At 67.0% G+C, this 57,419-nt stretch carries 46 protein-coding genes, 1 tRNA gene and 1 pseudogene (1 of these 48 running past the window's edge); 14 read left to right on the top strand and 34 right to left on the bottom strand.

The annotated features are described in order from the left end of the window. Positions 1-103: 103 nt before the first annotated feature. Positions 104-619 (top strand): hypothetical protein, encoded by a 516-nt coding sequence (locus KW843_RS09215; protein WP_218294834.1) that lies wholly within the window; start codon positions 104-106, stop codon positions 617-619. Between the two features lie 9 nt (positions 620-628). Here KW843_RS09215 and KW843_RS09210 read toward each other — a convergent pair whose 3' ends face one another. From KW843_RS09210 to sbcB, 3 genes are all read right to left on the bottom strand, one after another. Continuing rightward, complete coding sequence (locus KW843_RS09210; RefSeq protein ID WP_218294833.1) at positions 629-1,948, bottom strand: protein kinase; 1,320 nt, start codon at positions 1,946-1,948, stop codon at positions 629-631. A gap of 29 nt (positions 1,949-1,977) precedes the next feature. Beyond that, positions 1,978-3,225 (bottom strand): cystathionine gamma-synthase family protein, encoded by a 1,248-nt coding sequence (locus tag KW843_RS09205; protein ID WP_218294832.1) that lies wholly within the window; start codon positions 3,223-3,225, stop codon positions 1,978-1,980. 141 nt (positions 3,226-3,366) lie between these two features. After that, complete coding sequence (gene sbcB / locus KW843_RS09200; RefSeq protein ID WP_218294831.1) at positions 3,367-4,812, bottom strand: exodeoxyribonuclease I; 1,446 nt, start codon at positions 4,810-4,812, stop codon at positions 3,367-3,369. Positions 4,813-5,025: 213 nt separating this feature from the next. On the opposite strand from sbcB, the gene KW843_RS09195 reads away from it, so the two are divergent. After that, complete coding sequence (locus tag KW843_RS09195; protein ID WP_218294830.1) at positions 5,026-6,405, top strand: lytic murein transglycosylase; 1,380 nt, start codon at positions 5,026-5,028, stop codon at positions 6,403-6,405. 151 nt (positions 6,406-6,556) lie between these two features. On the opposite strand, the gene clpA is transcribed toward KW843_RS09195, so the two are convergent. The 3 genes from clpA to dnaE all read right to left on the bottom strand — a co-directional run bounded on the left by clpA (position 6,557) and on the right by dnaE (position 12,972). Beyond that, the gene (gene clpA / locus KW843_RS09190) at positions 6,557-8,905 is read right to left on the bottom strand and encodes an ATP-dependent Clp protease ATP-binding subunit ClpA (protein WP_218294829.1); all 2,349 of its coding nucleotides are present in this window, start codon (positions 8,903-8,905) and stop codon (positions 6,557-6,559) included. 57 nt (positions 8,906-8,962) lie between these two features. Next, on the bottom strand, positions 8,963-9,331 hold the full coding sequence (gene clpS, locus KW843_RS09185; protein ID WP_029414237.1) for an ATP-dependent Clp protease adapter ClpS: 369 nt from the start codon (positions 9,329-9,331) through the stop codon (positions 8,963-8,965). Positions 9,332-9,438: 107 nt separating this feature from the next. Beyond that, positions 9,439-12,972 (bottom strand): DNA polymerase III subunit alpha, encoded by a 3,534-nt coding sequence (gene dnaE, locus KW843_RS09180; RefSeq protein WP_218294828.1) that lies wholly within the window; start codon positions 12,970-12,972, stop codon positions 9,439-9,441. A gap of 181 nt (positions 12,973-13,153) precedes the next feature. Here dnaE and KW843_RS09175 point away from each other — a divergent pair, with 181 nt between their 5' ends. Continuing rightward, the gene (locus KW843_RS09175) at positions 13,154-13,951 is read left to right on the top strand and encodes an outer membrane protein assembly factor BamD (protein WP_218294827.1); all 798 of its coding nucleotides are present in this window, start codon (positions 13,154-13,156) and stop codon (positions 13,949-13,951) included. On the opposite strand, the gene KW843_RS09170 is transcribed toward KW843_RS09175, so the two are convergent. Further along, complete coding sequence (locus KW843_RS09170) at positions 13,914-15,962, bottom strand: ATP-dependent DNA helicase (protein WP_218294826.1); 2,049 nt, start codon at positions 15,960-15,962, stop codon at positions 13,914-13,916. The two genes, KW843_RS09175 and KW843_RS09170, sit on opposite strands and share 38 nt — an antisense overlap. After that, positions 15,962-16,165, bottom strand: coding sequence for a YdcH family protein (locus tag KW843_RS09165; protein ID WP_218294825.1), 204 nt, complete (start codon positions 16,163-16,165; stop codon positions 15,962-15,964). The genes KW843_RS09170 and KW843_RS09165 overlap by 1 nt, the downstream gene beginning before the upstream one ends. Before the next feature lie 107 nt (positions 16,166-16,272). On the opposite strand from KW843_RS09165, the gene KW843_RS09160 reads away from it, so the two are divergent. Further along, the gene (locus KW843_RS09160) at positions 16,273-17,079 is read left to right on the top strand and encodes a PP2C family serine/threonine-protein phosphatase (protein WP_218294824.1); all 807 of its coding nucleotides are present in this window, start codon (positions 16,273-16,275) and stop codon (positions 17,077-17,079) included. Positions 17,080-17,175: 96 nt separating this feature from the next. On the opposite strand, the gene KW843_RS09155 is transcribed toward KW843_RS09160, so the two are convergent. From KW843_RS09155 to KW843_RS09135, 5 genes are all read right to left on the bottom strand, one after another. Beyond that, positions 17,176-17,874 carry a hypothetical protein gene (locus tag KW843_RS09155; RefSeq protein WP_218294823.1) on the bottom strand — a complete coding sequence of 233 codons (699 nt, stop codon included), beginning with the start codon at positions 17,872-17,874 and terminating at the stop codon, positions 17,176-17,178. Next, positions 17,871-18,968, bottom strand: a complete 1,098-nt coding sequence (zapE, locus tag KW843_RS09150) for a cell division protein ZapE (RefSeq protein ID WP_218294822.1) — start codon at positions 18,966-18,968, stop codon at positions 17,871-17,873. The genes KW843_RS09155 and zapE overlap by 4 nt, the downstream gene beginning before the upstream one ends. An 81-nt stretch (positions 18,969-19,049) precedes the next feature. Then, positions 19,050-20,477, bottom strand: coding sequence for a dihydrolipoyl dehydrogenase (gene lpdA, locus KW843_RS09145; protein WP_218294821.1), 1,428 nt, complete (start codon positions 20,475-20,477; stop codon positions 19,050-19,052). A gap of 90 nt (positions 20,478-20,567) precedes the next feature. Further along, the gene (odhB, locus tag KW843_RS09140; protein ID WP_218294820.1) at positions 20,568-21,830 is read right to left on the bottom strand and encodes a 2-oxoglutarate dehydrogenase complex dihydrolipoyllysine-residue succinyltransferase; all 1,263 of its coding nucleotides are present in this window, start codon (positions 21,828-21,830) and stop codon (positions 20,568-20,570) included. A gap of 55 nt (positions 21,831-21,885) precedes the next feature. Further along, positions 21,886-24,765 (bottom strand): 2-oxoglutarate dehydrogenase E1 component, encoded by a 2,880-nt coding sequence (locus KW843_RS09135; RefSeq protein WP_218294819.1) that lies wholly within the window; start codon positions 24,763-24,765, stop codon positions 21,886-21,888. A 233-nt stretch (positions 24,766-24,998) separates the two neighbouring features. On the opposite strand from KW843_RS09135, the gene KW843_RS09130 reads away from it, so the two are divergent. Then, positions 24,999-26,063 carry an AI-2E family transporter gene (locus tag KW843_RS09130; protein WP_218294818.1) on the top strand — a complete coding sequence of 355 codons (1,065 nt, stop codon included), beginning with the start codon at positions 24,999-25,001 and terminating at the stop codon, positions 26,061-26,063. A gap of 158 nt (positions 26,064-26,221) precedes the next feature. Here the strand turns inward: KW843_RS09130 and KW843_RS09125 are convergent, their stop codons facing one another. Both KW843_RS09125 and KW843_RS09120 read right to left on the bottom strand, forming a co-directional pair. Next, complete coding sequence (locus KW843_RS09125; RefSeq protein ID WP_218294817.1) at positions 26,222-26,440, bottom strand: hypothetical protein; 219 nt, start codon at positions 26,438-26,440, stop codon at positions 26,222-26,224. A gap of 209 nt (positions 26,441-26,649) precedes the next feature. Beyond that, the gene (locus tag KW843_RS09120) at positions 26,650-27,546 is read right to left on the bottom strand and encodes a LysR family transcriptional regulator (protein ID WP_218294816.1); all 897 of its coding nucleotides are present in this window, start codon (positions 27,544-27,546) and stop codon (positions 26,650-26,652) included. Between the two features lie 107 nt (positions 27,547-27,653). Between KW843_RS09120 and KW843_RS09115 the strand changes: the two genes are divergently transcribed. After that, entirely contained in the window at positions 27,654-29,630 is a 1,977-nt protein-coding gene (locus KW843_RS09115) for an alkyl/aryl-sulfatase (protein ID WP_218294815.1), read from the top strand. Positions 29,631-29,766: 136 nt separating this feature from the next. Here the strand turns inward: KW843_RS09115 and KW843_RS09110 are convergent. Beyond that, positions 29,767-30,180, bottom strand: a pseudogene (locus KW843_RS09110) (methyl-accepting chemotaxis protein); the annotation flags it as partial. Between the two features lie 211 nt (positions 30,181-30,391). Between KW843_RS09110 and KW843_RS09105 the strand changes: the two are divergent. The 4 genes from KW843_RS09105 to KW843_RS09090 all read left to right on the top strand — a co-directional run bounded on the left by KW843_RS09105 (position 30,392) and on the right by KW843_RS09090 (position 33,112). Continuing rightward, complete coding sequence (locus tag KW843_RS09105) at positions 30,392-30,790, top strand: SMI1/KNR4 family protein (protein ID WP_218295303.1); 399 nt, start codon at positions 30,392-30,394, stop codon at positions 30,788-30,790. 124 nt (positions 30,791-30,914) lie between these two features. After that, positions 30,915-31,511, top strand: coding sequence for a hypothetical protein (locus KW843_RS09100; RefSeq protein ID WP_218294814.1), 597 nt, complete (start codon positions 30,915-30,917; stop codon positions 31,509-31,511). Continuing rightward, the gene (locus KW843_RS09095) at positions 31,512-31,847 is read left to right on the top strand and encodes a DUF4303 domain-containing protein (protein WP_218294813.1); all 336 of its coding nucleotides are present in this window, start codon (positions 31,512-31,514) and stop codon (positions 31,845-31,847) included. Next, a complete protein-coding gene (locus KW843_RS09090) occupies positions 31,844-33,112 on the top strand; it encodes a hypothetical protein (protein ID WP_218294812.1) in 1,269 nt (422 codons plus the stop codon). The genes KW843_RS09095 and KW843_RS09090 overlap by 4 nt, the downstream gene beginning before the upstream one ends. 296 nt (positions 33,113-33,408) lie before the next feature. On the opposite strand, the gene KW843_RS09085 is transcribed toward KW843_RS09090, so the two are convergent. The 6 genes from KW843_RS09085 to tolB form a co-directional block, all read right to left on the bottom strand. Further along, entirely contained in the window at positions 33,409-34,011 is a 603-nt protein-coding gene (locus KW843_RS09085; protein WP_218294811.1) for an IPTL-CTERM sorting domain-containing protein, read from the bottom strand. Positions 34,012-34,381: 370 nt separating this feature from the next. Further along, positions 34,382-34,457: transfer RNA gene (locus tag KW843_RS09080), tRNA-Lys, on the bottom strand. A 43-nt stretch (positions 34,458-34,500) separates the two neighbouring features. After that, positions 34,501-35,331 carry a ThiF family adenylyltransferase gene (locus tag KW843_RS09075; protein WP_218294810.1) on the bottom strand — a complete coding sequence of 277 codons (831 nt, stop codon included), beginning with the start codon at positions 35,329-35,331 and terminating at the stop codon, positions 34,501-34,503. Continuing rightward, positions 35,331-36,128, bottom strand: a complete 798-nt coding sequence (gene ybgF, locus KW843_RS09070; RefSeq protein WP_218294809.1) for a tol-pal system protein YbgF — start codon at positions 36,126-36,128, stop codon at positions 35,331-35,333. Before ybgF ends, KW843_RS09075 begins: the two co-directional genes overlap by 1 nt. Further along, on the bottom strand, positions 36,128-36,667 hold the full coding sequence (gene pal, locus KW843_RS09065; RefSeq protein WP_218294808.1) for a peptidoglycan-associated lipoprotein Pal: 540 nt from the start codon (positions 36,665-36,667) through the stop codon (positions 36,128-36,130). The genes ybgF and pal overlap by 1 nt, the downstream gene beginning before the upstream one ends. 44 nt (positions 36,668-36,711) lie before the next feature. Beyond that, the gene (gene tolB / locus KW843_RS09060; RefSeq protein WP_218294807.1) at positions 36,712-38,031 is read right to left on the bottom strand and encodes a Tol-Pal system beta propeller repeat protein TolB; all 1,320 of its coding nucleotides are present in this window, start codon (positions 38,029-38,031) and stop codon (positions 36,712-36,714) included. Positions 38,032-38,272: 241 nt separating this feature from the next. Between tolB and msbA the strand changes: the two genes are divergently transcribed. After that, positions 38,273-40,081 carry a lipid A export permease/ATP-binding protein MsbA gene (gene msbA, locus KW843_RS09055; protein WP_218294806.1) on the top strand — a complete coding sequence of 603 codons (1,809 nt, stop codon included), beginning with the start codon at positions 38,273-38,275 and terminating at the stop codon, positions 40,079-40,081. A 38-nt stretch (positions 40,082-40,119) separates the two neighbouring features. Here the strand turns inward: msbA and KW843_RS09050 are convergent, their stop codons facing one another. The 6 genes from KW843_RS09050 to mltG form a co-directional block, all read right to left on the bottom strand. Next, on the bottom strand, positions 40,120-40,794 hold the full coding sequence (locus KW843_RS09050) for an ankyrin repeat domain-containing protein (protein ID WP_218294805.1): 675 nt from the start codon (positions 40,792-40,794) through the stop codon (positions 40,120-40,122). Next, the gene (locus KW843_RS09045; protein WP_218294804.1) at positions 40,791-41,597 is read right to left on the bottom strand and encodes a TatD family hydrolase; all 807 of its coding nucleotides are present in this window, start codon (positions 41,595-41,597) and stop codon (positions 40,791-40,793) included. The genes KW843_RS09050 and KW843_RS09045 overlap by 4 nt, the downstream gene beginning before the upstream one ends. 149 nt (positions 41,598-41,746) lie before the next feature. Then, positions 41,747-42,106, bottom strand: a complete 360-nt coding sequence (locus tag KW843_RS09040) for a PilZ domain-containing protein (protein WP_015013859.1) — start codon at positions 42,104-42,106, stop codon at positions 41,747-41,749. 17 nt (positions 42,107-42,123) lie between these two features. Further along, positions 42,124-43,146: a DNA polymerase III subunit delta' gene (locus KW843_RS09035; RefSeq protein WP_218294803.1), complete on the bottom strand. Its 1,023-nt coding sequence runs from the start codon at positions 43,144-43,146 to the stop codon at positions 42,124-42,126. Then, positions 43,143-43,820: a dTMP kinase gene (gene tmk, locus KW843_RS09030; RefSeq protein ID WP_218294802.1), complete on the bottom strand. Its 678-nt coding sequence runs from the start codon at positions 43,818-43,820 to the stop codon at positions 43,143-43,145. The genes KW843_RS09035 and tmk overlap by 4 nt, the downstream gene beginning before the upstream one ends. Before the next feature lie 74 nt (positions 43,821-43,894). Then, positions 43,895-44,878 carry an endolytic transglycosylase MltG gene (gene mltG / locus KW843_RS09025; protein ID WP_370628468.1) on the bottom strand — a complete coding sequence of 328 codons (984 nt, stop codon included), beginning with the start codon at positions 44,876-44,878 and terminating at the stop codon, positions 43,895-43,897. Positions 44,879-44,923: 45 nt separating this feature from the next. On the opposite strand from mltG, the gene KW843_RS09020 reads away from it, so the two are divergent. Beyond that, on the top strand, positions 44,924-45,832 hold the full coding sequence (locus KW843_RS09020; RefSeq protein WP_218294800.1) for a folate-binding protein YgfZ: 909 nt from the start codon (positions 44,924-44,926) through the stop codon (positions 45,830-45,832). Between the two features lie 152 nt (positions 45,833-45,984). Here the strand turns inward: KW843_RS09020 and KW843_RS09015 are convergent, their stop codons facing one another. The 3 genes from KW843_RS09015 to KW843_RS09005 all read right to left on the bottom strand — a co-directional run bounded on the left by KW843_RS09015 (position 45,985) and on the right by KW843_RS09005 (position 48,769). Next, on the bottom strand, positions 45,985-46,842 hold the full coding sequence (locus KW843_RS09015) for a YbgC/FadM family acyl-CoA thioesterase (RefSeq protein ID WP_218294799.1): 858 nt from the start codon (positions 46,840-46,842) through the stop codon (positions 45,985-45,987). An 8-nt stretch (positions 46,843-46,850) separates the two neighbouring features. After that, on the bottom strand, positions 46,851-47,777 hold the full coding sequence (locus KW843_RS09010; protein ID WP_255594693.1) for an alpha/beta hydrolase: 927 nt from the start codon (positions 47,775-47,777) through the stop codon (positions 46,851-46,853). Between the two features lie 113 nt (positions 47,778-47,890). Beyond that, the gene (locus tag KW843_RS09005; RefSeq protein ID WP_218294797.1) at positions 47,891-48,769 is read right to left on the bottom strand and encodes a 2-keto-4-pentenoate hydratase; all 879 of its coding nucleotides are present in this window, start codon (positions 48,767-48,769) and stop codon (positions 47,891-47,893) included. Positions 48,770-48,828: 59 nt separating this feature from the next. On the opposite strand from KW843_RS09005, the gene KW843_RS09000 reads away from it, so the two are divergent. Beyond that, positions 48,829-49,965: an iron-containing alcohol dehydrogenase gene (locus KW843_RS09000; protein ID WP_218294796.1), complete on the top strand. Its 1,137-nt coding sequence runs from the start codon at positions 48,829-48,831 to the stop codon at positions 49,963-49,965. A gap of 259 nt (positions 49,966-50,224) precedes the next feature. Beyond that, a complete protein-coding gene (locus KW843_RS08995; protein WP_218294795.1) occupies positions 50,225-53,056 on the top strand; it encodes an EAL domain-containing protein in 2,832 nt (943 codons plus the stop codon). Between the two features lie 7 nt (positions 53,057-53,063). Here KW843_RS08995 and KW843_RS08990 read toward each other — a convergent pair whose 3' ends face one another. From KW843_RS08990 to KW843_RS08980, 3 genes are all read right to left on the bottom strand, one after another. Next, the gene (locus KW843_RS08990) at positions 53,064-54,263 is read right to left on the bottom strand and encodes a patatin-like phospholipase family protein (protein WP_218294794.1); all 1,200 of its coding nucleotides are present in this window, start codon (positions 54,261-54,263) and stop codon (positions 53,064-53,066) included. Between the two features lie 87 nt (positions 54,264-54,350). Beyond that, a complete protein-coding gene (locus KW843_RS08985) occupies positions 54,351-55,178 on the bottom strand; it encodes an HDOD domain-containing protein (protein ID WP_218294793.1) in 828 nt (275 codons plus the stop codon). A gap of 60 nt (positions 55,179-55,238) precedes the next feature. Then, positions 55,239-57,419, bottom strand: partial view of a Tex family protein gene (locus KW843_RS08980; RefSeq protein ID WP_218294792.1) — the 3' portion only. 189 nt of this gene lie beyond the right edge of the window; 2,181 of the gene's 2,370 nt are visible here — the last part of the coding sequence; its start codon lies off the right edge, out of view; the stop codon is at positions 55,239-55,241.

The raw sequence follows: 57,419 nt of genomic DNA, 5'->3' as shown, positions 1-57,419 counted from the left end.
CTGGCAGCCCCCCCTGGCGGCTGGCGCCGCCACGCTGCATGACAACCTGGGGATGGGGGGACTGGGTTGGTTCAACGGGTTGAATTTCACCCAGTTCACCGCCGTGCGCATCCCCGTCGGAGGTGCCGGCTTCTCCGTGGCCAAGGTCACGCTGCTGCTCAGCAACGGCGGCGGCGTCAGCGCGATCGGCACGGTGAACCTGCAGGTCTGCGACGATGGCCCTGGCGGCACGGCGCCCGGGCCATCGTGCGCGGCGTTCACACCCGTCGGTCCGATCTCGTCGTCGCTGGAACCCGTACGGTTCACGGGCAGCTACGCCGCGCCGGCCGGGCAGCACCTGTGGATGGTGGCCAAGGCCGCCGTGGCCGGGGACACCTTCCGCTGGGGCACGGCGGCGGACGCCGGTGACACGTTTTACACCGTCGACGCTGGCGCCAGCTGGGTGGCGGATACGAACAGCGTGCTGCTGCGCATCACCGACAGCGGCGCGGTACCCGCCGGGCCCGCCGCCATCCCCACGCTGTCCCTCCCGGCGCTGCTGGCCCTGTCGCTGGGCGTGGCGGCAGCGGGCGCCGGGTGGAGCCGGCGCCGCGCGGCGCGGGAACCAGCGGTGCGATGAGCGGCGGCCTCACTCCGGCCCGCTCAGGCCCTGTTCCCACTCCGCCAGCTGCTCGCTGGTGGCAATCAGCCGCCCCACCAGCAGCTTGATGAACGCCTTGTCGAAGTGCGACTGCAGGTCTTCCGACGCTCCGCGCAGCGCCGGGTTGCGCACCTTGAGCACCAGCACCTCGGTCTCTGCCACGGCGGTGGCGGTGCGCTTCCTGTTCTCCGGGCGCAGGTAGGTCATCTCGCCCAGGGTGACGCCCGGGCCCAGAGTGCTGAGGGTCCAGCCCTGGCGGCTCACGGCCACCTGCCCCTCGATGAGGATGCAGAAGGAGTCGCCAGGCGTGTTCTCGCGCATGAGCACGGTGCCCCGCTCCAGCCGGCGCCAGCTGCCCAGGCGCATCAGCTCCCACAGCGCCACGTCGTGGAAGTCGGCGAAGAACGGCAGTGCGCGCAGGCGCGCGAAGCGTTCGGCCTCGGTGTCCTGCGAGCGCTGGCGCGGCAGGCCCTGGTGGGCGGCGAGCAGGGCCTGGGCGAAATCCTGCCAGGTGGCAAAGCGGTCTGCGGGCTGCTTGGCCAGGGCGCGCAGCAGCACGTCGTCCACATGGCCGGGCAGCGAGGCGCGCAGCAGGCTGGGCGGCGTGGGGGCTTCGTTGCCGATCTTGTAGAGGGTCGCGAAATCCGTGTCGCCGTCGAAGGGGCGGCGGCCGGTGAGCAGTTCGTACACCACCACGGCCAGCGAGAACATGTCGCTGTGGTGGGTGAGGTCCTGCTCGCGCACCTGTTCGGGCGACATGTACGACGGCGAGCCCACCAGGCCCGACAGCTGCGTGGCATCGCTGCGCAGCGACAGCGCCGCGCCGAAATCGGTGAGCTTGACGTCGCCGCCCTGGGCCAGCATCAGGTTGGCGGGCTTGATGTCGCGGTGCACCAGGCCCTCGCGGTAGGCGTATTCGAGCGCGTTGCAGCACTTGAACGCGATGTCCAGCACCTGGGGCACGGGCAGCAGCGCGTCGGGCGTCGCAAACGCCGACAGGGGCTGTCCCTCGACGTATTCGAGCACCAGGTACGGCGGCAGCGCCTCTTCGTCCGCATCGAGCAGGCGCACGATGTTGGGGTGGCGCAGGCGGCCGGACAAGGCGGCCTCGTTGCGCAGCAGTTTGCGGTAGCGCTCGGCCTGCTCGGGCTGCCTGAGCAGGTGCGCGTGGGTCTGCTTGATGGCCACCTTGCGGCCCCGAAAACCGTCCAGCCCCAGGAACACGATGCCGCTGGCGCCCCGGCCCAGCTCGCGCTCGATGCGGTACTTGCCAATGCTGGCGGGCGGGGCCGAGGTGGTGGTGGCCATGGCGCGCTGACAGGTTGCGGGGTGCCGCCTCAGCAGCCGGCCAGGGCCTGCTCGAAGTCCGCGAGCAGGTCTTCCACCTCTTCCAGCCCGACCGACAGCCGGATCATGCTGTCGGCGATGTCCATGGCGGCGCGCACGGCCGGGCCGGCCTCCCAGAAGATGGTGTGGGCCACCGGGATGATGAGCGTGCGCGTGTCCGCCAGGCCCGTGGCCTTGATCGGCAGCTGCAGCCGGTTGCACACGGGCAGGCACTGCCCGGGGTCGCGCAGCTCGAACGACAGCAGCCACGAACCGGCCTTGAGGTGCTTCTGGGCAAACGCGTACTGGGGGTGCGACGGCAGGCCGGGGTACAGCACGCGCGAGACCGCCGGGTGCTGCTCCAGCCATTGCGCCAGGGCCAGGGCCGTGGCGCTGGTGCGGTCCATGCGCAGCGACAGGGTTTCAGCGCCCAGCGCGATCTGGTGCGCGGCGTGGGAAGACAGCGTGGCCCCCATGTCGCGCAGGCCCTTCTTGCGCAGTTGCTGAAGGCCCCAGCCCTTGGCGTCGCCCTTGCGGTAGGGGGCGAAGATGTTGGGGTACGTGCTCCAGTCGAACAGGCCGGTGTCGGTCACCGCGCCGCCCAGCGCCGCACCCTGCCCGCCGATGCTCTTGGTGAGCGAGTTGAGCACCAGCCCCGCGCCCACCGTGGACGCGCGAAACAGGTAGGGCGACGCCACGGTGTTGTCCACCACGTACAGCAGGCCGCGCTCGCGGCAGACCGTGCCCACGCCGTCCAGGTCGGGGACCTGCGTGCCGGGGTTGGCGATGGTCTCGACAAACACCATGCGGGTGTTGGGCCGCACCGCGGCGGCCACGTGGGCGGCGTCCGTCACGTCCACCAGGGTCACCTCGATGCCCAGGTCGGCCAGCGTGCCGAACACGCTGTTGGTGTTGCCAAACACGAACTGGCTGGCCACCAGGTGGTCGCCCGCCTTGAGCAGCGTGAGAAAGATCGCGCAGATGCCCGCCATGCCGGTGGCGAACACGATGGTGCCCTGCCCTTTTTCCATCTGCGTGAGCTTGGCTTCCAGTGCGGCGGTGGTGGGCGTGCCCTGGCGCGCGTAGTTGAAGCCGCCCTTGCTCGTGCCCTGGAACACGGCGATCAGGTCCTCGACCTTGTCGTAGCCGTACTGCACGGAGGTGTGGATCGCCTTGTGGATGGCCCCATGCTCCGCGCCGCCCTGGCGGTCGGCGTGCAGGATCTCGGTCGTGAAATGGTTGGTCTGCGGTGTCGTCATAACAAGAAGCGATGTCTATGTGAAAGGCACTGGCGCCCAAAAACCGGCGCGCCCCCATACCAGCGCACCCGTGGAACTGGCTCCGCCAGGCCACCGGGTGCGTCCCCCTCAGGGGGAAGGCGCGCAGCGCCTCAGGGGGAGTCACCGCTCCGGCGCGATGTGCTCCGCGTAATCGTACAGGGCCCCCAGGATGTCCTGCGTGCGGTCGTCTTCGGCGGTCTCCGACAGCGTGTCGATTTCGGTGAACAGCTGCTCCACCGTGCGTGCCCCGCCCTGCCCGTCGAACAAGCAGGCTGCGCGGTGCGCCTCCCACTGCTGCGCTTCTTCAGGCGACAGCGTAGCGGGGAAGTTGCGCGCCCGGTAGCGCCACAGCAGCTCGGCCAGGCGCGGGTCGTCGAACGCGGCGCGGGAGCGGGCCAGCTTCTCGCCGCTCATAGTGCGCAGGTCGTTGAGCAGCCGGCGGTCGTTGTTGCCGACGAAGCCGCCGTACAGGTCCTGGTCCACATCGGGCGTGGCCTCGGGCGGGCGGGCGAACACGGCGGGCCAGATGCCGCTCATGTCGGGCAGGCCGCGGGCCACCTCGGCATGCTGGGCGGCCTGGGCCAGGTCGATGCCCCAGCGCTGGGCCAGCGCGGGCGTGAGCGTGTTCACGTTGCCCACCACCATGGGCGACTTGTTGAGGTGGATGGTCTTGACCGGCAGGCGCGTCACGCCGTCGGGTAGCGCGTCGGCCTTGCTGAACATGCGCAGGCGGATCTCGTCGGCCCCCATGGTGGCGAGGGCCGCCGGATCCTGGGAGAGATCCCAGGCGATGAGTTCGTTCTTGTTGGTGGGATGGCTGGCCAGCGGCCACATCACGGCCAGGCACCCGCGCTCGGCCGGGAACATGCCCGAGACGTGCAGGAACGGCCGGGCCGTGATGGCGGTGGCGGGCAGGCGAAGCTCGGTGGCCACGCGGTCCTTCTTGTGCAGCGAGAGCGCGAAGTCGAAGAGCTTGGCGTTGCGCTCGCGGATGAGCCGCGCCAGCGCAATGGTGGCGCGCACGTCCGACAGCGCATCGTGCGCCGCCTCGTGCACCAGACCGTTGGCCTTCGAGAGATGCTCGAGCTTGAAGCTCGGCGAGCCGTCCTCCTTCCGGGGCCACTGGATGCCGTCGGGCCGCAGCGCGTACGTCATGCGCACCACATCCAGCAGGTCCCACCGCCCGCACTGGTTCTGCCATTCGCGCGCGTACGGATCGATGAGGTTGCGCCAGAACATGAAGCGCGTGATCTCGTCGTCGAAGCGGATGGTGTTGTAGCCCACACCGATGGTGCCGGGCTGCGCGAATTCAGCCTCGATGCGGGCGGCGAACTGGTGCTCGGGCACGCCTTTTTCCAGGCACAGCTGCGGCGTGATGCCGGTGATGAGGCAGGACTGCGGATCCGGCAGGTAGTCGCTGGCCGGCTGGCAATAGAACATCAGCGGCTCGCCGATTTCATTGAGCTCGGCATCGGTGCGGATGGCCGCGAACTGCGCGGGCCGGTCGCGGCGCGTGTTGGCACCAAAGGTTTCGTAGTCGTGCCAGAGGAAGGTGTGGGGGGCCATGGTCGGTGGGCAAACAGGGGCGGGACGGGAACAAGGCAGGGGAAACAGCGAACTGTAACCTGATTTGCAGGCATTTTTAGCCCGCAGCGCATACCGTTCAAGCGCTGGCAGCTATCAAAATAGTAGTAATCGAAGGCCACCGCCTCCGCGGCCGCTTCACGCCGTGATACACCTGTGGCCCGGCTCCCGCGCTGCGGCACGGGACAATGGCGCATGCACAGCACCCACCGAGCACCTTTCCCGTTCTTGCGGCACCCTATCTCCCTCGCGTCCCCACTCCGGCTCCCGCTGGCGGCCTGGGCGGCCGCCCTGGCGCTGGCGGGTTGCGCCGCCGCCCCGTCCCCCTCCCACCGCCCTAGCGCAGGGACGGCGCCGCAGGCGGCAGCCGCCCGCGTGGCGCCCCCCGCTGCAACCGGCCCGGACACCCCCGCATCCTCCCCCGGCGGCCCCGCCGCCGACATGGTGGACCACGCAGCGGGCTTCGCTGCCTGGCGCGCCGCCTTTTCCGCGCAGGCCCTGGAGGCCGGCATCCAGCCCGGCACGGTGCGCAGCGTGCTGGGCCAGGCGCAATGGCAGCCCCGCGTGGTGGAACTGGACCGCGCGCAGCCCGAATTCACCCGCACGCCGTGGTCCTACCTCGACAACGCGGTCTCCCCGCAGCGCATCGCCCAGGGCCAGGCCAAGCTGGCCGAACACAGCGCCGCGCTCGAGGCGGCCGCCGCCCGCTACGGCGTGCCGGCCACCCTCATCACGGCGATCTGGGGCATGGAGAGCAACTACGGCAGCAATTTCGGCACGTTTCGCACCGTGGACGCGCTGTCCACGCTGGCCTACGAAGGGCGCCGGCGCACCTGGGCCCAGGCGGAGCTGCTCGCGGCGCTGCGCATCGTGGACCAGGGCGACATCCCGGCGGAGCGCATGCTGGGTTCCTGGGCCGGCGCCATGGGACACACGCAGTTCCTTCCTTCCGTCTTCCTGGCCTACGCCGTGGATGCCGACGGCGACGGACACCGCGACATCTGGGGCAGCATCCCGGACGTGGTGGCATCCACCGCCCACTTCCTGTCCCGCTCGGGCTGGCAATCCGGCGAGCCCTGGGGCGCCGAGGTCCAGTTGCCGGCGGCCTTCGACCACGCGCGCGCGGACCCGGCGGTGCGCCAGACCAGCGCGCAATGGGAGGCCGAGGGCGTGCGCACGCCAGGGGGCCAGCCGCTGCCCCCCCTGGGCGCGGCCTCCATCGCGACCCCTGCCGGAGCGCGCGGGCCCGCCTTTCTGGTGGGGGCGAACTTCCGGGCGATTCTTCGCTACAACAACTCCGTCAACTACGCCCTGGCGGTCGCACTGTTGTCCCGGCAGATCGGCGGGGGCGGCCCCATCGCCGCGCCCTGGCCACGCGACCTGGAGCCCCTGTCGCGCACCCAGCTGCAGGCCCTGCAGGAGGCACTGAACCGCAAGGGCTTCGCGGCCGGCACCCCGGACGGCGTGATGGGCCCCGCCACCCGCGCAGGGCTGCGCGCCTTCCAGCGCAGCACCGGCAGCGTGGCGGACGGCTATCCCACCCTGGAAATGCTGCAGCGCCTGCAGGCGCCCTGACCCCGCAGGGCCCCGCCCGGCTGCACGCCCCCACGGACAGCGCGAAAAGCGCAAGCTTCCGCGAATCCGGCCAAAAAAAAGCCCACGGCATACACCGTGGGCTTTTACCTGGCCGGCACGCACGCGGCCAGGGCGGCCGCGCCGCCGCGTGTCAGTCCGCCGTGGCCTCTTCCGGCTCGGCAGGTTCGGACTTGGCCGAGCGCTCCTTCTTGGGCAAGGGCTGGATGTCCAGCAGCACCTCCGACGTTTCCACGCCCTTGTCGTCGGTCTTGAGCTCGATGTCGACCGTCAGGCGGCCCCCTTCCGTCAGGCGGCCGAAGAGCAGCTCGTCGGCCAGTGCACGGCGGATGGTGTCCTGGATCAGGCGCTGCATCGGCCGCGCGCCCATGAGCGGATCGAAACCCTTCTTGGCCAGGTGCTTGCGCAGGGCATCGGTGAAAGTGACTTCCACCTTCTTCTCCGCCAGCTGCGTTTCCAGTTGCAGCAGGAACTTGTCCACCACGCGCAGGATGATCTGCTCGTCGAGCGCCTTGAAGTTGACGATGGCATCCAGCCGGTTGCGGAACTCGGGCGTGAACAGGCGCTTGATGTCGCCCATCTCGTCGCCCGCCTGGCGCGGGTTGGTGAAGCCGATCGTCGCTTTGTTCATGGTCTCGGCACCGGCGTTCGTGGTCATGATGATGAGCACGTTGCGGAAGTCGGCCTTGCGGCCGTTGTTGTCCGTCAGCGTGCCATGGTCCATGACCTGCAGCAGCACGTTGAAGATGTCCGGGTGCGCCTTCTCGATCTCGTCGAGCAGCAGCACCGCGTGCGGCTTCTTCGTGATGGCTTCCGTCAGCAGACCACCTTGGTCGAAACCGACATAACCTGGAGGCGCGCCGATCAGGCGGCTCACGGCGTGGCGCTCCATGTACTCCGACATGTCGAAGCGGATCAGCTCGATGCCCATGATGTAGGCCAGCTGCTTAGCCGCCTCGGTCTTGCCCACGCCCGTGGGGCCGCTGAACAGGAACGAGCCGATGGGCTTGTCACCCTTGCCAAGGCCCGAACGCGCCATCTTGACCGCGCTGGCCAGCACTTCCAGGGCCTTGTCCTGGCCGAACACCACGCTCTTCAAGTCACGCTCCAGCGTCTGCAGCTTGCCGCGGTCGTCGTTGGAGACGTTGGCCGGCGGAATGCGCGCGATCTTGGCGACGATCTCCTCGATCTCGGCCTTGCCGATGGTCTTCTTGCGCTTGCTCGGCACCATGATGCGCTGCGCGGCGCCCGCCTCGTCGATCACGTCGATGGCCTTGTCGGGCAGGTGGCGGTCGTTGATGTACTTGGCGCTCAGCTCGGCGGCGGCCTGCAGCGCGGCCGCGGCGTACTTCACGCTGTGGTGCTCTTCGAAGCGCGACTTCAGGCCCTTCAGGATGTCGATGGTTTCGGCCACGCTGGGCTCCACCACGTCCACCTTCTGGAAGCGGCGCGACAGCGCGGCGTCTTTTTCAAAGATGCCGCGGTACTCCGTGAAGGTCGTCGCGCCGATGCACTTGAGCTGGCCGCTCGAAAGCGCCGGCTTGAGCAGGTTCGAGGCATCCAGCGTGCCACCCGACGCGGCGCCCGCACCGATCAGCGTGTGGATCTCGTCAATGAACAAGATTGCATTGGGCTTGTCCTTGAGCGACTTGAGAACGCCCTTGAGGCGCTGCTCGAAGTCACCCCGGTACTTGGTGCCCGCCAGCAACGCGCCCATGTCGAGCGAGTACACGGTGGCCTCCGCCAGGATCTCCGGCACGTCGTTCTGCGTGATGCGCCAGGCCAGGCCCTCGGCGATCGCGGTCTTGCCCACGCCGGCTTCGCCCACCAGCAGCGGGTTGTTCTTGCGGCGGCGGCACAGGATCTGAATCGTGCGCTCCACCTCGTAGTGGCGCCCGATCAGCGGATCGATCTTGCCTTCCTTGGCGGCCTGGTTCAGGTTCTGGGTGAACTGCTCCAGCGGCGAGGCCTTCTCGTTGCGCTCGGAGCCACCGCCCTCTTCGCCTTCGGCCTGGTTTTCCGCCTTGGCGGGCTCTGGCGGCTCGCCCTTCTTGATGCCGTGGGCGATGAAATTGACCACGTCCAGCCGCGTCACGCCCTGCTGGTGCAGGTAATACACGGCATGGGAATCCTTCTCGCCGAAGATGGCCACGAGCACGTTGGCGCCCGTGACTTCCTTCTTGCCATTGCCCGTGGACTGCACGTGCATGATGGCGCGCTGGATCACACGCTGGAAGCCCAGCGTGGGTTGCGTGTCCACCTCGTCGGTGCCAGCCACCTGGGGCGTGTTGTCTTTGATGAAGTTCGCCAGCGATGAACGCAGATCATCGATGTTGGCAGAACAAGCGCGCAGCACCTCCGCTGCGCTGGGGTTATCGAGCAATGCAAGCAACAGATGCTCCACGGTGATGAACTCGTGGCGCTGCTGACGGGCCTCAACAAAGGCCATGTGCAAGCTGACTTCCAGTTCCTGGGCAATCATGTGAACTCCTTTGTGCTTGCGTGGAAGGGATAACTGTAGATCGGGATCAAAAACCTGTTATTCAACAGGCTCACTGACACATTGCAGTGGGTGGCCCGCCTTGAGGGCGGCGTCAAGCACTTGTTCCACCTTGGTGGCAGCCACATCGCGGGAGTAAACGCCGCAGACGCCTTTGCCATCGAGGTGGATCTTCAACATGATCTGGGTGGCTTGCTCGCGGTCCTTGCTGAAAAACTCCTGCAGCACCACGATGACGAATTCCATGGGGGTGTAGTCGTCATTGAGCATGACCACCTGGTACATCTGGGGCGGCTGGGTCTTTTGTGTGCGTCTTTCGAGCACGACCGAACCGCCATCATCCCGCGCTGGCCGGGTCACGGGCGGCGCGGTGGGGGGTGAAGGTGGTTTTGTTGCCATGAAAATCATTCTAGCGATCCGCGCGGGGTGATGCCGTGAGAGAAATCTGACGTTGATCCTGTTTTTTTCAAGCTATGGCGCGCCGGATATTCACTCTTTGGTGTCGCGGGCCCGCCCTATTCGTACACCACGGTGGCGGATCCGCTGCCAGCCTGGGCCGTCCAGGCCGCGAGCGCCGCGTCGGTGGGATAGAAACGGGCGCTTTCTCCCAGTTGCAGCTCTGCGACCGCCGCCGCGTCGCCCGCCACGCAGCGCACGCCCATGCGCACCCGCAGGCCATGGACCAGTTCACCCTCCGCGATCTCCTCGCGGCGGGCGGGAAATTCCCGCACCAGCCGGGGCACATCCGGCCCCTTGTCGCCCACCAGCACATGCAGATACTTGCCGAAGCGGCAGCGCGCCCCGGCCAGATCCCAGACCTGCTGCACCTTCACGCGCAGCCCGCCACTGAAATGGTCCAGCTGCAGGCGGCCCATCATCACCACGAACTCGTCTTCCTTGAGCTGGTTGCGGTAGGTGTTGAGCAGTGCTTCGTCCGCGGAGGCTTCGATGACACCGGATTTGTCGTCCAGGCGGAAGAGGCCCAGCCTGCCGCGCTGGCCATTGATCACCCGGAAGTCGCCAATGATCCCGGCGAGGACCTGGGGTTCTCGGCTGTCCAGCAGCTCGTCGATGGAGGTGCGCACGAAGCGCCGCACCTCGGTGGCGACTTCGTCGAACAGATGGCCGGAGAGGTAGAAGCCGACCGCCGTTTTCTCCTGCGTCAACCGCTCCTTGATGCCCCAGGGCATGGCATCCACCAGATCCGGCTCCTGCGTGCTCGAGCCATGGGCGTCGTCGCCCATCATGTCGAAAAGCCCCCCCTGGTTCACATTGGCCAGCGTGGCCGCCGAAAAATCGAACGCGCGGTCGATGGAAGCCACCAGGGCGGCGCGATTGAGATGGAGCGAGTCAAACGCACCCGCCTTGATCAGCGCCTCCACCGTGCGCTTGTTCAGGCGCGCCCGGTCCACCCGCACGCAGAAGTCGAACAGGCTCTTGAACGGGCCGGTGGTCGAGCCTTGCGGCCCCTCGCCCCGCCCCTCGCGCGCGGCCACGATGGCTTCGATGGCCTGCTGCCCCGTGCCTTTGACGGCCCCCAGGCCGTAGCGGATGATCTTGTCGGTCACCGGCTCGAAGCGGTAGAAGCCCCGGTTGACATCCGGCGGCTCGAACGAGAGCCCCATCTTCTGCGCGTCCTCGAACAGCACCTTGAGCTTGTCGGTGTCGTCCATTTCCACGGTCATGTTGGCGCAGAAGAACTCGGCCGTGAAGTGCACCTTGAGCCAGCCGGTGTGGTACGCCAGCAGCGAGTACGCGGCAGCGTGCGACTTGTTGAAGCCGTAACCGGCGAACTTCTCCATCAGGTCGAACACTTCGTCGGCCTTCTCCTGGCCAATGCCCTTCTCGGCGGCCCCCTTGCGGAAGATCTCGCGGTGCTCGGCCATCTCCTCGGCCTTCTTCTTGCCCATGGCGCGGCGCAGCATGTCGGCGCCGCCCAGGCTGTAGCCCCCCAGCACCTGGGCGGTCTGCATCACCTGCTCCTGGTACACCATGATCCCGTAGGTCTCGGCGAGCACCTTTTCCACCAGCGGGTGCGGGTATTCCACGACCTCCTTGCCGTGCTTGCGGTTCACGAAGCTGGGGATCAGGTCCATGGGGCCCGGGCGGTACAGCGCGTTGAGCGCGATCAGGTCCTCCAGCCGGCTGGGGCGCGCCTCCTTGAGCATGCCCTGCATGCCCCGGCTTTCAAACTGGAACACCGCCTCGGTCTTGCCTTCCGAGAACAGGCGGTAGGTGGGCCCGTCGTCCAGCGGGACGGCTTCATACGTGAAGTTCTCCTGCCCCTTGTGGCGCTTCATGATGAATTCGCGCGCGATCTCCAGGATGGTCAGCGTGGCCAGGCCCAAGAAGTCGAACTTCACCAGGCCGATGGCCTCCACGTCGTCCTTGTCGTACTGGCTCACGGCCGATTCGCTGCCCGGCTGCTGGTACAGCGGGCAAAAGTCGGTGAGCTTGCCCGGCGCGATCAGCACCCCGCCCGCATGCATGCCGATGTTGCGCGTCATGCCCTCGAGCTTCTGGGCCATCTCGATGATGGTCTTGACGTCCTCTTCCTTCTGCACGCGCTCGTACAGCTGCGGCTCCAGTTCCAGCGCGTAGTTGTTCTTGTCGCCTTCCTTCTTCACCTCGGGCGGGTAGGCCAGCGTGTACGACATGCCGGGCTTGCCCGGCACCAGCTTGGAGATGCCGTCGCAGAACATGTAGCTCATGTCCATCACCCGGCCCACGTCGCGGATGGCCGCTTTGGCGGCCATGGTTCCGAAGGTGGCGATCTGGCTCACCGCGTTCTTGCCGTACTTGTCCTTCACGTAGTCGATCACCCGGTCCCGGTTGGACTGGCAGAAGTCGATGTCGAAGTCGGGCATGGACACCCGTTCGGGGTTCAGGAAGCGCTCAAACAGCAGGTTGTACTGCAGCGGGTCCAGGTCGGTGATCTTGAGCGCATAGGCCACCAGCGAGCCGGCGCCCGAGCCCCGGCCCGGCCCCACGGGACAGCCGTTGGCCTTGGCCCACTGGATGAAGTCCCCCACGATGAGGAAGTAACCCGGAAAGCCCATCTTGAGGATGGTGCCGATCTCGAACTCCAGCCGCTCCACGTAACGCGGGCGCTGCTGGTCGCGCTCGGCCTCCTTGGGAAACAGCAGTTTCAGCCGCGCCTCCAGGCCATCGAACGATGCAAGCCCGAAATACTCGTCGATCGGCATGCCGTTGGGTGTGGGAAAGTCCGGCAGCTGCGGCTTGCCCAGCACCAGGGTGAGGTTGCAGCGCTGCGCGATTTCCACCGTGTTCGCGATGGCCGAGGGCACGTCCGCAAACAGCGCCTCCATCTCCGCGGAAGATTTGAAGTACTGGTCGCGCGTGAACTTGCGCACGCGGCGCGGATTGGCCAGGATCTCGCCCTCAGCGATGCAGATGCGCGCTTCGTGCGCCTCGTAGTCGTCCGCCGTGGCGAACTGCACCGGATGCGTCGCCACCACGGGCAAGCTCAGGCGCGCCGCCAGCTGCGCCGCGGCCACCACGTGGCTTTCATCGTCCACGCGGCCCGCCCGCTGCAACTCGATGTAAAACCGGTGTGGAAACAGCCCCGCCAGGCGCAAGGCCACCTGGGCGGCGCCCGACTCATCCCCCTTCAGGAGGGCCTGCCCCACGGGCCCTGCCTGTGCCCCGGCCAGGGCGATCAGCCCCTCCGAAAGCTCCTGCAGCCAGTCCCAGGTGCACAGCGCCAAGTTCTTGACGACATTGCGCGTCCAGGCGCGCGCCAGCAGTTCGGACAGATTGAGGTAGCCCTGGCGGTTCTGCACCAGCACGATGAGGCGCGAGGGCGCTGCGCCCGCCTCGCCCTCCAGAAAGATCTCGGCCCCCAGGACGGGCTTGACGCCCTTGCCCCGCGCCTCCTTGTAGAACTTGATCGCGCCAAAAAGGTTGTTGAGATCGGTGATGGCCAGCGCGGGCTGGCCGTCCTTGGCGGCGGCCTTGGCCACCTCATCGATTCGATTGGTACCGTCGACGACGGAAAACTCGGTGTGCAGGCGCAGGTGAACAAACATGGGAGCATTGTAGAAAGCCCCACGCGCCTCGCCACGAAAGCCAGCCGCACGGCGCCTCTTGACAGGGACGGCCGCCGGTACAATGCCTTTCCGTGCCCCGGATGCCAACGGCGCCCGGCCCGCTGGACCGGCGCAGATATCCTGCACCCCCTGTCTCCTCTTTTGCTGAAAGCTGCTTGCGATGCTGCGTGCCCCACTGCCCCTCGTTTCCGCCCTGCTGCTTGCCGGTCTGCTGGCGGGTTGCTCCAGCACGACCGAAGACAAAACGGCCAACTGGAGCCCCAACCGCATCCATTCGGAAGCGCAGGACGAGATGAACAGCGGCGCCTATGACAAGGCCGTTCCCCTGCTGGAAAAGCTGGAGGGCCGCGCGGCAGGCACTCCGCTGGCGCAGCAGGCCCAGATCGACAAGGCATACGCGCACTACAAGGCCGGCGAGAAGGCCCAGGCCATCGCGACGCTGGACCGTTTCATGAAGCTGCACCCCGCCAGTCCGGCGTTCGACTACGCGCTGTACCTCAAGGGCCTGGTGAACTTCAATGACAACCTGGGCCTGTTCTCGTTCATCTCGCGCCAGGACCTCTCCGAGCGCGACCAGAAAGCCGCCAAGGATTCGTTCGAGGCCTTCAGCGAGCTGGTCACCCGCTTTCCGGAATCGCGCTACGCGCAGGACTCGCGCCAGCGCATGACCTACATCGTCAATTCGCTCGCGCAATACGAAGTGCATGTGGCGCGCTACTACTTCCAGCGCGGTGCCTATGTGGCGGCCATCAGCCGCGCGCAGGTGGCGCTGGCCGACTACCAGGGCGTGCCCGCGCTGGAAGAAGCGCTGTACATCCTCATCCAGTCCTATGACGCGCTGGGCATGACGCAGCTGCGCGACGATGCGCGCCGGGTGATGGACACCTCGTACCCCCAGAGCGAGTACGTGCGCGGCGGCCTCAGGGCCAAGGCCGATCCGTGGTGGAAGTTCTGGTAAGCGCCTGAACCGCGGCCTCGAATTCTTGCTGTGATTCCAGGCGCCGCATCGGCGGCAGCGCCGCCAGCAGGCGCTTGCCATAGCCCATGGTGACCAGGCGGGTGTCGCCCACCACGAGAATGCCGTGGTCGGATTCGCGGCGTATCAGGCGCCCCGCCCCCTGCTTGAGCGCGACGGCCGCCTCCGGCAGCGCGTAGGATTTGAACGCCTTCCCGCCCGATTCTTCGATGCGCTGCGTGCGCGCTTCCACCAGGGGGTCGCCCGGAGGCGGAAAAGGCAGCTTGTCGATGACAACAAGCTGCAATGCGTCGCCGGGCACATCAAATCCTTCCCAGAACGTGGCCGACGCCACCAGCACACAGCCCCGCTGTCCGTGCTCGCTACCTTCCCGAAAACGCTCCATCAGCCGCCGCTTGGGCCACTCGCCCTGCACCAGGACCTCCAGGCTGCCCGATGCCGCAAACCGGTCTCCGAGCGCATCGCCGATCGTGCGCAGGGCCTTGAGCGTGGTGGTCAATACCAGCGTGCGGCCACCGAGCTGCTCCGCCGCCTGGGCCACCCATTGCGCCAGCATGCCGCTGTGCGCGGGGTCGGCCGGCGACGGCAGGTGGCGCGGGACGTACAGTGCCGCCTGCGACGCATAGTCGAAGGGGCTCGCGACCCGCAGGATCTCGGCATCCTGCAAGCCGGCCCGCTCCGTGAACCAGCTCAGCCGCTCGTCATCGCCCAGCGTGGCCGACGTGAAGATCCATGCCCTGCCGGGGCCCGCCGCGGACTCCTCGGGCCAGCCATCTTCGCCCGCCGGTTCGGCCGGCGAGGCCAGCAGGCGGGTGCGCATGGCCTCGGCGATGTCCAGGGGCGACTCCATCAGGCGCAATTGCGCGCCCACATCGATCCAGCGCACGGCGTCAGGGTTGCCAGGGCCGGCGAAATGCGCCAGCCGCGCCAGCAGTTCGGTCCCGCGCTCGTACAGCCGCACAAAGTCGGGCGCCATTTCGCTGACCGTGTCGAGCGCCTCCTGGGCCTGTGCGCAGGCGACCGCCACGCCGCGGATGGCCGCATGCCACGCATCACCCGCCACGCCCTGCGGCGCCTCATCCGTCCAGCGCAGCTTCGCCCCGCCCCGCCGCTCTCCCACCGTCAGGCGCAAGTCCCGGGCCGAAAGATCCACCAGGCTGGCCAGCCCCGTCCAGTCCGCCAGGCCGCGCGCATGCTGCAGCCCCACGGCCAGGAGGTCCCTGCCGAAGTCCATCAGCTGGCCCGTGGACAGCGCAAGCCCCAGAAACTGCACGCCGGTCTCGTTGATCTGGTGCGCCTCGTCGAACACCACCACGCGCACCGACGGCAAGAGCTCGGCCATGCCGGATTCGCGGACCGCCAGGTCGGCAAAGAAGAGGTGGTGGTTGATGACCACGATGTCCGCCGCCAACGCCTCCCGCCGTGCCAGATGCACGTGGCATTCGCGGAAACGCGGGCACGGGGAGCCCAGGCAGTTCTCCCGGGTGGATGTGACCAGCGGTATCACGGGCGACCGTTCGTCCAGCCCTGTCAGCTCCGCCAGATCGCCCGAGCGGGTGCCGTGCGACCAGCTCTCCACCTTGGCCAGCACGCGCGCCACGCCGGGCTCACGGGCAGACACGTCCTGGCGCGCCAGCCCCATGCGGTACAGGCACAGATAGCTCGCCCGGCCCTTGAGAAGCGCCATGCGCACCGGCAGGCCCAGCGTCTGGGCCAGGCGCGGAAGATCGCGCGCGAACAGCTGGTCCTGCAGGGCCTTGGTGGCGGTGGACAGCAGCACGCGCTCGCCGCTGAGCAGCGCCGGCACGAGGTAGGAGAAGGTCTTGCCCACCCCCGTGCCCGCCTCCACGACCAGGGCGCCACCGGCCTCGATGGTGCGCGCCACGGCCACCGCCATGTCCGTCTGTCCCGCGCGGGGCTGGAAATGCACGTCCGCCCGCGCCAGCACGCCATCGGCGGCGAACACCTCCTGAACCATTTCCGCCAGCGCCATCAGGCGGGCTCTTGGGGTTGAAGGGCCCGCTCCAGGCGGTGCATGGCATCGCGCAGCGCAAGGCGGCGCTTCTTGAGGCGGCGCAGTGTGAATTCGTCAGGTGCCCCGTCTGGAGCACACAGGTCGATCAGGGCATCGAGATCGGCATGTTCGATGCGCAGTGCAATGAGCTGCCGGTGCGGAGAATGGAGGCTGAGGTTCAAGGCGTGGGGGCCGCAGGATGGCAAAAATGCCACAGGCGGGCGGATAATACGCGCTTGGCCCGCATTCCGCGACGGCCGTTTGCGTACGCGCCCCCACAATCACCAGCATGACCAAAGCGTTTCGCCTCATCGCGTCCACCGGTATCCACAAGGGTGACCGGGAGTACCAGCAAGACCAGGTGACCTTGATCTCGCACGAGCGGCACAACGGCTGCGTGCTGGGCGTGATTGCCGACGGGATGGGCGGCCGCAGCGGCGGGCGCAAGGCATCCGACCAGGTCATGATGACGGCGCGCCAGCTGTTCGAACGCTATTCTCCGGACACCGACGACCCGGTGGCCATGCTCAAGAGCATGGTCGAGGAAGCCCACATCGTCATCCGCCTCACGGCCATCGCGGCCGAGCAGGAGCCGCACAGCACCATCGCGGCCTTCCTCATCAACCCGCGCGGCGACTGCCACTGGGTGCACGCGGGCGATTCGCGCATCTACCACTTTCAGGGCGCGCGCATGGTGTTTCGCACCAGCGACCATTCCTATGTCCAGGCACTGGTGGACCGGGGCGAGCTCACCGAGGCGGAGGCCAACAACCACCCGCATTCCAACATCCTGGTGGGCTGCCTGGGGACCGAAAGCGACCCGCCCATCACCACCCATGTGATTCCTCAGCTGCAGCCGGGCGACGTGCTCATGGCCTGCAGCGACGGCGTGTGGCACTACTTTTCGCCCACCGAACTGGGTTCCGTGGTGGACTCGCTGTCGCCACGGGAAGCCACGGAGTTCCTGATCGAGAAAGCCCGTTCCCGGGCGCGCGGCGGCGGTGACAACCTTTCCCTGGTCATCGTGAAGATGGAAGCGCTGGTGGAAGAAAAGAAGGTGGCGCGCCTGGTCCCCGCCGACGCAGGCCGGCCCTGATACGCCCCGGGGCCCGGCTGACGCTGGTTGGTGGGCCCAGGCCACCCCGCCAGATCCCTGCGCGGCGCCTGCGCATGCCCTACGCCAGAACCGTTCTCAGCGCGCCGCCGAAGCAGCGGGTAGCGGCGCGGCGGGTTTGCGCCCCTGGGCAGCAGCCTCTGCCTGCGACTTTTCTATCCGTGCGCGGCGTTCCTGCGCGGCCTTGAGCGCGGCCGCGTGGCGTTCGCGCGCCTGCGCGGCACGCTCGGCATTCGTGGCATTGTGGGCAGCCCGTTCCTCTGCCTGCTTCTGCACCCGGTCGCGCTGCTGCTGCGCCCGTTGCCCTGCCTCCTGGTCGCGCTGGGACTTCATGCCCTGCGGATCGTGCGGCTTGCGCAGCAAGGCATCCGGCGCGCTGGCACCCGCCGACGGCCCCTCCGGCACCACCGCCCGCTGCTTTTCCTCGATCGACTTCAGGCGCTCCGCCGCCTTTTCCTTGCGCTCCGCGTCGTTGAGTTCGATCTCCTGGGCACGCAGGCGGGACTCCGCGTCACGCGCTCCCGCACGGACACCGCGAAGGCAGTCCTCCACCGAGAAGCGCTGGTAGCAGGCCGCTTCGTCCTGCTGGCGCCGGGCCTTGACGGCATCGCGCTCGTGGCGAATACGGTCGTGCTCCGCCTTGCGCTGGGCGGCCGCGGCCTGTGGGCTGCCCTGCGGCACACCCGCTGGCGCACCGGATTGCGCCGGTGCAGGGGCCGCGAAAACACAGGCAAAGCCTGCGAGGGCAACAAGGGCCAGGCGCTTCAGCATGATCATGTCAGCCCCGTATCGACAGTGCGGCGCTCCAGCGCCAGGAATTCCTTGGACTGCATCTCGTTGAGCCGCGAAATCGTGCGCGGGAACTCGTGCGCCAGGGGGCCTTCGGTGTACAGCTGTTCGGGCGGCACCGCCGCGGACAGGATGAGCTTGACCCGCCGGTCGTAGAGAACGTCCACGAGCCAGGTGAAACGCCGCGCGGGCGACGCCATGCTCACGGGCATGTGGGGCACGTCGGACAGCAGCACGGTATGGAACTGCGTCGCGATCTCCAGGTAGTCGTTCTGCGAACGGGGACCGCCGCACAGCGTCTTGAAGTCGAACCACACCACCCCGCCGGCCTTGCGGCGGGCGCGGATCTCGCGGGCCTCGATGTGCAGCACCGGGTCTTCGTCGTGCACTTCGGCCAGCTGGTCGAAGGCCTGGCCCATCTCGGCGTCCGCCTCGGGCCCCAGTGGCGTGTGGTACAGCTTCACATGCTCCAGGGTGCGCCGGCGGTAGTCGGTGCCGTTGTCGACATTGACGACTTCCAGCCGCTCGTTGAGCAGGGCGATCGCGGGCAGGATGCGGTCGCGGTGCAGGCCGCCGGGGTACAGGTCGTCGGGCTTGAAATTGGAGGTGGTGACAAAACCCACGCCGTTGTCGAATAGTGCCGCCAGCAGGCGGTGCAGGATCATCGCGTCGGTGATGTCGGCAACGTGGAACTCATCGAAGCAGATGAGCTTGTAGCGCCGCGCAATGCGCTCGCCCAGCACGTCCAGCGGGTTCACCGTGCCCTGCAGCGCCGCCAGCTCGCGGTGGACCTCGCGCATGAATTCATGGAAATGCAGGCGCACCTTGCGCTTCAGGGGCACGGCGTCGAAGAAGCACTCCATGAGGAAGCTCTTGCCGCGCCCCACCCCGCCATACATGTACACGCCGCGCGGAATGTCCGGCCGGTTGATCAGCTTCTTGAGCGCGTTGGAGCGGCGGGCCTTGTAGGCCGCCCATTCATCGGCGCAGCGCTGGAGGGCATCCACGGCACGCAGCTGGGCAGGGTCGCTTTGAAAGCCTTTGGCGGCCAGCTCGGCCAGGTAAGCCTGTTTGACGGTCACGTGGTGGTTGTCCTGATACTATGAATTTAATAGCTGCCAGCGCTTGATGGTCAAGCGCTGGAGCCGGTTTTTATTCAAATATCAGAAGTTCAGCGTGCGCTTGTCCACGGCCAGGGCCGCTTCCTTCGTGGCTTCGCTCAGGGACGGATGCGCGTGGCAGATGCGCGCGATGTCTTCGCTGCTGGCCTTGAACTCCATGGCCACCACGGCTTCGGAGATCAGCTCGCTGGCCTGCGGGCCCACGATGTGCACGCCCAGGATCTCATCGGTGTCGGCATCGGCCAGCATCTTGACCATGCCGGTGGTGTCGCCCAGCGCGCGCGCGCGGCCGTTGGCCAGGAACGGGAAGGTACCGGCCTTGTACTTCACGCCGTCGGCCTTGAGCTGCTGCTCGGTGCGGCCCACCCATGCGATCTCGGGGCTGGTGTAGATGACCCACGGCACGGTGTTGAAGTTCACGTGGCCGTGCTGGCCGGCAATGCGCTCGGCCACGGCAACGCCCTCTTCTTCCGCCTTGTGCGCCAGCATCGGGCCGCGCACCACGTCGCCCACCGCCCACACGCCGGGCAGGTTGGTCTTGCAGTCTGCATCGACGACGATGGCGCCGCGCTCGTCCAGGGCCAGGCCCACGGCTTCGGTGTTCAGGCCGATGGTGTTGGGCACGCGGCCGATGGAGACGATGAGCTTGTCCACCTCCAGCGCCTGGGCTTCGCCCTTGGCGTTGGTGTAGGCGATGGAGACGCCCTTCTTGCCGGTCTTGATCTCGCCGACCTTCACGCCCAGCTCGATCTTCAGGCCCTGCTTGTCGAAGGCCTTCTTGGCTTCCTTGGCGATCTGCTCGTCCACCGCGCCCAGGAAGGTCGGCAGGCCTTCGAGGATGGTGACTTCGGCACCCAGGCGGCGCCACACCGAGCCCATTTCCAGGCCGATCACGCCCGAGCCGATGAGGCCGAGCTTCTTGGGCACCGCGCCCACGCGCAGCGCGCCGTCGTTGGACAGCACGAACTCTTCGTCGAACGGCGTGCCGGGCAGCGCGCGCGCGTTGGAGCCCGTGGCGATGATGATCTGCTTGCCCGTGATCGCCTCTTCGGCGGCGCCGGCCACCTTGATCTCGTAGCCCCCTTCGGCGGCCTTCACGAACGAGCCGCGGCCGTGGAAGAAGCTGACCTTGTTCTTCTTGAACAGGTACAGGATGCCGTCGTTGTTCTGCTTCACGACGGTGTCCTTGCGGGCAATCATCTTGGCCACGTCCATCTTCACGCCGGTGGCCGTGATGCCGTGTTCGGCGAAGTGCTTGTTGGCGTGCTCGAAGTGCTCGGACGATTGCAGCAGCGCCTTGGACGGAATGCAGCCCACGTTGGTGCAGGTGCCACCGGGCGCGGGGCCACCCTTCTCGTTCTTCCACTCGTCGATACAGGCCACGTTGAAGCCCAGCTGGGCAGCGCGGATGGCGGCGATGTAGCCGCCGGGGCCACCACCGATGACGATCACATCAAATTGTTTGCTCATGGGAAATCTCGTTCAGTCTGTTGGAGAAAGACCCACCGGCGGGCAGGACCAGAGGCCGGGCCACGCGGGTGGGTCGATACAGTCAGGGGATCAGATGTCGAACAGCAGGCGCGATGGGTCTTCCAGCGCGTCCTTCATGGCCACCAGGCCCAGCACGGCTTCGCGGCCGTCGATGATGCGGTGGTCATACGACATGGCCAGGTAGTTCATCGGGCGGATGACGATCTGGCCGTTTTCGACCACGGCGCGGTCCTTGGTGGCGTGCACGCCCAAAATGGCCGACTGGGGCGGGTTGATGATGGGGGTGGACAGCATGGAGCCGAACGTACCGCCATTGGAGATGGAGAACGTGCCACCGGTCATTTCCTCGATGCCCAGCTTGCCTTCCGACGCCTTCTTGCCGAACTCGGCGATCTTCTTCTCGATGTCGGCGAAGCTCATCTGGTCTGCATTGCGCAGGATGGGCACCACCAGGCCACGGGGCGAACCCACGGCGATACCGATGTCGAAGTAGCCGTGGTAGACGATGTCGTTGCCGTCCACCGAGGCGTTCAGCACGGGGTACTTCTTGAGGGCGTGCACGGCGGCCTTCACGAAGAAGGACATGAAGCCCAGCTTGGTGCCGTGTTCCTTCGTGAAGCTGTCCTGGAACTTCTTGCGCAGATCCATCACGGGGGCCATGTTCACTTCGTTGAACGTGGTCAGGATGGCGTTGGTCGACTGCGACTGCAGCAGGCGCTCGGCCACGCGGGCGCGCAGGCGGCTCATGGGCACGCGCTGCTCGGGACGGCCGCTCAGGTCTTCCTTGGCGGCAGGCGCGGACACCTGGGGCAGCGTCTTGGTCGGCACGCCCGTGGGAATCACGCTCGGAGCCACAGCAGCCTTGGCGCCGCCGGCCACGGCGGACAGCACGTCGCCCTTGGTCACGCGGCCATCCTTGCCCGTGCCGGCCACGGCCGACACCGACAGGTTGTTGTCGGCCAGCAGCTTGGCGGCTGCGGGCATGGCCACATCGCCCTTCGAACCGCCAGCCGCTGGTGCGGCGGCGGGCGCTGCGGCCGCGGGAGCCGGCGCAGCGGCAGCCGGTGCGGGGGCGGCTGCGCCAGCCTTGCCTTCGGTGTCGATCTTGGCGATGAGCTGTTCGGCCACCACGGTGGCGCCGTCGCCCTGAATGATTTCGGACAACACGCCAGCCGACGGCGCGGGCACTTCGAGCACGACCTTGTCGGTTTCGATCTCGATCAGGATTTCGTCCACGGCCACGGCCTCACCGGCCTTCTTCTTCCAGGTCAGCATGGTGGCTTCCGCCACGGATTCGGACAGCTGGGGGACTTTGACTTCTACGATAGCCATTTTGAATTCTTTCAGTAGGGTTCTGTTTGTTCTGTGTTCGTTCGGGTAGCTGGCCTTACTTGGTCAGGACAAACCCCTTGAGCTTGGCAAACGCGCCGTCCACCAGCGCCTTTTGCTGTTCCTGGTGCAGATGCGAGTAACCCACGGCAGGCGACGCCGATGCCGCGCGGCCGGAGTAGCCCAGCTTCTGGCCTTCGAGCATGTTCTCGTGGATGTTGTGCTGGATGAAGAACCAGGCGCCCTGGTTCTGCGGCTCGTCCTGGCACCACACCACGTCGGTGGCATGGGGGTAGCGCTTGAGTTCGGCGGCAAACGCCTTGTGCGGGAAGGGATAGAGCTGTTCCACGCGGATGATGGCCACGTCATCGTCTTCGCGCTCGGTGCGCTTCTTCACGAGGTCGTAGTACACCTTGCCCGAGCAGGCGATCACGCGCTTGACCTTGGCGGCCTTCTTCACGATGGCTTCGTCCTGCTCCGGGATCACCGTCTGGAAGCTGCCCTTGGTGAATTCGGACAGCGGCGAGGTGGCATCCTTGTTGCGCAGCAGCGACTTGGGCGTCATGATGATCAGCGGCTTGCGAAGATCACGCACCATCTGGCGGCGCAGCACGTGGAAGATCTGGCTGGCCGTGGTCGGCTGCACCACCTGCATGTTGGCGTCGGCCGACAGCTGCATGAAACGCTCCAGGCGTGCCGAGCTGTGCTCGGGGCCCTGGCCTTCGTAGCCGTGCGGCAGCATCAGCGTGATGCCGTTCACGCGGCCCCACTTCACTTCGCCGGAGGCGATGAACTGGTCGATCACGACCTGCGCACCGTTGGCGAAGTCGCCGAACTGGGCTTCCCAGATCACGAGCGTGTTGGGGTCGTTGGACGCGTAGCCGTACTCGAAGCCCAGCACCGCCTCTTCGGACAGGATGGAGTCGATCACGACGAACGGAGCCTGGTTCTCGGCCACGTTCTGCAGGGGCGTATAGGTGCCGATGTCCCACTTCTCGCGCTTCTGGTCATGGATGACCGAGTGGCGGTGCGTGAAGGTGCCGCGGCCGCAGTCCTCGCCGGACAGGCGCACGGGATAGCCGCTGGCCACGAGCGAGGCGAACGCCATGTGCTCGCCCATGCCCCAGTCCACGGGGATCTCGCCACGGCCCATGGCGGCGCGGTCGTCGTACACCTTCTTGACCAGCTGGTGCGGCGTCACGCTTTCAGGGATGGTGGTGATCTTCTCGGCCAGGCGCTTCCACTCGGCCAGGGGAATGGCGGTGTCGCCAGCGTCCGTCCACTTCTTGCCCAGGAACGGGCTCCAGTCCACGGCGTACTTGCTCTTGAAATTGGTCAGCACCGGGTCGACCGTGTGCTTGCCCGCATCCATGGCGGCACGGTAGGCCTTGACCATGTCGTCGCCCAGCGTTTCGCCCAGGCCCTGCGTGGCCAGCTTGTCGGCGTACAGCTTGCGCGTGCCGGGGTGCTGGCCGATCTTCTTGTACATGAGCGGCTGGGTCAGCGCAGGCGTGTCCTGCTCGTTGTGGCCCAGCTTGCGGAAGCAGATGATGTCCACGACCACATCCTTCTGGAACTCCATGCGGAATTCGAGGGCGAGCTGGGTGGCCAGCACCACGGCTTCGGGATCGTCGCCGTTCACGTGCAGCACGGGCGACTCGACCATCTTCACGATGTCGGTGCAGTACAGCGTGGAGCGTGCGTCGCGCGGGTCGGAGGTGGTGAACCCGATCTGGTTGTTGATGATGATGTGCACCGTGCCGCCCGTGGAATAACCACGGGTCTGCGCCAGCGCCAGCGTTTCCTGGTTCACGCCCTGGCCGGCAAAGGCCGCGTCGCCGTGCACCAGCACGGGCAGCACCTGCTTGCCATGGGGGTCGGCGCGGCGGTCCATGCGGGCACGCACGGAGCCTTCGACCACGGGGTTCACGATTTCCAGGTGCGACGGATTGAACGCCAGCGACAGGTGGACCGGGCCGCCGGGGGTGGTCACGTCGGAGCTGAAGCCCTGGTGGTATTTCACGTCGCCCGATGGCAGGTCTTCGGGAGCGGTGTGGTCGAACTCGGCAAACAGGTCCGCAGGCATCTTGCCCAGGGAGTTGACCAGCACGTTCAGGCGCCCGCGGTGGGCCATGCCGATCACGATTTCCTGCACGCCCTTGGCGCCGGCGGACTGGATCAGTTCGTCCATGGCGGCAATGAAGCTTTCGCCCCCTTCGAGGGAGAAACGCTTCTGGCCGACGTATTTGGTGTGGAGAAAGCGCTCCAGGCCTTCGGCCGCGGTCAGGCGGTCGAGGATGTGCTTTTTCTTGTCCGCGCCAAAGCTGGGCTTGCTGCGGATGGTTTCGAGCTTTTCCTGCCACCAGCGCTTCTGGTTCTGGTCGGTGGCGTACATGTACTCGGCACCGATGGAGCTGCAGTAGGTTTCACGCAGGGCGTTGATCAGCTCACGCAGCGGCATCGACTCCTTGCCGAAGAACGTGTTGCTGGTGTTGAACACGACTTCCTGGTCGGAATCGCTGAAACCATAGAAGGAGGGTTCGAGCTCGGGGATGGCGGGGCGCTCGGTGCGCTTCAGGGGGTCCAGATCGGCCCAGCGCTGGCCCACGTTGCGGTAAGCGGCGATCAGCTGCTGGACGGCGGTGCGCTTGCGGCCCAGTTCCGAATCCGCGCCGGTGGCGACGACGACCTTGGTTCCACCCTGCTTTGCGCGCTCGGCAAAGGCATTGACCACGGGGAGATGGGGAACGTCCTTGGCATTGCTGCCGTCCACCGCGGGCACGTTTTGCAGTGCGTCAAAGTATTCGCGCCAGTTGTCTGGCACGCTGCCTGGATTGGCGAGGTAGTTCTCATACATCTCTTCGACATAGGGCGCATTGCCGCCGAAGAGGTAGGTGTTGCCTTGGTAGGCTTGATAGACGGACGTCGTATCGCTCATATTCCGCTGACCTCCGCTTTCCTTGGGAAAGCATTAGCTGGTTGAGAAACCTTCCGCGACACGGCTGAACCGATTGGCGGATGCGACTGTGGCTGGGGAAGGGCCTTGGTACGAGCGCCATTGTGCCACCGAACAGCGTGCCGCCCAACGGGAAAGGTTTTCACGAGCGGGCCGGCCAGCAGCGGCACCCCGCGCTCGCGTACATTCCGGGTATCCCATTGCCACGCACCAACATGACACCACCCACCCCCCAGAACAAGGCCTTCTTGCTGTTGCTGGCCCTTGTCACCATTGCCTTCGGGGCGATCCTGTGGCAGTTTCACGGGGCCGTCTTCTGGGGTGTCATCCTGGCGATTCTCTTTGCCCCCCTGCACCGCAAGCTGCTGCGGCGCATGCCCAGGCGGCGCAATCTCGCCGCACTGTGCACCCTGGGGCTGTGCCTCATCGTGGTCATCCTGCCCATGACCGCCATCACGGTGTCGCTGGTGCAAGAGGCCACGGTGATCTATGAGCGGATGCGCTCCGGCCAGCTCAATTTCGGGCTCTATCTGCAACAGGTGATCGCCGCCCTGCCCGCCTGGGCGGCCAACCTGCTGGACCGGCTGAACCTCACAACCGTTGGCGAACTGCAACAGAAGTTCTCGTCGGTCGCCGTCCAGGCGAGCCAGTTCGTGGCCGCGCAAGCATTGAGCATCGGGCAGAACACGCTGCAGTTCCTGGTGAGCTTCGGCATCATGCTGTACCTGCTGTTTTTCCTGCTGCGCGATGGATCAAGCCTCGCGCTGCGCATCGGCCAGGCCACACCGCTGGATGACACGCACAAGCGGCAGCTGGTCAGCAAATTCACCACCGTGATCCGCGCAACGGTCAAGGGCAACATCGTCGTGGCCGCGTCGCAGGGCGCCTTGGGCGGATTGATCTTCTGGATCCTGGGCATCCAGGGACCCGTGCTGTGGGGCGTTTCGATGGCATTCCTGTCGCTGCTGCCCGCCGTGGGCGCAGGACTGATCTGGGTGCCCGTGGCGATCTACTTCCTGGCCACCGGCGCTGTATGGCAAGGGGTGGTGCTGACCGCGTTCGGCATCGGGGTCATCGGCCTGGTGGACAACGTCCTTCGGCCGATTCTGGTGGGCAAGGACACCAAGATGCCTGACTACGTTGTGCTCATTTCGACCCTGGGCGGCATGGCGCTTTTTGGCCTGACAGGCTTCGTGATCGGCCCTGTCATCGCCGCCCTGTTCATCGCCAGCTGGGATCTCTTCTCCCCCAGCACGACGGGATCAGCGTCGACAGAATGACATGGCGCTTGCCTGAAGAGCCAGGGCGACGGCCTGCGTGACCAGGCCATCGCCGCCTGGCGGGGTCTCCATCGGCCGACATCGTCGGGGCCCTTGTCGCAGGGGGTCACACGGAGAGGTCCACACCGCAGGCACAGAGCTGCCCACCCCATACCCGGTCACAGGATTTCACGCGCCTCGCCCTGGGCCAGCATCGTTCGCCCCTTGTCCGTGAGCGAGAGCACCCGTGCAAATGGCACCGGGCTTTCATCATTGGACACCAGCACCGCGACAAGATCGGCCGCCCGAAGTACCCTGAGTTTGTCAATGCAGGCAGGGTCGTGGACAGTCAATGGAAGCTCGCAAGCGGCGAGTTCTTGCAGGTACTCAAATGGCATGACCAACCTCCGGTGGCGTGTGGAGGAAAAATTGTCAACGCTATGTGAACCAGTGCTTTGTAAGAAAACATCGCAAGCTGGCCACTATCGTTCGCCCAGTCCCCGCGCAGCGGGTACGGTGCCAAGGTCCGTTCTTCCCAGCCGGTGCGGCTGGGCGTGCAGCAAAAACGCACTTGACCAATCTGCCGGCGCCGCGGCCTGTGTGCACGCTACCTTGCAGGCCCGAGCAATTCGGCCAGGACGCCGATGTAGGCGCGGGCCGCGGCCGAAGGCGTGCGCCCCACAAGCGTCACCAGGCTGTAGTGCGTTTGCATGTCCGTGAAGCCCACGATCCGCAACTGCACGAGAGTGTCGGTATTCGCTTTGAGTGCCGCGGCATGCGGTGCGAGGATCACCGCATCCGCGGTCAGGGCAAGGTGCTGCAGCGTGCCTTCGTCGTCGCAAGCCACGTTGAACACAGCCCGGTCAGCCCGAGGAAACTGCCGATGGAATTGAATGGCCACTTCGGCAGGAAGGTGCGGACCGGCCATGGGATATTGCATGGCCTGCGCCAGCGTGACCTGCTTGAGCTGGCTCAGCGGATGTTTGGGCCGCACGAAGAACGAGACCGGCTGGTTGGGCAGACGCGCGATCTTCAGGCCAGGCTGCTTCTTCAGGTCTCGTGTGTCGGCCACGAACAGGTCCAGCTGTCGGTTGTACAGCCGTTCACACAGCGAATTCGCATGTGCCACTTCCACCTGCATCGTCAGCTGCGGATAACGCTGCGCCATCAGCGACAACGCCGCACGGCCCAGCGTGCCAGCCGCGAACGGGCCCAGCCCGACCGCGAGGCGGCCGATTGCGAGCTCTTCGAGCTGCAGTACATCGCGCCGGATCTGCTGCGCATCGGCGGTCAATTCGCGGGCGCGCGCGAGCACCAGCTCTCCAGCTTGCGTGAAGCGCACGGTGCCGTAGGCGCGGTCGACCAGGCGCGCCTGCAGACTGTCCTCGAGGGTGTCGATGCTGCGCGAAAGCGCGGGCTGCGACAAATGCACCGCCAGCGCGGCGCGGCCGAAGCTGCCATGGTCGGCGAGGGCAACAAGGTGTTCGAGCTGTCGTAGTTGCATTTTGCGTTTTTCTTTAAATGTCAGCACATATTTTGCATTTGCCAACGATTTGAATGCTCTCGAGAATGGGTCGCTCGCTTGTTCCTCATTCACATAAGCAGACAACCATGCCCCGTTCTTCCCTCCTTCCCATTGCCTTCGCCGCCTGGGCCTGCATGCTGGCCACCGCGCCGGTCCTGGCGCAGACCGCACCCAAGGCGCCCGAGCCCGCCACGCTGAAGGCCAATGCAGAGATGGCGAAGGCGCTGCCTTTCGCCGATCGCCAGGATTTCGAGGATGCGATGCGCGGCTTCATCGGAACGGTGCCCGATGCGCTGGTGCCGGGTACCGGCGCGCGCCCGGTCTGGAACCTGAAGCCCTACGACTTCCTGAAGGCCGACGCGCCGGCTGACAGCGTCAACCCGAGCCTTTGGCGCCAGGCCCAGCTCAATCTCATCCACGGCCTTTTCAAGGTGGTCGACAAGGTCTATCAGGTGCGCGGCTTTGACCTCGCGAACATGACGATTGTTGAAGGCGACACCAGCCTGATCGTGATCGACCCGCTGCTTTCCGTGGAGACCGCCCGCGCCGCGCTCGATCTTTACTACCAGCACCGACCCAGGAAACCAGTGGGCACCGTCATCTACACCCACGGCCACTCCGACCACTTCGGTGGCGTCAAGGGCGTGGTCAGCGAGGCCGATGTCGCGGCCGGCAAGGTACAAGTGATCGCGCCGTCGGGCTTCATGGAGTCGGCCGTGGCCGAGAACATCCTGGCCGGCACCGCGATGAGCCGCCGTGCACACTACCAGTTCGGCGTGTTGCTGCCCTCGGGCCCGCGCGGCCAGGTCGACGCCGGCCTGGGCAAACGTCTGGCCAGCGGCACCACCACCCTGATCGCGCCTACCAGCACTATCGAAAAAACCACCGAGGAGCGCACCATCGACGGCGTGGCCTTCGTGTTCCAGCTGGTGCCGGGTTCAGAGGCTCCAGCAGAGATGCTGATCCACCTGCCGCAACAGCGCGTGCTCAACATGGCAGAGGATGTGGCGCACACGATGCACAACCTCTACACCATCCGCGGCGCAGAGGTGCGCGATGGCAACCTGTGGGCCAAATACATTGATCGCGCACGCCTGGATTTCGGCGACAAGACCGACGTGATGATCACGCAGCACCACTGGCCGGTGACGGGGCGCGAGCGTGTCGCCGACCTGCTGAAGAAGCAGCGCGACATGTACAAATTCATCAACGACCAGACGCTGCGCCTGCTCAACCACGGCCTGGGGCCGCAAGACATCGCCGAGCAACTGCGCATGCCCGCCAGCCTGGAGCGTGAATGGTCGGCACGCGGCTACTACGGCACACTGCGCCACAACGCCAAGGCGGTCTATCAGAAGTACCTGGGCTGGTACGACGCCAATCCGGCCAACCTGGACCCGCTACCACCCGCGCCCCATGCGAAAAAGACGGTCGAATACATGGGTGGCGCTGATGCCGTGCTGGCCCGTGCCCGCGATGACTTCAAGAAAGGCGAGTACCGCTGGGTGGCCAGCGTGATGAATCAGCTGGTGTTTGCCGATCCGGATAACAGCGCGGCGCGCCAATTGGGCGCCGATGCCCTGGAGCAGCTGGGCTATCAGTCCGAGGCCACCACCTGGCGCAACGCCTACCTGGCGGGTGCGATGGAACTGCGCGGCGGAGTACCGAAGATCCCTGCGCGCAGCAGCAGCACCCCCGACACGCTCAAGGCGGTGAGCAACGAGCTGTACTTCGACTACCTGGCTGTGCGCCTTGATGCGGCCAAGGCCGAAGGCAAGAAGATGGTGATCAACTGGAACTTCACCGATTCCAAGCAGCAGTTAGCGCTGACGCTGGAGAACTCGGCGCTCACCCATGCCAGTGGCCAAGCCCGCAATGCAGACACAACCCTCACCCTGAGCCGTGCCACGCTGGACGCAATTACGCTCAGGCAGACCACCTTCCCCGAAGCGGTGCAGACCGGGCAGATCAAGGTCGAGGGTGACCGCGCCAAGCTTGGCGAGCTGCTGGCAATGTTCGACAGCTTCGAGACGATGTTCCCGGTGGTTGAGCCGAGGAGGTAGGCAATCTTGGATATGCCCCTGGAGGGCCCGGAGATGACAGTTGCGGGCGCGCGGGATGGGATCGCTGAAAGCCGTCGTGGAGGATGCCTGCCGTCCGCGCCTGGCCATCGACCAAGGCGGTCCCCTCCTCGGCGAGCTACCTTAGACGAGCGGCAACGGTAGGTCGTTGTTCGGGGAACGACTCGGTTTTGCGGCTGCGCACGACGGCTCCATCTGCGCCTGACAATTTGAAAAACGCTACCGCATTGACCAACTCTGACGCTTGATTGTTCAAGCTGCTCGCCGCTGCCGCCATCTCTTCGACCAGCGCCGCATTCTGTTGGGTGGCCTGGTCCATCTGCATCACCGCTTCTCCCACCTGCGCCACGCCTTGACTCTGTTCCTCGCTGGCGGCGCTGATCTCTCCCATGAGGTCCGTCACGCGCTTGATGGCGCTGACCACTTCGGTCATCGTTGTGCCGGCCTGGTCAACCAGTGTGGCGCCCTGGCCAACCCGTGAAACGCTTTCACCAATCAGCATCTTGATTTCCTTGGCAGCCTCCGCGCTGCGCCACATCCACGCCGGACCTTTGGCGCCAGCCTGGGTCTGGAGGCACGGAGGCACGGAGGCAGGATGTGCCATGAACCCCAGATCAGATGCCACTGCCAAAGAGAACATCAGGAATTCACGCTCCCGTGAACGCATCGGCACTTTGGTTATCCGTCTGCATGATCTTGCGCGACAGGATACCGATGCCGAAGTCAGCTGAGCCGGTGCCAGCATCGAGCAGGCCATCGCCAACGTCGAGGCGGCACTCAACCTGCGCATCTCCGGCTCAGTCCGCAACTTCATCCTGCGCACCGGCGACGGTGGGTTGGATCTGTTCCCGATTTCCGCATTACCCGCGGGCGAGCCACTGGGCGGGCGCGGCACCGCGCACGACGACACGTTGCATTGGCGGCAAGACGCGGGTTCACGCCACTGCTACCTCGTGGCCATTCAGTGCAATGGGGACGACAACGAGCCGTCCTGCCTGGACACATCGCGCGTGGTGGACGGCGAAAATCCCGTGGTGCACTTCTACCCCAGCTCGCACAGCGGCCATGTCGATCGCACCGGACCCAGCTCTATCGACTTCTACGAAGACTACTTCGCACCTTGCTTCGCAGATTGCGATTGACCAGCATCTCCCAGTACCGTATGCACTGCTGGCGCTGCGTGTGATGAAAGAAGTGATTTGATCTAAACCGACCTCCACCACCCTCCCAGCAAGCGCAAGCAGCCATCACATGTGAAGCAAAACCATGCCGACACCCCTCACCATCACCCCTGACGGCGTTCACCCCTTGGCGCCCCGCCTGGGCGGCGGCGCGCTGATCGGCGGCGTGGCCCACTGGCCGCACGGCCCCTCGGGCCGGCCGCTGGTGCTCGCCGCATCGCTGCCCGCGGCATTCCTGGCCGAGCATGCGGGCATTGACATCGGCGCGGGCCGCATCGCTTCGGTCTTCACCACCTACGCCCCGGGCACGTACTTCCTCGACGAGATCACCTACCACGGCGACCCGGCCGAACTGGCACTGCTGCGCCGGGGCACCACGCAAGTGCTGGTGCACAAGGCCGGCACATTGGTGCAGAGCGCGCTGGAACTGCCCCCGCACGGCATCCATGTGCAGGCCGGCGGGGACGCGCGGTCCTTCATCGGCGGTGCGCCGCAATGGCTGCAAAACGAAGACCTGGAACTCGGCGGCCTGGCCTTCGCATTGCAGATCGACGGCGGCAACCTGCCCGCGCCGCTGCGCAACCTGTTTTACCTGGCCGACGGGGTAGGCTACCTGTACCTGCCCACGCAGGCCAACGAGAGCACCGACTGCAGCGGCCTCTTCTTCGTACAGGTGACGTAAATGAAAATAGCCACCAGCGCCCGTCCACAAAGCGCAAGCAGCTATCAATACGGGAGCATAAAGAATGAAGACCATGGACAGGGCCATGGCTCCGGTGACGTGGCTTCATCCGACACCGTCAAGGCCCAGGAGCCTCACGCCCTGATCGAGGCATTGAAGCGGCTGGACAACGAGGGCTTCTTGGGCCGGCACCGCCAGGGGGCCAACGCTGCGGTTCTGTTCATCACCTCGCCCGGCTCCGATGATGCCGAAGCGATGGAGGACCAATCGGCCCGGTGGCTGAACCGGCCCGAGGTCTGCGAGACCTTCCTGAAACAGCACAAGGACATGGAATGAGCCCACGACTGCCCCTTGCCGACTGGCCCGCGCTGCTGCGCTGCGCCCCGTACTTCAGCCGTGCCGTCGTCGATGCGCTGCACGCATCCGGGCCTGACGGCTTCGCGCCGCTGGCGCGGGCGGTGTACTACTTCGACCTGTTCGACGCGCAGGTCTCCAATGGCGGCGTGGATCAGTACTTCGACAACGTGGCCGCGCATCTGGACGATGCAAGCGCGGTGCCGGGCATCATCGCGGCCAATCCCGTCTATGCGTCCGTGCTGCCGCTGATCGAGGAAGCGCACGCGATCTGGAATATGGTCGCGCAGGCGTATCCGGATCAAGAAAATGATGATGACGATGAGGGAGAAGAAGGCTGCGACGAAGATGCCTGGGACGCCTACCAGGATCTGCTCGCCCCGCACGGGGAGCGCCTTGCAGCCATCGCCACCGAATTCTTCGCCCTGCACCACGCTGTCCGCCAGCGGCTGGAGCAGGACATCGTGCGCCACCCACACCGCTATTTCGCCCTGGCGGCCGTGCCCGGGTTGCGTGGCAGCGGTGTCGAGCATGTGACGCTTGCAGACGGTGCGCACCGCCTGCGCTTCGTGGATGGTTTTCCCATCGGCCCCAACGTCTTCGAGAATCAGGACTGCGGTTGCGACGTGGTCTGGTTCTCGCCCGACCGCACGCTGCTGCAGTGCGAGACACAGGGCTTTGGCAATGAGCGCGGTCGCCACTGGATCCACTACCCCAGCCAGGCCAGCAACAGTTGGACCAGCGGCGAGCACTTCATGAGTGGCGCCCTGCAGTCCGTGCGCAGCGACCGGCTGGCACTGGGCCTGGGCCACCATGGCCTTCATGAGGCTTTCGACGCCCAGGGCCAGCGCGAAAGCACGCAGTTGTACTGGTACGGAGAGGAGTTGTGCAGCGAGCACTTCTACCCCTGCGGCGCACCACTGCTGCGCTGCAGGCGCCAAGACAAGGGCGAACATCACTTGCGCTACTGGCCCAGCGGCGCACTCAACACCGAAAGCATCGAGGGCCATGATGGCGCCACGCGCTACCTGCGCTGCCTGGACGCGCAGGGAAACGACCTGGCCCCCCAGGGCACGGGGCGCCTGGTCGAAATGCTGAGCCTCGATGCCGACATGCGCCAATGGCGCGAAGGCCAACTGGTGGCAGGCTTTCTGCAGGGCCCCGTGGTGCGCATGGCAAGCCAGCCCGACGGCAGCCAGCCGCGCGAAACCGAACGCACGGTCTTCAAGAATGGCCGTGTGGCCTAGCGCTGTGCACGCCGCCTGGAGGTTCCCCCGCGGCGCGATGCCGTGGCTGTTGTCGATGTGCGGAAGCTGGCCCGCAGCGATCCAGGAACACGCTGCGGTCCTCGTGGCCACCCAAAAGACCTGGGGCGGACGTTGGTTGATTGGCAGCAGCAAGCAGCCTGAAACTGCCAGATGGCGTGCACCCGCCAACGTCAAAAGTCAACCGACACGTCAACTTCGGGTCCTGTGTGCATAGCTGGGGCCCGGCAGTGGCGCTGCCGCTGATCGGGGTTCCTGCAGGAAAGCCCGGGCAGCCTTCAGCCCCGCCTGCGTCTCACTGCTGCGACGCCCAGCATGGCCATCATTGACGCCATGGCCATCAAGGCGTACTCACTCAAGGTAGGAATGTTGGCGGCGGGGACAACTGGCGGCGGAGCCAGCCCGATGTTGATGATGATCTCGTCGCCCGAGGGCAGGAAGAGCGTTCGGGTTCCGACGGTCAGCCCCGCTCCCGCGAGGGTTGTCCCCGCGAACGTCGTTGAGTTCGAGATGGAAGCCTCAGAGATGTAGTTCTCGGGCAAATAAAGATCGGCACCGAGAATGTAGACGCCAGGCCCCATGGAACCAGTGCCGGCTTGTGGTGTGGAGGCTACGCCAGTCAAGCTTGGGAATAGCACACCGCTGAACATGTCGGCAGTCGTTTCCGTCCCGATGCAGATAGCGTTGTTGTGGATCAACCCGTGTCCTGCAGCGCACAACCCGATGGTTGTCAACGCAGACATTGAACTCGTATTGAGCGAGCCGGAGCCTGTCATCACAACATCCGCGCCCACCTGATCGATGTTGATCGTGTAAATGGCTTGGGCCGCGTTCGCCGCGGCCAAGAACGCCAAGCCGACGCAGGCACTGCGCAAGTTCATCTCCGCTCCTCCATATGAATACATATGTGTTCAAGTGTATCGGACGGTTGAATTCACTTGCTACCTATAGGGAGCTGCCATGGCGGCACGCAGCGCCAAGCCACTTCCGCCGGCAGACCTTTCTCGGTCCGACCCGCAGTGGTGTAGCTGAAAGGGTTCGGGCCGCGATCCTGATGACCGCTGACAGCCGCATTCGCCACCCGGTCTTTCTTGAATGCTTGCCATGGTACGGGGACCCTACCGGGGCGCCGGGTAGCACGCTACCTTTTTTGGGTAGTGATGAGCCCATCTGAGGCTATTCCTGAACCCAAAACAAAAAAGCCTGCTATTTATTCAATAGCAGGCTTTTCATATCACACAAGAAATCGGGTGGTAGGACGTACAAGATTCGAACTTGTGACCAACGGATTAAAAGTCCGCTGCTCTACCAACTGAGCTAACGTCCCGACCTGTTGCAGCAATCGTGGTCGATGGCTGCAAAGCCTTGGATTATAGCGTTGTTTTTACGGCCTTTCTGGAAGTTGCGGCAAGTTTGTCCAGCACCCAGCCCGCGGCACACTGGCCGAAGGTGGCCGTCACGGCGACGACCGAACCATACCCATGGCAATTCAGGGAGCCATCCCCATCGATTTGGCATGACGCATCCGGCGGAGCCACAGCCTCTCGGCTGAAGACACAGTCCACGCCGATCTTCTTGCCTTCGCGCGCGGCGCGGTGGTGCTTGCGCATGCGATAGCGCAGTTGCGCCAGCAAAGGATCGTGGGTCGTCCGCGCGAGGTCGTCCACATCCACCTTGTGCGCATGCCGCTTGCCACCCGCCGCACCCACGGTGATGTGCAGCACCCCGCTGGCCTGGGCCCATGCCGCAATGGCCGTCTTGGCCTTGACCTGATCGCAGGCATCGATCACCGCATCAACGGGCAGGGGAAGCAACCCAGGCCAGTTTTCCGGCTCCACGAAGTCCTCGATGCAATGGACCGTGCACTCCGGGTGAATCTGTGCGATCCGGTCCCGCATCGCCAGAACCTTGGCTTGTCCAATGGTCCCGGTGAGCGCATGAATCTGGCGGTTGATATTTGACTCGGACACATGGTCGAGATCGATCAGGGTGATCTGCCCCACCCCGCTGCGCGCCAAGGCCTCGGCGGCCCATGAGCCCACGCCACCAATCCCCACCACCGCGATGTGTGCCTGGCGGATCCGGGCGGCGCCCTGCACGCCGTACAGCCGCTCCAGTCCGCCGAAACGGCGATCCGGGGCGGCGGACTCAGGCACGACAATGGGGTACGGCGCCGCTTGAACAGACGGTGCGCCGGGCATCACTTCAAGCGGGAAAGGCGTTCTTTGGCCGCCATCGCAGCTTCAGATTGCGGGTAGGCGCGCAGAAGATCTTCCAGCGTCTTGCGCGCGGCCCGCGTGTCCTTGAGTTCGATCTGGCAGTTGGCGATAGACAGGGCCGCTTCCGGCGCACGGGCATGGGAGGGGGCATCAGCCAGCATCAGCTTGAAGTTGTTGATGGCCTCCTTGTACTCGCGGGTGGCATATTGGGCGTTCCCCAGCCAGAAGCGGGCGGAAGGCACGAAGCCACTGCGCGGGTACTGCCGCACAAACGCCGCAAATGCCGAACTCGCATCGGAAAACTTGCCCGAACGGAACACGGACAGGGCCGCTTCGAAGTCCTTCTTTTCGGCGGGGTCGGCCTGGAACTCCTGGCCGTCCACCGTCACCTTCACCGGCTCAAACTGCTTCAGGCGCTCATCCACTCCCTGGGCAATGTCCTTCTGGCGCCGCTGCAGGTCCGCAGCATCCCGCAGCAACTGCTCGTTCTGGCCCCGAAGCTTGGACTGCTCCATGCGCAGCGTCTCGATCTGCCCCTGCAGATCAAGCAGGCTGCGCCGGAGCTGGCCGTTCTCTTCGCCAAGCCTGCGCATTTCTTCGGCTGCGCGTTGCTGGGACATTTGCAGCCCGTCAACACGCTGGCGCATTTCGATGATGGCGCGGCGGGCCTCGTCGTCCTCAAAAAGGGCTGCATGCGCCGCGGGCAGCAAGGCCGCCGACAGCGCCCCGGCCGCCAGTGCCTTGAACAGGTAGGGCACAGGAAAAGACAACGTACGCATCAACGATAGGACAGTTCTGCCCGGCGATTCTGTGCGTGCACGTCTTCGCTATTGCCTTGGGCGGCGGGCTTTTCCTTGCCAAAGCTCACGGCTTCCATCTGGTTGTCTGGCACACCCAGCAGCGCGAGCGAACGGCGCACGGCTTCGGCGCGCTTCTGGCCCAGGGCCAGGTTGTACTCGCGGCCACCACGGTCGTCGGTATGGCCTTCGATCATGACCTTGCGGCCGTTGCCAGACTTGATGAAGCGGGAATGCGCTTCGATCAGGGACTGGAATTCAGGCTTGATCACGTAGCTGTCGTAGTCGAAATAGACGATGCGGCTCACACCCACGGGGCCGGCCGCATCGCGGCCCGACTGGCCAAGGTCCACGCCGGCCACGCCGCTCTGGGCAGTGTTGCCGGAGTTGGCCCCACTGTTGGTGCCCATGGTGGACGTGGCGTTCTTGTCTTCGACAGGCACGTCATCCAGCTTCACGCCGGAACTGCATCCGGCCATCAATGCGACAACGGTAAGGGCAAGGGTAATGCGTTTGATCATCCAAAATTCTCCTGAAAGCTTGGTAACTGAAAGTGCGGATAAGTTCATTGCTTTTGAAATGGGCCCCAGTCGGGCTCGCGGATATCTCCCGCCTGCCCCGCGAGCCGGGCCTTGATCTTGCCGTCCAGCGTGGTCGTCATGAGCGCTTCGCGCCCTTGCTGCTGGGTGGCATAGACGATGAGGCGGCTATTGGGAGCAAAACTGGGGTTCTCGTCCGCCGTGGTGTCCGTGACTGCATTCACGGTGCCGGAGGACAGGTCCATGACGTGCAGCTTGAAAGCCCCGCCAACGCGGGAAATATAGGCCAGCCAGCGGCCATCCGGGCTGATGCTGGGGGAAATGTTGTAGCTGCCCGTGAAAGTGACACGCTCCGCATTGCCGCCAGAGGCAGGGACCTTGTAGATCTGCGGTGCGCCACCCCGGTCGCTCACGAAGTAGATGCTGCGGCCGTCGCCGGAGAACACGGGTTCGGTATCGATGCCCGAGCTCTGCATGAGGCGGCGCGGTTCGCCGCCATTGGCGTCGATGGTGTAGAGCTGGGAGCCGCCATCACGGCTCAGCGTCACGGCCAGGGAGCGTCCGTCCGGAGCCCAGGCGGGCGCGCTGTTGGAGCCCCGGAAATTGGCGATCAGGCGCCTGCGGCCGGAGGCCACGTCGTGCACGTAGACAACGGGTTTGCGTGATTCGAACGAGACGTAGGCGAGCTGGCCGCCATTGGGTGACCACGCGGGCGAGATGATGGGCTCGGGGCTCGACAGGGCCGACTGCGCATTCTCGCCGTCGGCGTCCGCCACCCACAGGCTGTAGCGGGGTCCGGTCTTGGTGACGTAGGCAATGCGGGTCGAGAAAATTCCGCGTTCACCCGTCAGCTTTTCATAGATGAAATCGGCGATGCGGTGGGCCACCAGGCGCAGATCGCCCTGCGTGACCACAAAGCTCTGCCCACCCAGGTCCTGCCCCTTCACCACATCCCAAAGGCGAAAGCGGATGTCGAAGCGGCCATCCGCCAGGCGCGTGATGCTGCCGGTTGCCAGGGAATCCGCGCTTTTCTGGCGCCACAGGGCCACATCGGGGCGCGCGGTTTCGTCCAGCACCGCGCCCGACGCATCCACCGCACGGAACTGGCCACTGCGCTCCAGGTCGGCCTGGACAATGGACGACATCTTCTGGGGCGCCTGCGCCTCGCCCCGGAACGGAGCGATCGCAATGGGCAGCTGGGTCAGGCCAACGCCCGTCACCTCGACGCGAAATTGCGCCAGTGCTGGCAGGGCGGGAGTGGCAATGAGCGCGGCCAGTACCTGGCGGCGCAAGGGATGCGGCAAAGCCGCAGGAGATGGGTGTGTAGAGATTCGATCTGTGGTCATTGGCATCCAGCGGTAGCCGAACAAATGCCGAAGGGCAAACCCGAATGTTACACACAGCGGGAAAACCCCTGTGACAAACTGTGCGGCCACCAGGGCCATCGGCCTTGATTTCGAGCCAACCGTGCGCATGGCCTTCGGGCGCTGGCTTTTTCCTGCCGCGCCGGCCCGCATCCGATCAATCTGGCACCGCTCAGAGGAGCCTGCAGGCCCTGGCAGCCCGCGACCGTAGAATCCGGGCCACATGCAAGCCACAGATTCAGGCCCGGGCGCCACGCCCGCCTCCCCCCCTCCTCCTGCCGCAAGCCTGACCACGCGCCTTCAGCGGCTATCGGTCTACTTCGGCAACCAGCGGATGGCCTGGAGCCTTGCCGTTGTCGCCACCCTCGTGGGCGCCGTGACCGAGCCCCTGATTCCCGCGCTGCTGCAGCCTTTGCTGGACCGCGGCTTCACCCAGGGAACCCTGCAGCTGTGGATGGTGCCCCTGGCCATCCTGGGCGTTTTCTTCGTGCGCGGCGTCGCGCAGTTCGTCGGCCAGTACGCGCTGGCACGCATAGCCAACGAGGGCATGCTGACGCTGCGGCAATCGCTGTTCGACAGGGTCCTGGCGGCGGAAATGGGCCTGTTCTCGCGGCAGTCTGCCAGCACCTTGTCCAACACCGTGGTGTACGAAGTGCAGACCGGCGCAACCTTGCTCGTGCAGGCACTGCTGGGCGTATCGCGTGACGGGTTCACGCTGGTGGCGCTGCTGGCCTACCTGCTGTACCTCAATTGGCAGCTCACGCTGATCGTGGCGGTGGTGGTGCCGGGCGTGGCCTGGATCATGAAGACACTTTCCCGGCGCCTCTACCACCTGACAAAAAGCAGCCAGCAGGCGACCGACGAGCTGGCCTACGTGGTGGAGGAAAACGTGCTGGCGCACCGCATGGTGCGGCTGCACGGCGCGCAGGCCGGCCAGGCCGGGCGCTTCGCCGGGCTGAGCCAGAGCCTGCGCCGCCTGGCCATCAAGTCGACGATTGCGTCCGCGGCCATGACACCGCTCACGCAGTTGCTGGCCGCCGCGGCGCTCTCCGTGGTGATCTGCATCGCCCTGTGGCAAAGCCGTGGCGCGGTGGACGCGAAGGACGTCACGGTGGGCGGCTTCGTGTCGTTCATCACGGCCATGCTGATGCTCATAGCGCCCATCCGCCGCCTGGCCGATGTCGCCAGCCCGATCACCCGGGGGGTGGCGGCCCTTGAACGGGGACTCGCGCTGCTGGGCGACACCGGCGCCGAAACAGGCGGCCAGTACCGCACGGACCGCGTGCGGGGCGCGCTGGAGCTGTCCCGGGTGACGGTGTCGTACGGCTCCGACCATGCCCCGGCACTGGACCAGGTCAGCCTGCGCGTGGAGCCCGGTGAAATCGTCGCCCTGGTCGGCCCCTCCGGCGCCGGAAAGACGACGCTGGTCAACCTGCTGCCACGGTTCGTGATGCCCGCGTCGGGCGACATCCTGGTGGATGGCCGCCCCCTGCCCGAGTGGGACCTGGGATCGCTGCGGTCGCAGTTCGCGATGGTGAGCCAGGACGTGGTGATGTTCAACGACACCATCGCCGCCAACGTGGCGCTGGGGCGCGAGGTGGACGACCTGCGCGTGCAGGAATGCCTGGCGGCCGCGAACCTGGCGGAACACGTGGCGGCGCTTCCACGGGGCATCCACACCGTGGTGGGCCACAACGCCACCCAATTGTCAGGCGGGCAGCGGCAGCGGCTGGCGATTGCCCGGGCGCTGTACAAGGATGCCCCCATCCTGATCCTGGACGAGGCCACCTCGGCGCTGGACACCGAATCGGAGCGGCTGGTGCAGGACGCCCTCCAGCGCCTGATGCAGGGGCGCACCACGCTGGTCATTGCCCACCGCCTGTCCACCATCGAACATGCGGACCGGGTCATCGTCATGGAGCGTGGACGCATTGCCGAGCAAGGAACCCATGGCGAACTGATGGCGCGGGGCGGGCTGTACGCGCGCCTGCAGGCGCGGCCGGCCTCGGGCGAAACCGCCGCACTCCACTGAACCCGCGCCACCCCGCGCGGGAAACCCTCGCAGGAGCCCTACCACCTGCCCCGGTTGGGCTGGCGCTTGCGTATGGCAGCGGCAATCCGTTCCGCAGAATCGGTGCGGCTCACGCGCATGGCGAAGTCCGTGGCGGTCAGGCCCAGCTGGTTCTTGAGCGTGGGGTCGGCGCCCTCGTCCAGCAAAAGCTGCACGGACTCGATGGAGCCGTAGTGCGCCGCCATCATGAGGGGGGTCGTGCCGTTGGGCGAAGCGGCATCGATGTACGCATGGTTTTCCAGCAGCAGCGCGATGATCGCCGCATGCTGGGGCGAGCCGGCGGACGCCGCGTAGTGCAGGGGCGTCCAGCCCGTCTTGTTCACATCCGCATCGCGTGCAAGAAGCGCCTTCACGGCCTCCACGTTGCCCTTGAGCGCGGCCATCATCAAGGGGCTCTCGTCCTGTGCGTTCCGTGCATCCACATTCACCTGCCGTGCGGCCAGCAGCGCAAAGAAGGCCTTGGAAGCGCCGTTTTGCAAGGCGATGGTGAGGCCCACCTGGCCTTTCGGGTCGCGCGTATCAGGGTCGAACCCCCTGCGCAGCAGCCCGGTGATGGCGCCACCGTCATCGCGCAGGATGGCGACAAAAAAATCCTCGTAGGCTCCTGCCCAGATAGCGGGAGCAGCCAGCCCCAGCGCCAGGGTCGCCAACACGTTGCGGCGATGGTGGATCATTCGGTCACTCCCTTGAACAAGGCGTCGAAGTTGCGGCTCGTGGCCTCGGCCACCGCCTCGAGCGCCAGCCCCTTGGTTTCGGCCACCTGCCTGGCCACGTAGGGTACATACGACGGGTTGTTGGTCTTGCCACGGTATGGCACGGGCGCGAGGTAGGGGCTGTCGGTTTCGATCAGGGTGCGGTCCAGCGGCACGAAGGCCACCACGTCGCGCAGTTCCTGGGCGCTCTTGAATGTGACGATGCCCGAAAAGGAGATGTAGTAGCCCAGATCGAGCGCCGCGCGCGCCACCTGCATCGATTCGGTGAAGCAGTGGAACACGCCGCCCGCGCGGTTGCCGAGGCCGTCCTCCCCCTCTTCGCGCAAGATGGAGAGCGTGTCGTCCGACGCGCTGCGGGTGTGGATGACCAGCGGCTTGCCGCACGCCCGCGCCGCGCGGATGTGGTTGCGAAAGCGCTCGCGCTGCCACTCCAGGTCGGCGATGCTGCGCCCTCCCTTGCGGTCCTCCATGCCGTAGTAGTCGAGCCCCGTCTCGCCAATGGCCACCACGCGCGGCAAGGCGGCGCGCTCCAGCAGGCCCTGCACCGTGGGCTCGGCGATGCCTTCGTTGTCCGGGTGCACGCCCACCGTGCTCCAGAAGTTGTCGTGCGCCATGGCCAGGGCATGCACGCCCTCGAACTCTTCCAGGGTGGTGCAGATGCACAAGGCCCGGTCCACCCGCGCGTCGGCCATGGCCTGGCGGATGGCGGGCAGCTGGCTCGCCAGTTCGGGAAAATTGAGATGACAGTGCGAATCAGTGAACATGCGGTTTCAAAATAATCGTGTTTGCTCGCCACGCGGGCCACCGGTGGCCACCGCAGTCCTCCGGGGTGGGCGACAACCCCGCCCGCCGCAGCCAGCAAACAAAAATGCCGACCCGCCTGGCACGGGTCGGCACGGTGTGCGGGGCCGGCTCAGATGGTCTGTGTCGGCCGGTCGGACCCCAGCGCCGTGCCGAGCAGTTCCTCGATCTTGGCCTTGAGCTGGCGCGACTTCTCGTCCTTGGGAAACTGGATGCCCACGCCCTGCGTCCGGTTGCCCGCAGCCCGCGCCGGGGTGACCCAGGCCACGCGGCCGGCCACCGGGTAGCGCTGCGTGTCGTCCGGCAGCGTCAGCAGCACATAGACATCATCACCCAGCTTGTAGTCCCGCTGGGTGGGGACAAAAATGCCCCCTTCGGCGAAAAAGGGAATGTAGGCCGCGTACAAGGCCGCCTTTTCCTTGATGGCCAGCTGCATGACGCTGGGGCGGGGGGCGGTGGATGGACTGCTCATGGATGGGTGGGTACGGCTCAGTGCTTGGAGTGTAGGGTGTTTCGCGCCTGGGCGACAAGCGCCTCCAGCATGAGGCCGGCATTGAAAGGATGGTCCGCCGTGCGTGCGGCCTTGGCCAGCGCGCGCGACCAGCGTGTCAGCGCGCCCAGCGGCGGCAGCGCCTTCGGGAGGTCCGCCGCCGCGAAGTAGCGCGGAGCGGCGCCCACGCTCGCCGCCAGCAGGTCATGGCAGAGCTTTTGCAGCGCATCGATGGCCTGCGCAGGCGCCCAGTCCCCGAGCGCGGTCACATCCCCCTTGGCGACGGCCTGGGGCAGCGCGGACCAGGCCTGCGGGCTGCGCCCCGACTGGGCCAGCGCCAGCGCATCGTCGGGCCGCCCGCCGGCGGCGCGCAGGAACGCCGTCGCGGCGGCGCCGGCAACGCCCTGCCCTTGCAGCCACTGCAGCATCTGGTCCTCGGCGGGCCAGACCATCGTGTGGCCCAGGCAGCGGCTGCGGATGGTGGGCAGCAACTGGTGCGCGGCCTCGCTGGCCAGGACGAAGCGCACATCCCCCGGCGGCTCCTCCAGGGTCTTGAGCAAGGCATTGGCCGTGATGTGGTTCATCTGCTCGGCGGGATACACCAGCACGGCCTTGCCCCGGCCACGGGCCGAGGTGCGCTGCGAGAACTCCACCGCGTCGCGCATCGCTTCCACGCGGATCTCGCGGCTGGGCTTGCGCTTCTTGTCGTCGATGTCCGCCTGGGCCTTCTCCGACAGGGGCCAGCCCAGCGCCATCATCTGCACCTCGGGCATCAGCACGCACAGGTCGGCATGGGTGCGCACGTTGACCGCATGGCAGCTGCCGCACTGGCCGCAGGCACCCTGCGCGGTCGGTGCATCGCACAGCCAGGCGCGCACCAGCTCCATGCCCAGCGCGTACTGGCCCATGCCCGACGGGCCCTGCAGCAGCCAGGCATGCCCGCGCTGGGCCAGCAGGCTGGCACGCTGTGCGGCGATCCAGGGCGCGAGGGCCGTCGCAGGGGCGTTGGCGGATTCGCTCATGCCGCCCCTCCCTGGGTGGCCACCATGATGGCCAGCCAGCCCTTGCGCACAAAGACGCTGGTGAGCTGCTGCCACACGCGGTGGCGGTCCTGCGCGGCGTCCAGCCGTGCAAACCGCTGGGGTGCGGCGGCCGCGCGGTCGGCATAGCCCTGGGCCACCCGGCGGAAGAACTCGGCCGGCTGGGCCTCGAAACGGTCGGGCACGCGGGCGCCGGCCAGGCGCTGGGCAGCCACTTCCGGCGCCAGATCGAACCACACGGTCAGATCGGGCTCACGCATCAGATCGGCCTCTGGCGAAAGACCCGTCTGCGCAAGCCGCTCCAATATCGATAGCACGCCAAGATCGAAGCCCCGGCCGGCCCCCTGGTAGGCGAAGGTGGCATCGGTGAAACGGTCGCACAGCACCACGTCGCCACGCGCGAGGGCGGGCTCGATCACATTGCGCAGGTGGTCCCGGCGCGCGGCGAAGATGAGCAGCGATTCGGTGAGCGGGTCCATCGGGTCGTTTAGGACCATCTCGCGCAGTTTTTCGGCCAGCGGCGTGCCACCGGGCTCTCGGCTCACGGTGACCGCGCGGCCCTGCGCACGGAAAGCCGCCGCCAGGCCCTCGATGTGCGAGGACTTGCCCGCGCCGTCGATGCCTTCAAAGGTAATGAAAAGACCGGGTCGTGACATGAAAGCCTTGGGTTGAATCTGCAGGGGCGCATGGCTCGGGGCGCCGCGGCCGCCCGCGCACCAGGCCGCATGCGCTACTGGCCGCGCTGGTAGCGGTTGACCGCACGGTTGTGCTCTTCCAGCGAGGCACTGAAATGGCTGGTGCCGTCGCCCTTGGCCACGAAGTACAGCGCACGCGTGGGCTCGGGCTGCACCGCCGCGAGCAGGGCGGCCTTGCCGGGCATGGCGATGGGCGTGGGAGGCAGGCCGGCCCGGGTGTAGGTGTTCCACGGCGTGTCGGCCAGCAAATCGCGCCGGCGCAGGTTGCCGTCGAACCGCTCGCCCAGGCCGTAGATGACGGTGGGGTCGGTCTGCAGCAGCATCCCGGCGCGCAGGCGGTTGGCAAAAACCCCGGCAATCTGGGCGCGGTCGCCCGGACGGCCGGTTTCCTTCTCGACGATGCTGGCCAGTATCAATGCTTCATCGGCCGACTTGAGCGGCGTGTCGGCCGCGCGCTGGGCCCAGGCGGCCTCCAGGCGGCGGTCCATGGCGTGCAGCGCCCGGCGCAGCAGGGCGATGTCGCTGGAGCCCTTGGCATAGGCGTAGGTGTCCGGAAAGAACCGCCCCTCGGGAGGCACGCCCGGGCGGCCCAGCTGGGCCATCAGCGCCTCGTCGCTCAGGTTCGCCGCGTCGGGCTTGAGCTGGTCTTCCCTGGCGAGGGCCTGGCGCACCTGGCGCCAGTTCCAGCCCTCCACCAGGGTCAGCGCGCGCAGGGTTTCCTCGCCGCGCACCAGTTTCTGCAGCAGGGCCCGCGGGGTGGTTCCGGGCGGGATTTCATAGTTGCCGGCCTTGATGGCGCGGTCCTGGCCCGAGAAGCGGAACCATGCGTAGAGCATGCGCGCATCGACCCGCGCCCCCGCGGCCACCACGTCGCGCGCAATGCCCCGGGGCGTGGTGCCGGGCTCGATGGCCAGCTCCAGGGGTTCGCTGCCCGTCACCAACGGCTGGTGCAGCCACCAGAAGGCCGCACCGCCCGAGGCGATCAGAACCAACGCAATCAAAGCCAATAGACGTCGCACAACCCTGATGAATGTGTGTGTAGAACCGGGCATCATAATTCAGCGATGACTACCCCCTTGAACGGCATAGCCCCCCTGTCCCACCTGGGCGTGATTCGCGTGGAAGGCGAAGACGCCGCCAAGTTCCTGCACGGCCAGCTCACCCAGGATTTCGCCCTGCTGGGCATGGACCAGGCCCGCCTGGCAGCGTTCCTGTCCGCCAAGGGCCGCATGCAGGCCACCTTCATCGGCTTCAAGCGCAGCGCCAGCGAGATCCTGCTGGTCTGCAGCCGCGACCTGCTGCCGCCCACGCTCAAGCGCCTGTCGATGTTCGTGCTGCGCTCCAAGGCCAGGCTGACCGACGCCACCGCCGACTTCGCCCTGTACGGCCTGGCGGGCGATGTGGTGCCCGGCGGCGGCCAGCCCGCCTGGACCAAGGCCGACGTGGGTGCCGCCTCGGTGGTCCACCTGTATCCCGCCGACGGCCGGCCGCGCGCGCTCTGGGTGGCCCCCGCGGGAGAACCCGCGCCCGCCGGTCCCGCGATGGAACCCGCCCTGTGGCTCTGGAGTGAAGTGCGCAGCGGCGTGGCAACGCTGACCACCCCGGTTGTCGAGGCCTTCGTGCCCCAGATGCTCAACTACGAGTCCGTGGGCGGCGTGAACTTCAAGAAGGGCTGCTACCCCGGGCAGGAGGTGGTGGCGCGCAGCCAGTTCCGGGGCACGCTCAAGCGCCGCACCTACATTGCCCACGCCCCGGCCGATGTGGCGGTGGGGGCCGAAGTGTTCGCCGTGCCGGACCTGGAACAGCCTTGCGGCACCGTCGTGCAGGCCGCCCCGGCACCCGGTGGCGGCACCGACGCCCTCGTGTCGCTGCAGATCGCCGCCGCGCAGGGTGGTGCCCTGCAGGTGGGCAACGTGCAGGGCGTGCCGCTGGCGCTGGCGCCCCTGCCGTACGAGCTGCTCGCGGACATCTGACGCCCGCGGGCAGGACCGGGCCGCTGCGGGATCAGGCCACGCCGCTATGCATTCAGGAGCATCCCGCGCTTGATGCGGGGCGGATCCAGATACGAATCCCCCCAGGGCCGTTTGCAGGAAGGCGCGAGGCGCTTTCTTTTTGATAGCAGAATCTACCAGCGCCGCGCCATGGCGATGTGGGCGATGCCCGCCTCTTCCCAGGGCTCGCCCACCACGGCGAACCCCGCGCGGCGGTAGAAGCCTTCCGCGCTGCGCTGGGCGTGCAGGCGCACCTCGCCGTCGCCACGGGCCCGCGCGGCGGCCACCAAGGCTTCCAGCAATTGCTGGCCCCACTGCGCGCCGCGCACGGAGCGGTCCACCGCCATGCGCCCGATGCGGCCCACGCCGGCCGCCTCCTGCAGCAGCCGCCCCGTGGCCACGGGCATGCCCAGGCGGTTGTAGAGCACGGCGTGGCGCGCGCTGGCGTCCAGGGCATCGGCCTCGATGTCCGCGGGAATGCCCTGCTCGCGCACGAAGACCGCGGTGCGCAGGCGCCCGGCATCGCGGCCCAGCGTGTTCCAGTCGCCGGTCTTGACCTCGGCCATCGCGGCGCCGGCCTCGAAGCCCTCGAAGATGGAGCGCAGGCTGTCAGGCACCGGGCGCGAAGTCTGCGTGGCCGGGTCGGCGAACACATAGACCAGCTCGCCCGAGACGAGCAGCTGGTCGCCGCTGAAGATGCCCGCCTGGAACAGGCTGGACGAATTGCCCACCCTGGCGCAGCGCAGGCCCACGTCCAGCGTGTCGTCCAGACGCGCCGACGCATGGTATTCCAGCGTGGCCTTCTTCACGTACATCTCGCCGTCCAGGGCCAGCATGCCCGCTTCATACGGCAGCGCCAGCGCCCGCCAGTAGTCGGACATCGCCGTGTCGATGTACATGAGGTAGTGTGCGTTGAACACGATTTTTTGCATGTCCACCTCGGCCCAGCGCACGCGCAGGCGGTGAAAACAGCGGAAGTCACTGCGTTGCATGGATAGATTCACTCCGTGGTTTGAAAGAACGCCTGGCGCAGCGCCCGGGCCGCATCGGCATGGGCGGTGCGCGCCTCGGGAATGGCACGGCCCATCTTGATGAATTCATGGGTCACCCCGCGGTAGATCTCCAGGTCCACGGGCACGCCGGCGAGCCGCAGCTTGTCCGCATAGTCCACGCCCTCGTCCACCAGCGGGTCGCATTCGGCCAGGCCGATCCAGGCGGGGGCCACGCCGTCCACGTCGGGGGCGTGCAGCGGGGCGAAGCGCCAGTCCTCGCGCTCGGCGCGGCTGCGCACATAGTTGCCAAAGAACCAGCTGATGGCAGGCTCTTCCAGCACTAGGCCGCGCGCGAACGTGGCATGCGAGGGCGTGTCCTGGTGGGCCGCGCAGCCCGGGTAGAACAGCAGCTGCAGCGCCAGCGGCAGGCCCGCGTCGCGCGCCAGGATGGCGTTCACGGCGGCCAGTGTTCCGCCCGCGCTGTCTCCGCCCACGGCCATGCGCGCCGGGTCGGCGCCCAGTTCGCGGGCGTGGGCAGCAAGCCATGCGAGCGCATCCCAGGCATCGTTGCTCGCGGTGGGAAACCGGTGCTCGGGCGCGAGCCGGTAGTCCAGCGACACCACCATGCAGCGGCCCAGGCGCGCCAGCTCGCGGCACAGGATGTCGTGCGTGGCGATGCTGCCGATGGTGAAGCCGCCGCCGTGGGTGTACAACAGCACTGGCAGGCCCGCTTCCGTGGTCGGTGCGTACAGCCGCGCGGGCAGCGCATGGCCGTCGCGCGCGGGGATGTGCAGGTCCTCCACCCGCGCCAGGGCCGCCTTGGGCACCTCCAGCACATCGGCGCCCGCCTGATAGGCCGTGCGTGCGTCCTGGGGCGAGCGGGTGTGCAGCGGGGGGTGCCCCGCGCGCGCCATGCGCTCAAGCACGCTGCGCATCTGGGGGGTCAGGCGGGTGTGGTGGATGTGCAGGTCGGCCAACGGTCAGGATCTCGGCAACAGGAGGAAGGCCGCGCAGGCGGGCAGCCCGCGGGTCGATTGTTTGTTTGTTGTTACTTGAAGGTCACGCGCACGGGCGCGGCGCCCGGCAGGCCGTCGTAGGTCGCTGTCACCGCCAGGCCCGCCTTGGGCGGCAGCAGCGGCGAGAACGAACCCAGGCTGATCAGGTCGCCCGGCTGCATCGCCAGCCCCTCCTGCGCGAGGGCGCCCGCGAGCCACACCACGGCATTGAGGGGATGGTCCAGGATGTCGCTGCCCTTGCCGCCGCCCAGGCGCGCACCCGCGCCGTCGGCCAGCGACACATTCATGTCGGCCAGGGCCTGCAGCATCGCGAAGCGCTCGGCCCGGTAGGCCGGCACGGGCAGCGGCGCGCCCGCGACGCCCAGCCGCGCACCCACGTTGATGGCCGTCACGCCGGCGCCATTGAGCTTGGGCGGCGCCTGCACCATGAGGTCAGGCAGTTCGATGAAGGGGATGACCTGGTCCACTGCTTCCAGCACCTCCATCGGCGTCCTGGCATGGTTGATGGCGGTGCTCTTCACCCGCACCAGCATGTCGGCTTCGTACAGCGGCCGGGCGCCGAAGGCCGCGTCCACGGTGGCGCCACTGGGCAGGACCATGCCTTCATAGAGCTTGCCCCACACGGGCTTGTCGGTGTTGAAGCGCTTTTGCACCGCGGGATTGGTAAGGCCGGCCTTGTAGCCCACGACCTTGCCCAGACGCTGCGCCAGCAACTGGTTGACCTTGGCGCGGGTGCAGGCGCCATCGGCGTCCGACAGGTCATCGGGGTTGGCGGCCGGGGTCTTCGCGGTGTAGTGGGCCACCAGCTCGGCGGCCTGGGCATCGGTCAGGCAGCCGGCCTGCGCGGATGTCGCAAACGCGACGAATGCACCGGCCAGTGCGAGCGGAATGAGGGTTTGCTTCGTGGTCATCGGTGCCTCCGGGTTGTAGAGTCTTTGCAGCAATCGTAAACGTAACTTCCACCTTCACCATGGCTTTCATCTACTACGTCACCCAGATCCAGTTCGAGTTCGGCGCGGTCAAGCTGCTGCGGCAGGAATGCGAGCGCGTCGGCATCACACGCCCCCTGCTCGTGACGGACCCCGGCGTGAAGGCCGCTGGTGTCCTGCAAAAGGCGCTGGACGCCCTGCCTGGCATGACCGTGGCGGTGTTCGACCAGACGCCCTCCAACCCCACCGAGGCCGCCGTGCGCGCCGCCGTGGCGATCTACCAGGCCGAGGGCTGCGACGGCCTGATCGCCGTGGGCGGCGGCTCGGCCATCGACTGCGCCAAGGGCATCGCGATCGCCGCGACGCACGACGGGCCGCTCACGCACTACGCCACCATCGAAGGCGGCTCGCCCCGCATCACCGAGCGCGCCGCGCCGCTGATCGCGGTGCCCACCACCAGCGGCACCGGCAGCGAGGTGGCGCGCGGCGCCATCATCATCGTGGACGACCACCGCAAGCTCGGGTTCCACTCGTGGAACCTGGTGCCCAAGACCGCCATCTGCGACCCCGAGCTCACGCTGGGCCTGCCGCCCATGCTGACCGCCGCCACGGGCATGGACGCGATCGCCCACTGCATGGAAACCTTCATGTCGGCCGCCTTCAACCCGCCGGCCGACGGCATTGCCCTGGACGGCCTCACGCGTGGCTGGGCCCACATCGAGCCGGCCACGCGCAACGGCAGCGACCGCGAGGCGCGCCTGCACATGATGAGCGCGAGCATGCAGGGCGCCATGGCCTTCCAGAAGGGACTGGGCGCCGTGCACTCGCTCAGCCACAGCCTGGGTGGCGTGAACCCGCGCCTGCACCATGGCACGCTCAACGCCATGTTCCTGCCCGCCGTGGTCCGGTTCAATGCCGGGGCCGAATCGGTGCGCAACGAAAAACGCCTGGAGCGCATGGCCCACGCCATGGGGCTGGGCGCGGCGGGCGACATCCCCGAGGCCATCCGCGACATGAACGCCCGCCTGGGCCTGCCCACGGGCCTTGCCGCCATGGGCGTGACCGAAGGCATGTTCGACGACATCATCAGGGGCGCGCTGGCCGACCATTGCCACAAGACCAACCCCCGCATCGCCACGCCCGAGGAGTACCGCGAGATCCTGAGCCAGTCGCTGTAGGGCCCGCTCCCGTCCCCCCGGCTTTTCACCAGCCCCCACCGCGCCTGCCCCGCTGGCGCGCCGCGCGGCCAGCGGGCGCGGCCCCCCCTCGCCGCGCCCGCGCGCCCGCAACGCACCCCCAGCCTTCCCCCTGGCGACGCCCGGCGGGATTGCGCTACCCTGGGTGCCGCACACCCCCTGCCCACACGCTAGACTCCGGTCGGTCAACAATTAATTAACAATTCATTACCCTGGGGTTTTGGGGGGAGGGCCACGACCGATGCGCACCGGAAATCTCAGTACCTGGCTCCTGCGGGGCACCTATCCCCGGCTGTACGTTCCGATTGTCCTGATCATCCTGCTGGTCAGCGCCGTGCGCTACCACTACCTGATGGCCGCGGAAACCGACGAAGTCCGCCGCCATGCCGCCACCGAGCTGCGCCGGGCGGGCGATGCGCTGCTGCCCGGGGTGGCGGCCCTGCCCGCTTCGGAGCACGAAGCCCAGGCCACGCTTTTGCATGAAGGGGTCGCCCGCTTCGGGCCGGGCGTCCAGTCGGTGAAATGGCAGGTGGGCGGCGGGCCCGTCATCGATGTCCAGGCGCCGCCCCTGCGCGCATCGGCCCCGGGATGGTTCGCAGAGTGGGTGCGCATCGCGCCGCCCACGCAGCAGTTCGGGCAGGCCGTGCCCGGCGGCCAGACCGGGCGGCTGACGGTGACGCTGCAATCCGCGCCCCTCGTGGGCCAGATCTGGAGCACCGTCGTGGTGCAGCTGCGCATCTCGGCGCTCAATATCTTCACGATCCTGTTCCTGCTCACGCTGCTGCTGCGGGCCAATGCGCGCATGCTGCGGCGGCTGGCCGAAGCCACGGACGCGTTCCGCCACGGCCATCTGGACACGCGCATGGAAGTGACCGGCACGCTCGAATCACGCGCCATGGCGGCCACCTTCAACGACATGGCCGGCAAGGTCCAGTCGCTCGTGCTGTCGCTGCGCGAAACCCAGCACCTGCAAAGCGAGCAGCTGCATTTCACGCGCCAGCTGATCGACGCGCTGCCCCTGCCCGTCTTCGTGCGGGACGCCAATGGCGCCTACCTGGAAGTCAACCGGGCCTGGCAACGGCTCTTTCACACGCCCGCCAGCACGGGCACGGCCCCCGCATCCCCCCCGGCGTACCCCGAAGAGCTGGCCCCCGCGCGCTCCGCGCAGATCGCGCAGGCGCAGGACAACGAGATCCGCATCCACCCCGCCAACCACCAGCCGCCCCGGGACATGGCCTACTACGAAGCCCCGTTCACCACCACCCGGGGCACACTCGCCGGCACCATCGGCACGCTGGTCGACGTGACCGAACGCAAGCGCGCGCAGGAGGCCCTGCGCGCCGAGAAGGAGCGTGCCGAGGTCACGCTCGCCTCCATCGGCGACGGCGTGATCACCACCGACCTGGCCGGCTGCATCGAGACCATCAACGAAGCCGCGCAGCTCATGACCGGCTTCACGGCGGACCAGGCCCTGGGCCGTCAGCTGGACGACGTGTTCCGGCTGTACCAGGAGCTCGCGAGCCGCAATGCCAGCTCGGCCGCGGAGCGCGAGACCGTGCCGGGCGCCCTCCACCAGGTCGCGCACGAGGTGCTGATCCACCGCTCCGGCGAGCGCTACGCCATCGAGTACACCGCGTCGGCGATCCGCAAGGGCGACGGCACGGCCGTGGGCTGCGTGCTGGTGTTCCGCGACGTGACCGAGACGCGCAACCTGCGCCACCAGATCTCGTGGCATGCCCGCCACGATGCGCTCACAGGCCTGTACAACCGGACGGCGCTGGCCGAGCGCCTCACGCACGCGATCTTCGTCGCCCGGCAGAAGGGCCTGCTGCTGGCCGTGTGCATGCTCGACCTGGACCATTTCCAGGCCGTGAACGACACCCACGGCAACCGTGTGGGCGACCGGCTGCTCAAGGAAACCGCGCGGCGCCTGGGCGCGTTCATCACGCCCCAGGACGCGGTGGCGCGCATGGGGGGCGACGAGTTCGTGCTGCTGCTGGGCGAGCTGCCGGACGTGCCCGCCATCGAGGCCCGCGTGGGCGTGCTCATGCAGCAGCTGGCCGCCCCCTACGCCATCGACGACCGCGTGCTGCACACCACCGTGAGCGTGGGCGTGGCCGTGTTCCCGCAGGACGACGCCAACCCCGACACCCTGCTGCGCCACGCCGACCAGGCCATGTGCCAGGCCAAGGGCTTCGGCCGCAACCAGATGCACCTGTTCGACGTGCAGCTGGACCATGCCGTGCAGACGCAGCACACCCGCCAGACGCGCGTGGCCCAGGCCCTGCACGGGGGCGAGCTGCTGCTGCACTACCAGCCCAAGGTGCACCTGCGCACCGGCGAGATCCTGGGGCTGGAGGCCCTGCTGCGCTGGCAGCATCCCGACCACGGCCTGCTGGGCCCGCAGCATGTGCTGCCGCTGATCGAGGACGCAGAGCTGGAGGTGGAACTGGGCGAATGGGTGCTGCGCCAGGCCCTGGCGCAGATGCGGCAATGGACCGATGCCGGCATGCAGTGGGAGGTGAGCGTGAACATCTCCGCGCCGCACTTCCACCGGCCCAACTTCGTCGAGCGGCTCAAGGACATCCTGCACACCTGCCCGGAGGTCTCGCCCACCCGCCTGGAACTGGAAATCCTGGAATCCGCGGCCCTGCAGGACATGCAGTACATGCGCCAGATGATGCAGAACTGCCAGCTGCTGGGCGTGCGCTTCGCCCTGGACGACTTCGGCACCGGTTTCTCCTCGCTGTCCTACCTCAAGCGCCTGCCGGCCGAGACCATCAAGATCGACCAGTCGTTCGTGCGCGGCATCCTGGAAGACGGCGACGACCTCACGCTCGTGGGAGCCATCGTCGCGCTCGCCACGGCCTTTCAGCGGCACGTGGTCGCGGAAGGGGTGGAGACCGCCGAGCAGGCCGCAAGGCTGCTGGAGCTGGGCTGCGAGCGTGCCCAGGGCTTTGGCATCGCCCGGCCCATGCCCGCGCACGAGGTACTGACCTGGGCACGGCAACACACGGCCCGCCACGCTGCCCGGGCCGTGCAGGATGCGGCACGGCGGCCTGCAGCGACCTGAGCGGCCCCTACAGCGGGTGCACGGCGTTCATGTCCGGCCGCGCCAGCCACGCCTGCCACTCGTCCACCAGCTGCTGGCTGGCCCGCGTGGCCGCCAGCCAGGCCTTGGCGCGCGCGGCGCTGTCGGCACCGTAGTGCGTGAAGTCGTTGCGGTCGGGCAGCTTGGCGTTGGGCAAGCTGCGCACCCAGTCGGGGCTGGGCGACAGCACCACCATGTTGTCCAGCGCAGGCGTGGAGCGGTGGCGCCACTTGAGTCCCTTGTCCAGCCAGCCGGGCACCACGCGGTGCTGGAAATGCGGGTACAGCACCAGGCCAGGCGAGCCCACGGAGGCGAAATTCAAGTCTTTTTGGCCGCCAGCGCTGGATGGACAAGCGCCACAAGCTATCAATTCAATAGCATCCTGTTTCTGCCGGCCGTAGGCCAGGTGCAGGTGGTAATCGGTGATGCCCCCGTCCCAATACGCCCCACGAGGTGCACCCGGAATGTTGTGCACCGCCTGCAGCACAAACGGGATCGAGCAGCTGGCCTGCAGCGCCTGCATGAAGTTGCCGTTGCTGAGCAGCACCTGCCGCGTGCGGTAGTCCGACGTGCCAAAGGGCAATGCAGCACACGCAGCCCCCGCCCCCTCGGCGGAGGTACTGGACGCATCGGACGAGGAGAACACCACCCGTTCCAGCCACGCCCCCATCGCCTTGCGGTGCACCGTGTTCGTCAGAAAGGCGCCCAGATAGCCCAGCGGCGTGGCCACGCGGTGCTCGCGGCCCAGCAGGTGCCGCCCCCGCGAGGTGACGATGTGCAGGCGGTAGCGCGGGTGGTTCAGCACCTCGTCGATACGCCCGCCATAGAACGCCCGCAGGTTCTGGCCAAACCGCTCGCTCACGTGGGCCGCCGACGGGCGCTTCTTGCCGGGCGGCAGGTCGTAGTCCTGGTGGATGTAGTCGTGCTCCAGCCGCTCGAAGGCCGCCACCGGCTGCTGCAGGCAGGCCGTGGCCATACGCCAGGCGCCGATCGACGCGCCCACCAGGTCCACCGGCTGGCGCGACTGGGCCAGCCATTCGCCGAAGATGAAGCGGTCCAGGGGGCCCAGGATGAGCCCCTTGGGGCCACCGGCCGCCGCGGGGATCACGCCCACGTCGCCCGGCCGCAGGCCGTGGTTTTCAAGGTGCTGCCGGGCGCGGGGGCCGGCATGGATGCGCAGGGCTTTCATGGACGGCATTGTCGCAAAGCACCGCGCCTCGGCGTGTCGCGCAAGGTGCCCGGGCCGGGCGCAAGCATCCCGGTTCGCAAACCGCCGTCAGACCACGTAGTCGGCGGCCTCGGGCCGTGCCGTCCAGTCGATGGGGTCCTGCTGCAGCACCATGTCGATGTCCAGCCCCAGGGTCAGGCCGACCTCGCCGGGGAACGATACGGCCATCTCCTTCTCGCCCAGCTCCGCCTCGCGGGCCCGCGCGCGCCAGGAGGCCAGGTGGATCACTCCCGCCAGGGGCTCGTAGGCGTTGTTGTCGAACGGCACGCTCTGGTGCTGCAGCGCATCGACCACCACCTCGGGAAGCTGCCAGCGGCGCGCCAGCCCGGCCGTCACATGGCCATAGCAGTAGCCGAAGATGCGCTGCTCGATCTTGCCGCGCCGCAGATCGAATGGCGCCACCAGCGTGTTGACCGACTGCGCCTTTTCCGGGTCGGCCAGGTGAATGACCAGCTCGCCCAGCGCGTGCAGCAAGCCCGCGGTGTATGCGGCGATCTGGTCCTGCTGCGCGATACCCGCCAGCGACCGCGCCAGCTTGGCCGTGTTGAGGCTGTAGCGCCAGAACTGCTGCATGTTCACTCCGGGCACCGAGCGGGAGGTGGTGCCCAGCGGTGCCGAATTGACCAGCGAGCGCACCTGGGCCGTGCCCAGCAGCGCCAGGGCCTCCGGGATGCCCGCGATCTGGCGCGGCAACTGGAAGGTGGGGGAATTGGCCAGCTCCAGCAGTCGCCCGGCCAGCGCCGGGTCCGTGCCAAAGAGCTGGTTCAGGCGCCGCAGGCTGGGCTCTTCATGGGCCAGTTCGCTCATCAGCAGCGCCACCGCACGCGGAAGGCTGGGCAGAGCCACTGGTTGTGCCAGCAATGCGTTCAACTCCATGGGGTCAGGCGCCAGAGTTTCGATTGCTGGCGATTATGGCCCCCATCACCCCCCAATCCGTCAACGGCCCTTCGCCTGTTGCAACTTGGCGAATGCCGACGCCATGGCCGACTGCTGCGCGGGCTCGGGGGCACGGCGCTGCGGCTGCGCGTAGCCCCGGCCAGCGCCCTCGAACCGGTTGTCGCGGGGCGCGCCCCGCTCCCCGCCCTGGCGCGGCGGCGCGGCATCGAGCTTCATCGACAGGCCGATGCGCTTGCGCTCCACATCCACCTCCATGACCTTGACCTTCACGATGTCGCCGGTCTTGACCACCTCGCGCGCGTCGTTCACGAACTTGTGCGCCAGCTGGCTCACGTGCACCAGGCCGTCCTGGTGCACCCCCAGGTCGATGAAGGCGCCGAACTGGGCCACGTTGCTCACCGTGCCCTCCAGGACCATGCCTTCCTTGAGGTCCTTGATGTCCTCCACGCCGTCGTTGAAGCGCGCCACCTTGAAGTCCGGGCGCGGGTCGCGGCCGGGCTTTTCCAGTTCGGACAGGATGTCCTTGACGGTGATCACACCAAATTTCTCGTTGGCGAACAGCTCGGGCTTCAGGGTCTTGAGCATGTCGGCGCGGCCCATGATCTCGGCCACGGGCTTGCCGGTCTTTTCCATGATCTGCTCGACCACCGGGTAGGTCTCGGGGTGCACCCCCGTCATGTCCAGCGGGTTGTCGCCGCCGCGGATGCGCAGGAAGCCCGCGCTCTGCTCGAAGGTCTTGGCGCCCAGGCCCGCCACGTCCATGAGCTGCTTGCGGCTCTTGAACGCGCCGTTGGCCTCGCGCCAGCGCACCACGGCCTTGGCCACGCTGCCCGACAGGCCCGACACGCGGCTCAATAGCGGCACGCTGGCCGTGTTCAGGTCCACGCCCACGGAGTTCACGCAGTCTTCCACCACCGTGCCCAGCGTGCGCGCCAGCTCGCTCTGGTTCACGTCGTGCTGGTACTGGCCCACGCCGATGCTCTTGGGGTCGATCTTCACCAGTTCGGCCAGCGGGTCCTGCAGGCGGCGGGCGATGGAGGCGGCGCCGCGCAAGCTCACGTCCACGTCGGGCATTTCCTGCGACGCGTATTCGCTGGCGGAGTAGACCGAGGCGCCGGCCTCGCTCACCACCACCTTTTCGATCACGCGGTCCACCTTGGCCGCCAGCTTGATGAGGTCGGCCGCCAGCTTGTCGGTCTCGCGGCTGGCCGTGCCGTTGCCGATGGCGATCAGGTTCACGCCGTGCTTCTCGGCCAGCTTGGCCAGGGTGTGCAAAGAACCTTCCCAGTCGCGGCGCGGCTCGTGCGGGTAGACGGTGGCGGTCTCGACCAGCTTGCCCGTGGCATCGACCACGGCCACCTTCACGCCGGTGCGGATGCCGGGGTCCAGCCCCATCACCACGCGCGGGCCTGCAGGCGCCGCCAGCAGCAGGTCGCGCAGGTTGTCGGCAAACACCTTGATGGCGACTTTTTCAGCGTCGTCCCGCAGGCGCGCGAACAGATCGCGCTCGGTCGAGAGCGACAGCTTCACGCGCCAGGTCCAGGCCACACACTTGCGCAGCAGGTCGTCGGCCGGACGACCTGCGTGGCTCCAGCCCAGGTGCAGGGCAATCTTGCCTTCGGCCAGGCTGGGCTTGCCGGGCTCGGGCTCGACGGGCAACACCAGCTTGGCTTCCAGGATCTCCAGCCCACGGCCCCGGAACACAGCCAGCGCCCGGTGCGATGGCACGCGGCCAATGGGTTCGTCGTATTCGAAATAGTCGCGGAACTTGGAGACCTCGGGGTCGTTCTCGTTCTTGCCCTCCACCTTCTTGCTGCGCAGCAGGCCCTCGGCCCAGAGCCATTCGCGCAGGTTCTGCACCAGCACGGCGTCTTCGGCCCAGCGTTCGGACAGGATGTCGCGCACGCCGTCGAGCACGGCCGGTACGGTGGAGAAATCGGCGCCCGTCTTGCCGTCGTCCAGCACTTCGGGCGGCCGCGTGAAGGCCGCGGCCTCGGTCGCCGGGTCCAGCGTGGGGTCGGCAAACAGCTTGTCCGCCAGCGGCTCGATGCCGAACTCGCGGGCCATCTGGCCCTTGGTGCGGCGCTTTTGCTTGAAGGGCAGGTAGAGGTCTTCCAGCTCCTGCTTGGTGGGCGCCTGTGCAATGGCCAGGCGCAGGGCATCGGTCAGCTTACCCTGCTCGTCGATGCTCTTGAGCACGGCGGCGCGGCGGTCTTCCAG

It is taken from the genome of Acidovorax sp. sif1233 (genome assembly GCF_019218755.1).
GTDB lineage: Bacteria > Pseudomonadota > Gammaproteobacteria > Burkholderiales > Burkholderiaceae_C > Acidovorax.
This window is presented reverse-complemented; position numbering and strand designations above follow the sequence as displayed.

Excerpts from the sequence above, each read along its gene's own strand:
- KW843_RS09160 (WP_218294824.1), top strand. The coding sequence starts at position 16,273 with ATGACCAAAGCGTTTCGCCTCATCGCGTCCACCGGTATCCACAAGGGT.
- KW843_RS09015 (WP_218294799.1), bottom strand. The coding sequence starts at position 46,842 with ATGCAACGCAGTGACTTCCGCTGTTTTCACCGCCTGCGCGTGCGCTGG.
- msbA (WP_218294806.1), top strand. The coding sequence starts at position 38,273 with ATGCAAGCCACAGATTCAGGCCCGGGCGCCACGCCCGCCTCCCCCCCT.
- KW843_RS09095 (WP_218294813.1), top strand. The coding sequence starts at position 31,512 with ATGAAAATAGCCACCAGCGCCCGTCCACAAAGCGCAAGCAGCTATCAA.
- KW843_RS09135 (WP_218294819.1), bottom strand. The coding sequence starts at position 24,765 with ATGAGCGATACGACGTCCGTCTATCAAGCCTACCAAGGCAACACCTAC.
- KW843_RS09155 (WP_218294823.1), bottom strand. The coding sequence starts at position 17,874 with ATGATCATGCTGAAGCGCCTGGCCCTTGTTGCCCTCGCAGGCTTTGCC.
- KW843_RS08985 (WP_218294793.1), bottom strand. The coding sequence starts at position 55,178 with ATGGAGTTGAACGCATTGCTGGCACAACCAGTGGCTCTGCCCAGCCTT.
- KW843_RS09170 (WP_218294826.1), bottom strand. The coding sequence starts at position 15,962 with ATGGCGCTGGCGGAAATGGTTCAGGAGGTGTTCGCCGCCGATGGCGTG.
- KW843_RS09130 (WP_218294818.1), top strand. The coding sequence starts at position 24,999 with ATGACACCACCCACCCCCCAGAACAAGGCCTTCTTGCTGTTGCTGGCC.
- KW843_RS09020 (WP_218294800.1), top strand. The coding sequence starts at position 44,924 with ATGACTACCCCCTTGAACGGCATAGCCCCCCTGTCCCACCTGGGCGTG.
- odhB (WP_218294820.1), bottom strand. The coding sequence starts at position 21,830 with ATGGCTATCGTAGAAGTCAAAGTCCCCCAGCTGTCCGAATCCGTGGCG.
- KW843_RS09040 (WP_015013859.1), bottom strand. The coding sequence starts at position 42,106 with ATGAGCAGTCCATCCACCGCCCCCCGCCCCAGCGTCATGCAGCTGGCC.
- KW843_RS09075 (WP_218294810.1), bottom strand. The coding sequence starts at position 35,331 with ATGCCCGGCGCACCGTCTGTTCAAGCGGCGCCGTACCCCATTGTCGTG.
- KW843_RS09005 (WP_218294797.1), bottom strand. The coding sequence starts at position 48,769 with ATGACCACGAAGCAAACCCTCATTCCGCTCGCACTGGCCGGTGCATTC.
- KW843_RS09115 (WP_218294815.1), top strand. The coding sequence starts at position 27,654 with ATGCCCCGTTCTTCCCTCCTTCCCATTGCCTTCGCCGCCTGGGCCTGC.
- dnaE (WP_218294828.1), bottom strand. The coding sequence starts at position 12,972 with ATGTTTGTTCACCTGCGCCTGCACACCGAGTTTTCCGTCGTCGACGGT.
- clpA (WP_218294829.1), bottom strand. The coding sequence starts at position 8,905 with ATGATTGCCCAGGAACTGGAAGTCAGCTTGCACATGGCCTTTGTTGAG.
- KW843_RS09175 (WP_218294827.1), top strand. The coding sequence starts at position 13,154 with ATGCTGCGTGCCCCACTGCCCCTCGTTTCCGCCCTGCTGCTTGCCGGT.
- KW843_RS09045 (WP_218294804.1), bottom strand. The coding sequence starts at position 41,597 with ATGTTCACTGATTCGCACTGTCATCTCAATTTTCCCGAACTGGCGAGC.
- tolB (WP_218294807.1), bottom strand. The coding sequence starts at position 38,031 with ATGACCACAGATCGAATCTCTACACACCCATCTCCTGCGGCTTTGCCG.
- KW843_RS09195 (WP_218294830.1), top strand. The coding sequence starts at position 5,026 with ATGCACAGCACCCACCGAGCACCTTTCCCGTTCTTGCGGCACCCTATC.
- clpS (WP_029414237.1), bottom strand. The coding sequence starts at position 9,331 with ATGATTTTCATGGCAACAAAACCACCTTCACCCCCCACCGCGCCGCCC.
- KW843_RS09085 (WP_218294811.1), bottom strand. The coding sequence starts at position 34,011 with ATGAACTTGCGCAGTGCCTGCGTCGGCTTGGCGTTCTTGGCCGCGGCG.
- pal (WP_218294808.1), bottom strand. The coding sequence starts at position 36,667 with ATGATCAAACGCATTACCCTTGCCCTTACCGTTGTCGCATTGATGGCC.
- ybgF (WP_218294809.1), bottom strand. The coding sequence starts at position 36,128 with ATGCGTACGTTGTCTTTTCCTGTGCCCTACCTGTTCAAGGCACTGGCG.
- KW843_RS09090 (WP_218294812.1), top strand. The coding sequence starts at position 31,844 with ATGAGCCCACGACTGCCCCTTGCCGACTGGCCCGCGCTGCTGCGCTGC.
- KW843_RS08995 (WP_218294795.1), top strand. The coding sequence starts at position 50,225 with ATGCGCACCGGAAATCTCAGTACCTGGCTCCTGCGGGGCACCTATCCC.
- KW843_RS09050 (WP_218294805.1), bottom strand. The coding sequence starts at position 40,794 with ATGATCCACCATCGCCGCAACGTGTTGGCGACCCTGGCGCTGGGGCTG.
- sbcB (WP_218294831.1), bottom strand. The coding sequence starts at position 4,812 with ATGGCCCCCCACACCTTCCTCTGGCACGACTACGAAACCTTTGGTGCC.
- KW843_RS09210 (WP_218294833.1), bottom strand. The coding sequence starts at position 1,948 with ATGGCCACCACCACCTCGGCCCCGCCCGCCAGCATTGGCAAGTACCGC.
- KW843_RS09125 (WP_218294817.1), bottom strand. The coding sequence starts at position 26,440 with ATGCCATTTGAGTACCTGCAAGAACTCGCCGCTTGCGAGCTTCCATTG.
- tmk (WP_218294802.1), bottom strand. The coding sequence starts at position 43,820 with ATGTCACGACCCGGTCTTTTCATTACCTTTGAAGGCATCGACGGCGCG.
- KW843_RS08990 (WP_218294794.1), bottom strand. The coding sequence starts at position 54,263 with ATGAAAGCCCTGCGCATCCATGCCGGCCCCCGCGCCCGGCAGCACCTT.
- KW843_RS09035 (WP_218294803.1), bottom strand. The coding sequence starts at position 43,146 with ATGAGCGAATCCGCCAACGCCCCTGCGACGGCCCTCGCGCCCTGGATC.
- KW843_RS09205 (WP_218294832.1), bottom strand. The coding sequence starts at position 3,225 with ATGACGACACCGCAGACCAACCATTTCACGACCGAGATCCTGCACGCC.
- KW843_RS09010 (WP_255594693.1), bottom strand. The coding sequence starts at position 47,777 with ATGCGCAGCGTGCTTGAGCGCATGGCGCGCGCGGGGCACCCCCCGCTG.
- KW843_RS09120 (WP_218294816.1), bottom strand. The coding sequence starts at position 27,546 with ATGCAACTACGACAGCTCGAACACCTTGTTGCCCTCGCCGACCATGGC.
- lpdA (WP_218294821.1), bottom strand. The coding sequence starts at position 20,477 with ATGAGCAAACAATTTGATGTGATCGTCATCGGTGGTGGCCCCGGCGGC.
- KW843_RS09100 (WP_218294814.1), top strand. The coding sequence starts at position 30,915 with ATGCCGACACCCCTCACCATCACCCCTGACGGCGTTCACCCCTTGGCG.
- KW843_RS09000 (WP_218294796.1), top strand. The coding sequence starts at position 48,829 with ATGGCTTTCATCTACTACGTCACCCAGATCCAGTTCGAGTTCGGCGCG.